Here is a 55763-nt window from a genome sequence, read left to right as displayed (position 1 = left end):
GCTTGCCCCTTGAGGTTCGGGTTGAACCAGCCGAGGCCCTGCTGATCGACATCGGCGGCTTCAGGCTCCGCGCCGAGCGCCGCCGCGTCGCCATTGCCGTGGCATTTGCCGACGGTGTGGCCGCCTGCGGTCAGCGCCGCGGTTTCCTCGTCATTCATCGCCATACGCGCGAAGGTCTCACGGACCTGCGCCGCGGTCTTCATCGGGTCGGGCTGGCCGTTCACGCCCTCGGGGTTCACGTAGATCAGGCCCATCTGCACGGCGGCAAGCGGGTTTTCCATCGTGTCGGGCTTGTCGACATTGGCGTAGCGCTCGTCCGACGGCGCAAGCCATTCCTTCTCGGCGCCCCAGTAAGTGTCTTTCTCCGGATGCCAGATGTCCTCGCGGCCAAAGGCGAAGCCGAAGGTCTTCAGACCCATGCTTTCATAGGCGACGGTGCCGGCGAGGATGATCAGATCCGCCCAGCTAAGCCGGTTGCCGTATTTCTTCTTCAGCGGCCAGAGCAGGCGACGGGCCTTGTCGAGGCTCGCATTGTCGGGCCAGGAGTTGAGCGGGGCGAAGCGGATATTGCCGGTGCCCGCGCCGCCGCGCCCATCCGCGAGACGGTAGGAGCCCGCCGAGTGCCAGGCGAGGCGGATCATCAGACCACCGTAATGGCCCCAGTCAGCCGGCCACCACTCCTGACTTTCGGTCAGCAGCGCGTGCAGATCGGCTTTCAGCGCATCGTAGTCGAGCTTCTCGACCTCTTCGGCATAGTCGAAGCTGCGCCCCAGCGGGTCCGTCTTGGTGTCATGCTGGTGCAGGATGTCGAGATTGAGCGCCTGCGGCCACCAATTCATCACGTTCGAGCCAAGCTCGGTATTGCCGCCATGCATCACCGGGCACTTGCCGCCCGTGTTCACGTCATTTCCGTCCATCTGTGCTTCCTCCTGCTGAGCACGGGGTTGATCGGGGAGACCGGTTAAAGTCTGACATGCCGCAGCTTGTCCGAACAGGGGCTACGGCACGTGGGTCCCTACCTTGCCCGATGCTCATAGCAGGCAGTGTGATAAATAAAAATTTGGAAATTGTAATAAGACATATAATGTAAAATTATGCATTGGCATTTTGTCAGCGGAATCCGAGTGCTGGCGTCATGCGCCCCCGACGGGTTCGAACCGGCCAAAGCGGGCGCCCGTTCAACGACATGTCATGTCGCGAACGGGGCGCCCCATGGCCTTGATCGAGCGCCTTTGCCTTACTGCTTATTCCACCGCAATCTCGATTGTCTCGACCGTCTCACGAAGCCGCGCGGTCACCTTGATCGTGCCGCGCCTTCCCGTCAGGCGGATCCAGCAACCGGTCGCACCGTCGGCGAGCACCGGACAGTCGGAGCCGATCAGCTTAGCCGGGCCTTCGACGGTGAGGTGAACGGGCTCGTTGAGGAAATGCAGCTTGTTGCCGGCCTGATCGCGGGCGCGGATCATCACCCGGATTTCCTCGCTCGGATCGGCCTCGGCCTTCGTGACATCGGGCGCCACTTCGAGCCGGTCGAACATCGCATCGGCGGGGAAGTCGCGCTCGATCACCAACTCGCCGTTGCGATAGCCGCGCAGGCGGCCCGCATGCCAGCTCTCTCCCCAAGCGGTCACCTCGTCGGGGGTGAAATGGTCGTAATCGATGATAACTGGCGCGTGCGGCAGATGCGGGAAGCGGGTGCGATCAGGCCCGACGCGTTTGACCACATCGGCGTAGGACAGCTCCACCTCGTCGCAGTTCGTCAGCACGATCAACGGGATCACCCCGCCGATATTGCGCTCGCCGCGCGACCAGACGGTGACCGGCTCCATCACGATCGCCTCGTCGGGATCGCGCTGGCTGGCATAGGCGTAGGCTGCGAATTTCGGCTCGCGGAAGATCGACATCACGCCGTGATGGCAGATTCGGTCGCCCGCGCCGAAATCCTTGTGCGTGTTGTAGTCGAACATGCACCAGCCGATGCAGCCCGCGAGTCCGGCATCGGGATCATGGGCGGCGTTGAGCACGTCGAGATGACGCAGCACATGCTCGTGCTGGCGATGCTCGGGGTCGCCCGCCTTGGTGGGATACATATGCCCGTTATATTCGGTCACCAAATAGGGCACGCGCTTGGGCAGCCCCGTCACCTCCTGCTGGTCACGCAAGCTCGTGCGCGGGCGGTTCGAGAAGGGCAGTTCGAAATCGCCCAAGATGAAATCGTTCATCGTGTAGACGTCTTCGAGCAGCTGGCTGTCGGTGATGCAGCGCACGCCGCCGGTCGGGCGCGTCGCATCCAGCTCATGCGCGAGGGCATTGGTGCGTTTGTAGAACGCCTCTGCATCGGGGCTCTCGTTGATCCGAACGCCCCAGATGATGATCGAGGGGTGGTTCCAGTCGCGTCGGATCATCCGCTCGACATTGGCGACGGACTCGTCCTGCCACACATCGCCGCCGATATGCTGCCAACCGGGGATTTCCTCGAAGACCATGAGGCCGATCTCGTCGCAGCGGTCGAGGAAATAGGGGCTTTGCGGGTAATGCGAGGTGCGCGCGATGTTGCAGCCCAGATCGTAACGCAGGATTTCCGCGTCGCGCTCCTGACTGCGCTTGCCCTGAGCGTAACCCGAATAGGGGAAGCTCTGGTGCCGGTTGAGGCCGCGCAGGACCACGCGCTTGCCGTTGAGGAAGAACCCCTCGGGCGTGAATTCCGCGTGACGGAAGCCGAACCGCTGGGTGAGGCGGTCGCCGCTCTCGGTCAGGGTCAGCGTCAGGGTGTAGAGCGCGGGCGTTTCGACTGACCAGAGCGTGATGCCGCTCAGGCCCTCGAAGGTGATCTCGCCGGTGCCCTCGCCGCGCGCGATCTCGTGGCCGTCGGCGTCCGACAGAACCGCCTCCACCGTGCCCGGCGCGTCGAGCTTGATCAGAATGCGCTTGGTCTCGGCCAGCACGTCGGGCGTCTCGATCTTCACGCTTGCGATATGGGCCTCGGGCAGCACTTCCAGCCACGCGTCGCGATAGATCCCGGCATAGGTGAGGTAGTCGATCCGGCCGCCGAAGGGCGGAATCTCGGGGTTTTCCGAACCGTCGATATGCATCGTCACCAGCGCCTTGCCGCCTTCGAACCGGTCCGTCAGATCGACGGTGAAGGGTGTGTAACCGTCGCGGTGGCGCAGCACTTCCGAGCCGTTCACATAGACCACGGCATCGGCCATCGCCCCGTCGAACCGGAGCCGCACCAATTTGCCCGCCCACGCATTGTCCCACGCGATCTCGCGCTGATAGGTGAAGGGGCGCTGGAACGCGGCTTCGTCGAAATAGCTCATCGGCAGGTCGGTGGCGTTATGGGGCAGGGTGACCGTCTCGCCCTGCAGCGGCTCCGCGACCTTCGCCGCGTCGAAGCCGTCCGCGAAACTCCAGCCTTCGTTCAGTTTGCTGATCTCTCTCATGCTTACCACTCCGCGAAGCTGCCATCGGCATGGCGCCAGATCGGGTTGCGCCAGCGGTGGCCCTCGGCAGCCGCCTGACGGACTTTCTCCTCGTTGACCTCGACGCCGAGACCGGGGCCCTGCGGGATCGCGACATAGCCGTCGTCATATTCGAAGACCGACGGGTTGCTCAGATAGTCGAGCAGGTCCGAGCCCTTGTTGTAATGGATGCCCAGCGACTGCTCCTGAATGAAGGCGTTGTAGCAGACCGCATCGAGTTGCAGGTTCGCCGCCAGCGCGATCGGCCCCAGCGGGCAATGCAGCGCCAGCGCCACGTCATGCGCTTCGGCCATCGCCGCGATCCGGTAGGTCTCGGTGATGCCGCCGGAATGCGAGGGGTCGGGCTGGACGATATCGACGTAGCCGCCCTGCAGGATCGATTTGAAATCCCAGCGGGTATAGAGCCGCTCGCCCAATGCGATCGGCGTGGAGCAATGGTTCGCGATCTCGCGCAGCGCCTCGGCATTCTCGCTCAGCACCGGCTCCTCGATGAACATCAGGTTGAAGGGCTCGAGTTCTTTCGCGAGCTGCTTGGCCATCGGGCGGTGAACGCGACCATGGAAGTCCACGCCGATGCCGAAATCGGGGCCCATCTCCTCGCGGATCGCCTGCACGCGCGCCAGCACGGCGTCGATCTTGTCGTGGGAGTCGATGAATTGCAGCTCCTCGGTGCCGTTCATCTTCACCGCAGTGAAGCCCCGGTCGCCGCACTCGCGCGCCATCTGCGCGGTGTCGCCGGGCCGGTCGCCGCCGATCCAGCTATAGACCCGGATGCGGTCGCGTTGCTGGCCGCCCAGAAGCGAATGGACCGGCACGCCGAGCGCCTTGCCCTTGATGTCCCACAGCGCCTGATCGAGCCCCGCGATGGCCGACATGTGGATGCCGCCGCCGCGATAGAAGCCACCGCGATACATCACCGTCCAGTGGTCCTGAATATGGCCGGGATCCTTGCCGATCAGGTAGTCCGACAGCTCCTCGACGCAGGCGGCGACAGAGGCCGCGCGGCCTTCCAGCACCGGTTCGCCCCAACCGGAGATGCCCTCGTCGGTGGAGATTCTCACGAAACACCAGCGCGGCGGCACGATGAAGGTTTCGATGGCGGTAATTTTCATGACGGTCCTCAGGGTTAGTGGGCGCGATCAGGCGTCGAAAGGCTCGGTGATCGCGAAACGTGCATTGATGAAGGCGTCTGCGACAAGGCGCATCGGCGCGAGGTCGAGATCGCTTTGGCCGGCGCGCACCAGATCGCGCATCCGGGCGTAGAGATTGGCGTATTCGCGGTTCTCGCCCGTGGCGATCACCTCGCCATCGACGCTGAACTCCGCGCCGCCCTTGTCGAGCATGGCCGTGCCCTGGTCGGTCTGAAGGGCGATGCGCCACAGCTCGTCACCCGTTTCCCGCCAGTCGAACGCGGCGGTGATCGGGGTCTCGCCCGCGCGCATCTCCAGATCAGCGGCGATCGGAGTCTGGCGGCCTTGCGGGATGCTCAGCGCCGCCGCTGTCAGCCGCACCGGCTGGCGCAGGATTCGGGTCAGGATCGAGAGCGCGTTGATGCCGGGATCGAAGACTCCGAGCCCGCCCGGCTGCCAGATCCACTCCTGCCCGGGATGCCACTTGCGTACATCCTCGCGCCAGTCGATCCGGATCTCGGAAATCTCGCGCCCGGCGAGCCATTGGCGCGCCGCGTCCACGGCTGCAGCCTCGCGCGAATGCCAGGTCGCGAAGATCGTCAGGCCCGCCTTGGCCGCGGTCTCGCGCAGCGCCTCGACCTCGCTCAGCGTCATGCCGGGCGGCTTTTCGAGCATCAGGTGACGACCCGCGCGCAGCACCGCCATCGCCTGATCGAACCGCCCCTGCGGCGGTGTGCAGAGTGAGACGGCGCCGATCTCCGGCTCGGCGTCGAGCATCGCGCGCAGGTCGGGATAGCTCGGCAGGTGGGGCAGGGTGGCATTGCGGCTCGCGATGGCGGCGAGATGCACGCCATCGGTTTCCGCAATCGCGGGAAGGTGCTGGGCGCGGGCGATCGCTCCCAGCCCCACGAGGCCGATGGCAAGGCTCATCCGCGCACCCGTGCGCCCGTGCTGGTGTCGAACACATAGACCGAGGCCGGATCGAAGCTGAGCCCGGTCTTGCCGCCCACCGCGCCGTGGAGGCGCTGATCGGTCTCCACGACCACCCGCTCGCCGGAGGCCGCGTCGAGATGCGCATAGCTGACGCCGCCAAGGTTCTCGGCCATCTCGATGGTGAAGTTGCCGTCCGAACCGCTCAGGCGCAGCGCGTTGGGGCGGATGCCGATTTCCAGCTTCGTGCCGTCCGCGGGCAAGGCGACGGGGCTGTCGACGCGCTGCCCCAAAGCGGGCACGTCGAGCTGACCCTCCACCACGGTCGCGGCGAGGAAGTTCATCGAAGGCGAGCCCATGAAGCCCGCGACGAAGCGATTGTCGGGGTCGTCGTAAAGCTCCATCGGGCTTCCGACCTGTTCGATATTGCCCGCGCGCAGCACGACGATCTTGTCGGCCATGGTCATCGCCTCGACCTGATCGTGGGTGACGTAGATCATCGTCGCCCCGATCTTGCGGTGCAGACGCGCGATCTCGGCGCGCATCTCGACGCGCAGTTCGGCATCGAGGTTCGAGAGCGGCTCGTCGAAGAGGAACACCTCCGGGCCCCGTGTGATCGCGCGGCCGATGGCCACACGCTGGCGCTGACCGCCCGAGAGTGCGGCAGGCTTACGGTCCAGAAGCGGCTCGAGCTTCAGGATCCGCGCGGCTTCCTGCACCTTGTCGCTGATCTGGGCCTTCGGATGGCCGTTCATCTTCAACCCGAAGCCCATATTCTCGCCCACCGTCATATGCGGGTAGAGCGCGTAGGTCTGAAACACCATCGCGATGCCGCGCTCGGCGGGTTCGGCCTTCGTGACTTCGCGGCCACCGATGCGGATTGCGCCGTCCGAGGTCTCCTCCAACCCCGCGATCATCCGCAAAAGCGTCGACTTGCCACAGCCGGACGGCCCGACGAAGACACAGAATTCCCCCGGGTCGACCGTCAGATCGACGCCGTGGATCACCTCCGCATCGCCAAACCGTTTGACGATCTTCTCCAATGCGACTCCGCTCACGGGGTCTCCTCCCTGTTTTTACGCACCGGGGTTCAGTCGGCGCGTTTCTGTTCCGGAAAGCGCCAGTCACTGGCCGCTTTCGCGATCTTCTCCGCCGTCTCGAGGATCAGCGGGGCATAGGTTTCGAGTTGTTTTTGACCGTCGGGCTGGCCCGAGGTGATCGAGAGCGCGCCCAGAACGCGGCCCTGCGGCGACAGGATCGGGGCGGCGATGCAGCGGATGCCGGGCTCGTGCTCCTCGTCGTCCCAGGCAAAACCGCGTTTGCGGATGTTTTCCAGCTCCGCGCGCAGGCTCGTCGCGTCGGTCAGGGTGTGTTCCGTGAAACGATGAAAGCTCTGCCGCGTCAGCGCATTCTGCAGCGCCTCCTCCGGCAGATAGGCGAGCATCGCCTTGCCCACGCCCGTGCAATAGGCCGGACCGACCTTGCCCGATTGCGAGAACATCTCGACCGGGCGCGAGGCGTTGCGCTTGTCGACATAGAGCACCATGCCCTGATCGAGCTGCGCGAGGTGCAGCGTTTGACCAGTCTCCTTCGACAGTTGGTCTAGGTAGGGCGCCGCGATCGGCGCAAGCGAACTTTGCGCCCAGGCGGCATGAGCAAGGCGCACGAGGCGCAGGCCCGGCCTATAGGTCTGACGATCCTCGTCGAAGGCGAGCATGCCCTGGTTCGTGAGCGTCTGCACGAAGCGATACAGGGTCGCCTTGGGCAGATCGCAGACCGGCAGCAACTCGGCGAAACGCACGGGGCGGCCGAATTCGGCAACGCGGTCGAGCACGGCCAGCGTGCGTCCAACCGTGCCGTCGGATTTCTCCGGCTTTGGCGTGGCGTCGTTCATGGGCTCCTCCTCAGGGCTGTTGACAGGATGAGAGATTCGCGGCAGCATTTCAATATGTAAAACACGGTTTCAATATTTGGAACTAAAATCATTGATCCGTGGGCTACTGAAACGGGAGGAGAACCGAATGAATATCCTGAAAACCACCGCGCTCGTGGCGCTGATGGGCTCTATCGCCATTCCGGCGATGGCCGAGCAGCGCGTGCTCAAGCTCTTCACCGACGCGTCTGATCCGGCGCCGAAAGCCGCGTTCGAACAGCTCGTGAAAGGCTTCGAGGCCGAAAATCCGGATGTGAAAGTCGAAGTGAACACCTTCGATCACGAGGGCTACAAGACCGCGATCCGCAACTTCCTGACCGCCGACAGCCCCGATCTGGCGAACTGGTATGCGGGCAACCGCATGGCGCCCTTCGTCAATGCCGGGCAGTTCACCGATGTGTCCGATGTCTGGGAGGAGAACGGGCTCAAGGACAGCCTCGGCTCCGCGCTCAAGTCGATGACCATCGACGGCAAGCAATGGGGCGTGCCCTATACCTACTACCAGTGGGGCATCTACTATAACAAAGACGTCTACAAGAAGGCCGGGGTGGAGGTGCCCAAGACCTGGGACGAGTTCATCTCGAACTGCAAGAAGTTCCAGGAAATGGGCGTCGACTGCCTGACCACCGGCACCAAGGCGCTGTGGCCGGCGGCAGGGATCTTCGACTACCTCGATCTGCGCACCAACGGCTACGATTTCCACATGAAGCTCACCAGCGGCGAGATTCCGTGGACCGATGACCGGGTGAAGGCCGTCTTCGCGGAGTGGAAGAAGGTTCTGCCCTACACCACGAAGAACGTCGCCGCGATCGATTGGCAGGATGCGGTGTCGAACATCGTGCAGGGCAAGGCCGCGAATTACGTCATGGGCAACTTCGCCGTCGCCACCTTCAAGGATGGCGGGATGACCAACGACACGCTGGGCTTCATGGACTTCCCGACGATCAACCCGGATATCCCGCGCGCCGAAGAAGCGCCGACCGATACGATCCACATCCCGGCAGGCGCGAAGAACAAGGCGGACGCCAAGAAGTTCCTCGCCTATGTCGCGAAGGCCGATGTGCAGACCAAGATGAACGAAGAACTCGGTCAGCTGCCGATCAACAAGAACTCTTCGGTGGGCGACGATCCCTATCTGCAGGCGGGCTTCAAGATCCTGTCCACGGCCGATGGCGGCATCGCGCAGTTCTTCGACCGTGACGCACCTGCGCAGATGGCGAAGGCGGGCATGGAAGGCTTCCAGGAATTCATGGCCTATCCCGACCATCTCGACGCGATCCTCGAGCGCCTCGAGAAGGTGCGTCAGCGCGTCTACAAGAACTGATCCTCCCCGAGGGGCGGTGCCTGTTGCAGGGTGCCGCCCCTTCCTGTTTTTCCAGATCCGAGGAGTGCGACGATGACCGTCTCACCCGCTATGTCCGAGCCGCGCGCGGAGACCGGCATGCCCGCACCGCGCCGCCGCCGGTTGAACCGAAAACTTGCGCCCTGGCTGTTTCTCGCCCCCGGCGTGCTGATGTTCCTGATCTACGTGCTGATCCCGATCGGCGAGTCGATGTGGATCTCGTTCTTCCAATGGGACGGGCTGAGCGCGAAGACGTGGGTCGGGCTGTCGAACTATCTCGAGCTGCTCGATGACGACGCCTTCTACACCAGCCTTAAGAACAACCTGATCTGGCTGGTGCTCTATATGCTGGCAATCCCGTTCGGGCTGTTCATCGCGCTTTTCCTGAACCAGACCGTGCGCGGCATCCGGATCTACAAATCGCTGTTCTTCTTCCCCTTCGTGATCTCTCAGGTCGTGGTCGGCCTGATCTTCTCGTGGTTCTACGCGCCCGGCTTCGGGCTGTTCTTCGAGCTGACGAAATGGCTCGACGGGACCGGGATTGCGATCCTCGCGAACCCCAACACGGTAACCTACGGGATCATCGCCGCCGGTCTGTGGCCGCAGATCGCCTATTGCATGATCCTCTACCTGACCGGCCTGAACGCCGTCGCCCCCGACCAGATCGAGGCGGCGCGTCTCGACGGGGCGAAGGGCATCAAGATGCTCTGGTATGTCGTGCTGCCGCAATTGCGCCCGGCCACCTTCATCGCGGTCGTCGTCACCGTGATCGGGGCGCTGCGCAGCTTCGATCTCGTCTCGATCATGACCGATGGCGGGCCCTTCGGCTCTTCGCGGGTGCTGTCTTACTACATGTATGAGCAGGCGCTGTCGGAATACGGCTATCGCATGGGCTATGGCGCGGCGATCGCGGTGGTGCTGTTCGCGATCATGATGATCTTCATTTCGGGCTTCATCTGGAAGATGTGGCGCGACGAAAGGGGCCTGTGAGATGTTTCCCAAACCCATTCAATCCATGAGCCCCGCCGCCCGGCTGACCTATCAGATCGCCCTTCCGGTGATGCTGGTGGTCTGGCTGCTGCCGCTTCTGGGCGTCGCCGTCACGTCGATCCGCCCGTCGAGCGATCTCGCGCAGGGCAACTACTTCGGCATACCGTCCTATCTGGCCTTCTCGAACTATCTCGACGTGTTCAAGAACTCGCCTTTCGCGAGCTACATGCTGAACTCGTTCAAGGTGACGATCCCGACGGTGATCGGGGCGGTCGCACTGTCCTGCCTCACGGGCTTTGCGCTCGCCGTCTACAAGTTCAAGGGCAACCTGCTGATCTTCTTCATCTTCGTGGCGGGGAACTTCGTGCCCTTCCAGATCCTGATGGTGCCGGTGCGCGACCTGACGGTGAAGATGGGGCTTTACGATACGATCACCGGGCTCGCGCTGTTCCATGTCGCCTTCCAGACCGGGTTCTGCACGCTCTTCATGCGCAACTTCATCAAGGCGCTGCCGAAAGAACTGATCGAGGCCGCCCGGGTCGAAGGTGTCGGCGAATGGCAGATCTTCTGGCATATCGTGCTGCCCCTGGTGCGGCCCGCGATCGCGGCGCTGTCGGTGCTGATCTTCACCTTCATCTGGAACGACTATTTCTGGGCGACGGTGCTGACCACGGGGGCGGATACCCAGCCGATCACCGCCGGGTTGCAATCGCTCAACGGCCAATGGGTCGCGGCGTGGCAATTAGTGTCGGCGGGCTCGATCCTTGCCGCGCTGCCGCCGGTGGCGATGTTCTTCCTGATGCAGAAACACTTCATCGCAGGGCTGACGCTCGGGGCGGTGAAATGATCCGCACGTGGCATTTGCAAGACGCCCGCCAGAGCCTCGTTCTGGCGGGTCACGACGACCGGCTTCCCGAGATCGTCTATTGGGGCGCGGCGCTACCCGAGGGGGAAGACCTCGCGGGTTTGGCCGCGGCGAGCGTGCCGGATGTTACCGGCGGGATGCTCGACCGCGCGCCGGAGGTCTCGATCTGTCCCGAGGCCAGCCAGAGCTTCCCGGGCGAGCCGGGTCTGATCGCGCGCGACGGGGCAGGGCGGCCGCTGCGGCCCGCCTTCCGCTTCGCGTCGGAAGAGCTTCGCGAGGATCGGCTTACGCTGGTCTATCGCGATGCGGCGTCGGGTGTGAGCTACAGGGCCAGCTTCGCGCTCGACGCCGACACTGGACTGATCGCGGCGCGCGCTGAGCTGGAGAGCGCCACGCCGATTACGCTTCATTGGCTCGCCGCCCCGGTTTTCCCCGGGCCGCAACTGGCCGACGAGATGCTTGAGTTCTCCGGTCGCTGGATCGGTGAATTCCAGATCGAGCCGACGCCGTGGCGCCCCGGTCAACGCGTGCGCGACAACCATACGGGCCGCACCGGGCACGAGCATTTCCCCGGCCTGATCCTGCCGTCGCGCGGGGCGACCAAGACGCAAGGCGAGACCCGCGCGCTCCACTACGGCTGGTCGGGCGGACACCGGATGGTCGCCGAAGAGCTGCCCGACGGGCGGCGCCAGATCCAGTTCGGCCACGCCAGTGACTCCGAGCCCGAACCGGCGATGCAGTTTGAGACCGCGACTCTATATGCGGCCTTCTCGGAGGCCGGCTCGAATGGCTGCGCGGTCGCCTTCCAGCGCCATTTGCGCAAATACGCCCCTTGGGCCAAGGCGCGCCCGGTGCATTACAACTGCTGGGAGGCGGTCTATTTCAAACATGATCTGGCCGAGCTGAAATCCATCGCAGAGCGCGCCGCAGCACTTGGCGCGGAGCGTTTCGTGCTCGACGACGGCTGGTTCGGCAAACGCGATGACGACACCACTTCGCTGGGCGACTGGACGGTCGATCCGCGCAAATATCCCGATGGGCTGACGCCGCTGGTCGATCATGTCCAAAGCCTCGGGATGGAATTCGGCCTCTGGTTCGAGCCGGAGATGGTCAATCGCGACAGCGATCTGGCGCGCGCCCATCCCGACTGGCTGCTGGGTCCGGAGGATCAGATCGAGGGCCGTCAACAGCGCGTGCTCGACATGGCGAACCCGGCGGTGCGCGATCATCTTTTCGCGGCGATCGACGCGGTGCTCTCGGCCTATGCGATCTCTTACGTCAAATGGGACCATAACCGGGTGCTGCCGCATCCCGACGCTGCGCAGGCGCGCGGCCTCTACTATCTGCTCGACCGGCTGCGCGCGGCCCATCCAGACGTGGAGTTCGAAAGCTGCGCCTCAGGCGGTGGCCGGATCGATTTCGGCATCCTCGAGCGCACCGGCCGGGTCTGGCTCTCGGACAGCAACGATGCTCTCGAACGCCTGCGCATCCAGCACGACGCGGCGCTGTTCCTGCCGAGCTGCGTCACCGGCTCTCATGTCGGCCCGCGCCATTGCCACACCTCGGGCCGGGTGATCGACATTCGCACCCGGGCCTGGGTCGCGGCGCAACGTCATATGGGCTTCGAGATGGACCCGCGCGAGCTGACCGCGGAGGAGGCCGAGGTTCTGACCTCCGTCACCCGCTGGTGGAAGGACAATCGCGACTGGCGGATGCGCGCGGATATCCTGCGGCTCGACAGCGCCGACCCGGCCGTGATCGCCGAGTTGCAACTGGCCGAGGATGGCAGCCGTTTCGTGGCCTTCGCAGGTCAGGCGGCGAGTTCCGCGCAGATCCTGCCGCGCCCCTTGCGACTGACGGGGCTCGATCCCGCGGCGCGCTACCGGTTGCGGCTGATCACCGCGGAAGATCTGCCCCGGTTGTCGCGTGGGACGCCTGCGCTCAAGACCGGACCGATTACGCTCAGTGGACAAGTGTTGATGGGGCAGGGGCTTACCCTGCCCTGGACCTTCCCCGAGCGCATTCACGTGATTGAAGGAGAAAGACTATGAGTGACGCGGCTCCCGACTGGATCGCCGCCGATTGGGGCACGACGCATCTGCGCGTCTGGGCGATGCGCGGGCGCGAGGTGCTCGACCGACGGAGCTCGGAGCAGGGGATGGGCAAGCTTACCCCCCCCGAGTTCGGCCCGGTGCTGGAAGACGCCGTCGCGGGCTGGGGCGCGGCCCCGGTCGTGACCTGCGGCATGGTCGGCTCGCGTCAGGGCTGGGCCGAGGCGCCCTATGCGCCGGTGCCCTGCGCCGCCCAACCGCGCCTCGTGCGGGTGCCCGATCATGCCGCGCGCCCGGTCTTCATCGCCTGCGGCCTGCGTCAGGACAGCCCGCCCGACGTGATGCGCGGCGAGGAGACCCAGATCGCGGGCTTCCTGCTGCGCAATCCCGATTTCGAGGGCACGATCTGTCTGCCGGGGACCCATACGAAATGGGTGGTCCTGCGCGCGGGCCGGATCGAGCGGTTCCGCAGTTGCATGACTGGCGAGATCTACGACCTGCTCGCGCATCGCTCGGTGCTGCGCCACACGATCGGAGAAGGCTGTCAGGACATGGCCGCTTTCGATGCGGCGGTGGCCGAGGCGCTGGCCGATCCGGCGGCAGCCTATGGCGCGCTGTTCGCGCTGCGCGCCGGGGCGCTTCTGGGCGCGCAATCGCCCGAAACCGCCGCCTGCCGTCTCTCCGGGCTGCTGATCGGCTGGGAGCTGTCCGCCACGCGCGATCTCTGGCAGGGCCAGCCCGTCGCGCTGATCGGAAGCCCCGTGCTCAGCCCTCTCTATACCCGGGCGCTGGCCGGTTGCGGCATCCAAGCTGCCAGCCATGACGCCGAAGACGTGACCCTCGCGGGGCTCTATGCCGCGCGCCAGACCATCGGAGCTGACACATGAGCCGACCCATCATCGCCATCCTGCGCGGGATCACCCCCGCTGAAGCCCTTCCCGTCTGCGAGGCGCTGATCGCCGCGGGCGTGACCCGGATCGAGGTGCCGCTGAACTCGCCCGATCCGCTCGACAGTATCGCCGCGATGGCGGAGCGCTTCGGCTCCGACGCGCTGATCGGGGCGGGAACGGTCCTGACCACGGATCAGGTCGCCGCCGTTGCTGCGACCGGCGCGAAGCTGATCGTCTCGCCCAATTGCAACACCGAGGTGATCGCTGCCTCCAAAGCCGCAGGGCTGCAGAGCTTCCCGGGTGTGATGACCCCGACTGAGGCCTTCGCGGCGCTCGCCGCTGGGGCGGATGGGCTCAAGCTGTTTCCGGGCGAGCTGATCGGGCCGATTGGTCTCAAGGCGATGCGGGCTGTGCTACCGCCCGAAGTGCCGCTTTACGCGGTGGGCGGCGTCTCGGCCGAGAACATGGGCGAATGGCACAAGGCAGGTGCGGCCGGCTACGGCATCGGCTCGTCTATCTACAAACCCGGCGACAGCGTAGAGACCGTGACCGAGAAGGCCCGCGCGCTGGTCGCCAGCTATGACGAGGCCTGCGGGGCATGAGTTTCGAGATTTACGACGACCGCGCCTGTTTCCTTGGCGAGGGGCCGTTCTGGCATCCCGAACGTAGCCAGTTGTTCTGGTTCGACATCCTCGCGGGTCGGATGCTCAGCCACGACGCGACCGGGTCGCGCGAATGGGAGATCGGGCAGATGGCTTCGGCTGCGGGCTGGGTCGATGCCGAGACGTTGGTGATCTCGACCGAGACCGGACTGCGCCGTTTCGACATCTCCACGGGTGCGCATGAGCCGCTCGCCGCGATCGAGGCCGACCGCACCGACACCCGTTGTAACGATGGCCGCGCTGACCCGATGGGGGGCTTCTGGGCATCGACCATGGGCAAGAACGCGGAGACGGGCGCGGGGGCGATCTATCGCTATTTCGAGGGCACGGTGGAGCGGCTCTTTCCCGAGATCACGATCCCCAACTCGATTTGCTTCGCGCCCGATGGGCGACGCGCCTATTTCGCCGACACCCCGACCGGAAAGATCATGACCGTTGCGCTCGACGCGCAGGGCTGGCCCGAGGGGGCGCCGGAGATATTCGTCGATCTGAGCGCGGAGCGCCTGAACCCCGACGGCGCGCAGACCGATGCCGAGGGCGCGCTCTGGAGTGCGCAATGGGGGGCAGGGCGCGTGGCACGCTACCTGCCCGACGGGCGCTTCGACCGGGCGATCGCGGTCGGCGGGCGGCACAGTTCCTGTCCCACTTTCGGCGGGCCGGAGTTCACGACGCTTTTCGTGACCACCGCGCAGGAAGGGATCGAGGCGCCCGACGTCGCGCAGGGCCGGGTCTATTGCGCCCCCGCCGGGATTGCAGGGCGACCCGAACCCGCGGTGCGACTGAACGGCTGATCGCAATGCGTGCAGCGAAGCTCGGGCGAACACAGCACGGGCTTGCTGCGCTTTCTCGGGGACGACCCGGCTTTCCGGATCGTCTCAGAAACGGAGTTCAGACCGGAGCCGCTCCAACTCGCCCTCGGGCAACGACTCGACACCCTTCGTCATCTCGTGAAGCTCTTCCAGGAGCGCTCGGGCTTCCTCGGCCTCGGCGTCTTCGATCTTACGCGAAGGGTGTGTGAAAAATCCAGCGGACCGGGAGGTCTCCCCGATCGCGATGGCCTTCCCGAAGCGCAGTCCGAATTCGGCGGCCTGACCGAACACATTGCTCTCGTCTTGATCCGCGAGCTCGGACCAATCACAAATCCCCGTATGGGTCATCGCCCACTTGACCGTCGGATCGACGAATACGAGGCCATTTGCGGTGTAGAAATTCATCCATTCTTGTGGATATGTCTGGTAGAGCAGCGTAGGATTGGCAAAGCGAATGTGCAGCCCTAGGGCGAATTTCCAATCCGATACTTCACCCAGACGTTGCAAGCTCTGGCGCATTTCATGCACGTCGATCATGCAGCTATCCTTGTATAAACTTGACAGAAATTCTTGACCAAAACGCCGCGGCACTAGCTTGGCCTAATTGAGCTCTCCTCTTTGGTGACTATAAATCCCTCGGAGGGAATGGAAGATCGAAACGACACGATGCTAAGTGATTTTCAAAGTCTTTTCGCCGAACGCGCGCCAGCCGGTTGCTACATCGCTTTGCGGGCGGGTTTCTTCGCGCCTGAGGCCGAGTTGAACCTGTTTCCGGCTGACTGGATCAATCATTATACCTTTTCTGGACTGGCGCTGGCCGACCCGCTGTTGCGTTGGTGTCAGGAAAATTCGGGCTATGCGCGATGGAAGGACATCGACAGCTTCGTCGGCACGGACTTCATGCGCGACTATCGGAAATTTGGCTTCGAATTCGGTAGTGTCGTGTCGATCCATGGGACGGAGGAGATGCCGAAGCGGAGCCTCGGGATCTTCGCGCGCGCTGACCGGGAGCTGCACGTCTCCGAAATGGAAGAGATCGAGACGGTGCTGGCCCGCATCCACGCAGCTGAGCCCGAGATGCCGACAGAGGCGCAGATGCAGGCCCTTCAACTCTATTCCAAGGGCTATCTGCACAAGCAGGTCGCTCACGAATTGCAGCTCTCCGTCGGCGGGGTAAAGGCCCGCCTCAGGGGCGCTGCGGACCGCCTCGGGGCCAAGACATTGAGAGAAGCTGCGAGCATCGCTGCAAGTCGCGGGCTGCTGTAAGCTTTGACGCTCCACCGGGTTTCCTCTTGCGAAGACGATAGCCGAACGCCGCGTTGCGCCAATCGGCGAGAGGATCGCCTGTAGGGACTGAGGAAGGTCCGCGTCACAGGCGCAGGCCGGTCTCGGCATCGAAGACCTTGGCCTTGCCCATATCGACCTCGAAGCTGAAGGGGGAGCCCGGGGGCAAGGCGTCTTCCGGGCGGACCCGGGCGATCACCTCGGTCTCGCCAAGGGCGAAGACGATCATCGTGTCGGGGCCGGTCGGCTCCACCAGATCGACCGGGCGTTCGAAGACGAAACGGTCGGGGCCGGGCAGTTCGGTTCCCGCCATGAAGATCGCCTCGGGCCGGAGCCCCAGAACGACCTTCTTCCCGTCGGGGGCGGTGACCCGCTCGGTGAACCTCGCGGGCAGGGGAAAGCGAAGCGCCCCCGCCGTGCCCTCGGCCACCTCCACCGACAGCGCGCCCGTCTGCGCATCGCGCCGCAGGGCGCCGGGCAGCATGTTCATCGACGGCGATCCCATGAAGCTCGCGACGAAGAGGTCCACCGGATCGTCGTAGATCTCTCCGGGTTCGGCCACTTGGCGGATATGGCCATTATCCATCACCGCAATCCGGGTCGCCAGCGTCATCGCCTCGATCTGGTCGTGGGTGACATAGACAACGGTTTTGCCGAGCCGCTGGTGCAGCTTCTTGATCTCGGTGCGCATCTCAATCCGAAGCTTGGCGTCAAGGTTCGACAAGGGTTCGTCGAACAGGAAGACCTCGGGCTTGCGCACAAGCGCGCGGCCCATCGCGACGCGCTGGCGCTGGCCGCCCGAAAGCTGACCGGGCTTGCGATCCAGATAGGGATGGATCTGCAAGAGCGTGCTGAACTCTTCGACCGCGGTGGCCTGTTCGGCGCGCGGGATGTGGCGGGTCTGCATCCCGAAGGTGATGTTCTCGCGCACCGTCTTGGTCGGGTAGAGCGCGTAGGACTGGAACACCATCGCGATGTCGCGGTCGCGTGGCGGGGTGTCGTCGACCCGCCGCCCGGCGATCTCGATATGGCCGTCGCTCAGCGTCTCGAGCCCGGCGATCAGGTTGAGCAGGGTGGACTTGCCGCAGCCCGAGGGCCCGACGAGGACGATGAACTCGCCCGCCTCGATCTCGAGGTCGATACCCTTGATCACCTCGTTCGTTCCGAAGCGTTTGCGCACGCCCTGAAGGGAAATTCCCGCTGCCATTGCTACCCTTTCACCGCTCCGGCCGAGAGCCCGCGCACGAACCAGGCTCCGGCGACGACATAAACCGCCAGCGTCGGCAGCGCCGCGATGATCGCCGCGGCCATGTCGACATTGTATTCCTTCACCCCCGTCGAGGTGTTCACCACGTTGTTGAGCGCCACCGTCACCGGGTTGCTGTCGCCGATGGTGAAGGCCACGCCGAACAGGAAATCGTTCCAGATCTGGGTGAACTGCCAGATCACGGTCACCACGATGGCAGGCAGCGACATCGGCAGCACGAGCCGGAAGAAGATGCCGAAGAAGCCCGCCCCGTCGACCTTCGCCGCCTGAATGATGCCGCTGGAAACCCCGATGAAGAAATTGCGGAAGAACAGCGTGGTGAAGGCGAGGCCATAGACCGTGTGTACGAGGATCAGCCCCGGGATCGTGCCCGCAAGGCCAAGCTGGCCCAGCACCCGCGCCATCGGCAGCAAGATCACCTGAAACGGGATGAAGGCGCCGAACAGCATCAGCGCGAAAATCGTGTCGGCGCCGCGAAAGCGCCATTTGGTCAGAGCGTAACCGTTGAGCGCGCCCAGTATCGTCGAGATCGCTACCGCCGGCACGGTCATCATCACCGAGTTCCACATATAGGGTGCCAGCCCGTTGCAGCGTACGCCCACGCAGGCGCTGTTCCAGGCTTTCTTCCAGGCGCTGAAGTCGAACTCTTTCGGCAGGCTGATCAGCGAGCCCTCCCGGATCTCGGTCAGCGATTTCAGAGAGGTCGAGATCATCACCAGAAGCGGGATCAGGTAGTAGATGCAGAACACCCCGAGCACGGCGAACAGCACGGCGCGCATCAGGCTGTGATGCAGGCCCCTGCGCTGGACGATCCCGCTTGTGTTGCGCCCGCTCATCCGCTTGTCTTCCTTAGTTCCGAGTAGAGATAGGGCACGATGATCGCGATGACCGTCATCAGCATCATCGTGGCGCTCGCCGCCGCCACGCCCAGCTCGCTGCGCTGGAAGGCGAAGGAATACATGAAGGTGGCCGGCATGTCGGTGGCATAGCCCGGCCCCCCGCCGGTCAGCGCGATCACCAGATCGAAGCTCTTGATCGCGAGATGGGCGAGGATGATGACGGTGGACAGGAATACCGGCCGCAGCATCGGCAGCACGATGCCGGTATAGGTGCGCCACAGCCCCGCGCCGTCGATCGCCGCCGCTTTCAGGACCTCGTCATCGACCGAGCGGAGCCCGGCCAGAAACAGCGCCATCGCGTAGCCGGAGCTTTGCCAGACGGCTGCGATCACCACCGTGTAGATCGCGTAATGGGAGTTCACCAGCCAGTCGAAGCTGAAATTCTCGAACCCGGCCTGATGCATCAGCCGCTCCAGCCCGAGGCCGGGGTTCAGCATCCATTTCCAGACCGTGCCGGTGACGATGAAACTGAGCGCCATCGGGTAGAGGTAGATCGTGCGGATCACCCCCTCGATGCGCACTTTTTGGTCGAGCAGGATTGCCAGAAGAATGCCGATCGCCATCGAGATCGAGATGAACAGGCCCGAGAAGACGAAGAGGTTGCGGATCGCCACATACCAGCGTGGCGTTTCCCAGAGCCGGACATATTGGCTCAACCCGTCGAACTCGTAGTTGGGCATCACCCCCGACCGTGTCAGCGAGATATAGGCCGTCCAGAGGATGAAGCCGTAAACGAAGAACAGGCTCGCCGCGAAAAGCGGCGAGACCACGATCGCGGGCAGGCGCCGTTCCAGCGCCCGCCCGAACCTTGCCATGGGCCCCGTGCCTCCGGGCATTGCAGGCCCTAGTTTTCCTGCGCGCGCTTGATCGCGGCCGCAAGTTGCTTGACCGCGTCCTCGGAACTCATGTCAGAGTTGAAGAAAGCGGTCACGAGATCGAGGAACTCGCCCCGCACCGAGCGCGGCACCGCCATCTCATGCGCCATCGAAGGCACCAGCGTGTCGTTCTCGATCGCCGCCAGCAGATCGGCATGCGAGCGTTTGGCGCAGGCGTCGAAATCGTCGAGCGGCACGTCGGTGCGCGCCGGGATCGACCCCTTGGCGAGGTTGAACACCTTCTGGAACTCGGGCGACATGATCAGTCGTGCGAGCACTTTCTGGCCCTCGATACGGTCCTCGCCCTCCACCTTGAAGAAGGTGAAGCTGTCCGAGTTCAGCACGAAGCCCTTGCCCGGCGTGGGCCAGCACAGGAAATCCTGTTCCGGTACTTTGCCAGCAGCGAGGAATTCGCCCTTCGCCCAGTCGCCCATGATCTGGAAACCGGCCTCGCCGCGCATCACCATCGCGGTCGCGAGGTTCCAGTCGCGCCCCGAGAAGTTCGGATCGACATAGCCGCGCAGCTTGCGCAGTTGGTCGAAGGACTTGACCATCATGTCCGAGGTCAAAGCCTCGGGATCGAGCTCCACCAGCGCCTTGCGGAAGAAATCGGCGCCGCCGATCCCCAGCACCACGTCTTCGAACAGCGTCGCGTCCTGCCACGGCTGACCGCCATGGGCGAGCGGCACGATGCCCGCCGCCTGCAGCTTGTCGGCGGCGGCGTTGAACTCGTCCCATGTCGTGGGCATCTCCTCGACGCCCGCTTTCTTGAGCGCCTCGGGGTTGGCCCACATCCAGTCGACGCGGTGGATGTTGACCGGCGCGGCGACGTATTTGCCCTGATATTTCATGATCTCGGCCAGTGCCGGGGGCAGCACCGAGTCCCAGTTGCCTTCGTCCGCGACGGACTGAACGTCGTTCAGCGCGCCTTGCTCGGCCCATTCCTGAATGCCCGGCCCCTTGAGCTGCACGGCCGTCGGCGGATTGCCGGCCACGACGCGGGCGCGCAGCGCCGTCATCGCGGCATCGCCGCCACCGCCCGCGATCGGCGAGTCGATCCATTCGCCGCCCTCGGCCTCGAAGGCTTTCTTCAGTTCTCCGACGGCCTTGGCCTCGCCGCCCGAAGTCCACCAGTGCAGGACTTCGACCGTGCCATCCGCCCGCGCCGCGCTCGCACAGAGCGCGCCGGCGACGCTCGCCGCCGCCATCATGGCTTTACAAATGTGCATGTTTTCCTCCTCCTCCCGGTCGAGTTTGCGGTCCATGATCGCAGCCCGACACGAGATTTAGGCTGAGACGACAGGCGCAGAACGTCATTGATCTCGATCAACGATTTGTGAATCACGGGTGAGGCGGACGGGGGCAGAGGCGCGTGTGACCCGTGGCGTCCTTACGCAAGTCCGGGCGATTGCGCTGCCTGCCGAAAGGCTTACCATCGCCTCGGGATGACTGAAGGCCTCGTGATGCAGGATACCGACGCCGCGCCAGCTTTTGCCGAAACCGCCGAGGCGGTGATCGCGCGTCTGTCCGTCCCCTTTCCGAACGGGCTGAGCGCTCAGGAGGCCGCCACGCGCCTCGCGCGCCACGGCCCGAACGCTCTGCGTCGTCCCAAGCCCCGAAGCGCATTGCGCATCCTGCTGCATCAGTTTCAGGGGGTGATCGTCGCGCTTCTCGTTCTGGCAACGGTGTTCTCGCTGGTCATCAACGATATCGTCGAGGCGCTGGCGATCCTCGTCGTGCTGCTCTTGAACGGCGCGATCGGGTTTTTCACCGAGTTGCGCGCCACCCGCTCGATGGAGGCGCTGTTCAGCGTCGCCGAGGTTCGCACCCGAGTCCGTCGGGACGGGATTCTGATCGAGGTGGATGCCCGCGATCTCGTGCCGGGCGATCTCGTGATGCTCGAAGCGGGCGATGTGGTGACCGCCGATTTGCGGCTCGTGGAGGCGTCGGGGCTTCATTGCGATGAATCCGTGCTGACCGGCGAGTCCCTTCCGGTGCTCAAGACCACCAAACCGCTGCCATCCGATGCGGTACTGGGGGATCGCACCAATATGGGGTTCAAGGGCGCGGCGGTCACACGGGGAGCCGGAACCGGCGTGGTGGTGCGGACTGGCATGGAGACCGAGATCGGCAAGATCAGCCAGCTTGCGATGGCGGCCAGCACGGAACCCACACCGCTCGAACATCAATTGACGCGGCTCGGGCAGCGACTGGTCTGGCTGACGATCTTTCTTGCCGTCGCGATCATCGTCACGGGGCTGGCGCAGGGCCACCCGCTCACCAGTATGATCCAGACCGGGGTCGCCCTTGCCGTGGCCGCGATCCCCGAAGGCATCCCTGTTGTGGCCACCTTGTCGCTTGCGCGCGGGATGTGGCGCATGGTGCAGCGCAATGCCCTGATCAGCCGCCTGTCCTCGGTCGAGACGCTCGGGGCGACGACGCTGATCCTGACGGACAAGACCGGAACCCTGACCGAGAACCGGATGAGCGTGGTACAGGTCTTGTTCGATGGGGGGAGCGTGGATCTGGATGGGCCGGAGACCGGTATCGCGGAGGACCGTCTGCGCGCCGCGTTGAAGATCGGCATGCTGTGCAACAATGCCGAGCTGGGCGACGGCGAGGCGGGTCGGATCGGCGACCCGACCGAGCTGGCCTTGCTGAGTGCAGCGCGACAGGCGGGGGTGACCGAGGACGAAGCGGAGCCACGCCTGCTCCAACATGCTTTCGAGAGCGACAGCCTGATGATGGCGACCGTCCATGCGTTGCCGGTCGGGGGCGCGCTCTATGCGGTGAAGGGCGCGCCGGAGGCGGTGATCGCCTCTTGCTCCGAGGTTCTGGGGGCGGAAGGCCCGCGCCCTCTGAGCGCCGAAGACAAGTCCGACTGGATCGCGCGGAACGCGGATGCCGCGAGCGAGGGGCTGCGTGGGATCGGCCTCGCGATGAAGCGGACGGACGGGACGGAGGACGCGCCCTATGAGGGGCTGACGCTTGTCGCGATTGCCTGCCTCGCCGATCCGTTGCGCAAGGATGTGCCCCCCGCGATCGCGGCCTGCCAGAGCGCCGGGGTCCGGGTGATCATGCTGACGGGCGATCATGCCGAGACCGCCGCGCGCATCGCGAAGGATGCCGGGATCAGCGGAAACGGCGCGGTGGCGATCGAGGGGCGAGACCTCACCGGGCTCGATCTGGAAAACGCCCCGGAGGAAACGCTCGACCGCCTGCGCAAGGCCAGCGTCTTCGCCCGCGTGGCTCCGGCGACGAAGCTGGACCTCGTCAGCTTCTATCAGCGCGAGGGGGAGACTGTCGCGATGACGGGCGACGGGGTGAATGACGCGCCAGCGCTGAAGAAGGCCGATATCGGCATCGCGATGGGCCAGCGCGGCACCCAGGTCGCCCGCGAGGCCGCGCATATGGTGCTCAAGGACGACGATTTCGCGACCATCGTCGAGGCGGTGCGACAGGGCAGGGTGATCTTCGGCAATATCCGCAAATTCATCGTCTACCTGATGTCGTGCAATCTCTCGGAGATCCTTGTGGTCGGGATCGCCGTGGGAGTGGGGCTTCCTTCACCGCTCCTGCCGCTGCAGATCCTGTTTCTCAATCTCGTCACCGATGTCTTCCCCGCGCTGGCGCTCGGTTTGGGGCATGGGGACGGCCATGAGATGCGCCGCCCGCCCCGTGACCGCGCCGAGCCGATCCTCGCACGCAGGGAATGGGGGCGCATCATTGCGCTCGGGACGATCGTCACGCTGGCGACGATGCTGGCTTTCGGGGGGGCGCTCTACGGTCTGCAGCTTGAGCCCGCCGCCGCCGTCACCGTGGCCTTCGTCACGCTCGCGCTGGGCCAGCTGTGGAACGTGTTCAACATGCGCGAGGCCGACACCCACGCCCTGCGCAACGATGTGACGCGCAACCCCTATGTCTGGGGGGCGCTTGTCCTGTGTCTCGTGCTGATCGCCGGGGCGCTGTGGCTGCCGGGGCTCTCCGATGTGCTGCAGCTTCCGTCGCCCGGTATCGCGGGGCTGACGCTCGCCGGGGCGATGAGCCTGCTTCCGCCGCTGCTGGGGCATCTGGTCGTATCGCGCGCAACCCGCAGATAATTTCCGCTCCCGCGTTGAGCCACATCAATGAAACTGCCTCCAGTCTTCGCCTAGGGAAGTTCATGGCCGTTCGTGACAGGGGCGGCCCATCGACTGGCATCACCTTGGGAGGAGGCGTGATGACTTGGGCGATTATCCGGAAGTCGGATGCCGAACGGGCAGCCGCCACGCTGACCGATGAGGTTCGCGAGGCGTTCACCTGGGACACCGCGCGGGCGATGCTCGACGGCTTTCCCGATGGCGGGTTGAACATCGCCTACGAGGCGGTGGATCGGCATGTCGCCTCGGGGCACGGCGGTGACGAGGCGATCCTGTGGCTCGGCAAGGACGGCGCGCAAGAAAGCCTGAGCTATGGCGACCTCGCCGCCCGGACCGCACGCTTCGCGAATGTGCTTAAAAGCCACGGACTGAAACCGGGCGATCGGCTCTTCGGTCTCGCAGGGCGCGTGCCCGATCTCTACGTCGCGGCGCTGGGCACGCTGAAAGCCGGGATGATCTTCTCGCCGCTCTTTTCCGCCTTCGGGCCCGAGCCCTTGCGCACGCGGCTCGAGATTGGCGAGGCCAATGCGCTGATCACGACCGCGTCGATCTACCGTCGCAAGATCGCGGCGTGGCGCGACCAGATCCCGTCCCTGAAACTGGTGCTGATCATCGGCGACGAGGCGCCCGACGATTGCGTCGCACTCGGCCCCGCGATGGCGACGGCCTCGGAGGAGTTCGAGACGGTCCGCACGGCACCCGAAGATCCCGCGCTGATCCATTTCACCTCCGGCACCACGGGCCGCCCGAAAGGCGCGGTGCATGTGCATAATGCAGTCGTGATGCATGTCGCCGCGGGGCGCTACGCGCTCGAACTGACGCCGGGCACGCGCTACTGGTGCACCGCCGATCCGGGATGGGTGACGGGCACCTCCTTCGGGATCATCTCGCCGCTGGTGAACCGGGTGCGGATGGTCATCGACGAGGCCGATTTCGATCTCGACCGCTGGTATGGCATTCTCGAGCGCGAGCAAATCGAGGTCTGGTACACCGCGCCCACCGCGATCCGCATGATGATGCGCGCAGGGAAAGAGGCAGCCGCGCCTTACGATTTCTCGAAGCTGCGGTTCATGGCCTCGGTGGGCGAGCCGCTCAATCCCGAGGCCGTGGTCTGGGGCAACGAGGTCTTCGGCAAACCCTTCCACGACAATTGGTGGCAGACCGAGACCGGCGGCATCATGATCGCCAATACCCGCGCGATGGATGTGCATCCCGGCTCGATGGGCAAGCCGCTGCCCGGGATTGAGGCGGGGATCGTCGAGCGTGTCGATGAGGGGCTGCGCGAGTGCAAACCCGGCGAGATCGGCGAACTAGCGTTGCGCCCCGGCTGGCCCTCGATGATGCGCGCCTATCTGCACGAAGAGGCGCGCTACAAGAAGTGTTTCGTGGATGGCTGGTATCTCTCGGGCGATCTCGCGATGCGCGACGCGGACGGGTATTTCTGGTTCGTCGGCCGCGCAGACGATCTCATCAAATCCTCCGGGCACCTGATCGGCCCCTTCGAGGTCGAAAGCGCGCTGATCGAGCACCCGGCGGTGGCCGAGGCCGCCGTGATCGGCCTGCCCGACGAGACCGCAGGCGAGGTCGTGAAGGCCTATGTCGCGCTCAATCCGGGGTTCGAGCCCTCCGAGGACCTCGAACGCGACATCCGGGGCCTCGCGCGCAAAAAGCTCGGCGCGGCGGTCGCCCCGCGCGAGGTGGTGTTCCGCAAAACCCTGCCAAAGACCCGTTCGGGCAAGATCATGCGCCGTCTGCTGAAGGCGCGCGAGCTGGGCCTGCCGGAAGGCGATATTTCGACGCTGGAGAGTGACGAGACATGACTGCCGATAAACCGCATCTGACCCATGACCACATCCGCGAATTACTCACGGCGATGATCCGTGTGCGCCATTTCGAGGATAAATGCGCCGAGCTCTACACGCAGGAAAAGATCCGCGGCTTCCTGCATCTCTATGATGGCGAGGAGGCGGTGGCCTCTGGCGTGATCCCGCGGCTTGGCCCCGAGGATCGCGTCGTGGCGACCTATCGCGAGCACGGCCATGCGTTGGTGCGCGGCGTGCCGATGGAACGCGTGATGGCCGAGATGTATGGCAAGGCTACCGGCGCCTCGGGCGGGCGGGGCGGCTCGATGCATATCTTCGACGCCGAGCGCAATTTCTATGGCGGCAACGCGATCGTGGGGGGCGGGCTGCCGCTGGCCGTGGGCCTCGCGCTGCGCGACCGGATGATGGGTGCGCCCAATGTCACCGCCTGCTTCTTCGGCGAAGGCGCGGTGGCCGAGGGCGAGTTCCACGAGTCGATGAACCTCGCGCAGCTCTGGTCGCTGCCGGTGCTGTTCGTCTGCGAGAATAACGGCTACGCGATGGGCTCGGCCCTGGCGCGAACTGAGGCCGAGACCGACATAAGGCGCAAGGCGGCCGCCTATGGCACGGTGACGGAACAGGTCGACGGGATGGATGTGGTCGCGGTCGAGGCCGCCACCCGCCGCGCGCTCGCCGCGATCCGCGAGACCGGCAAACCCTATTTTCTCGAATGTCTGACCTATCGCTTCCGGGCGCATTCGATGTTCGATGCCCAGCTCTATCGCGACAAGGACGAGGTTGCCGCGTGGCGCGAGAAGGGGCCGATCGTACGGTTCCAGACCTGGCTTTACGAGACCGGGCTGATGCATCCCGAAGAGGTCGCGCAGATCGAGGCCGGCGTCGAGGATGAGATCGCCGCCGCCGTGGCCTATGCCGAGGCGAGCGAGTGGGAGCCGCTCGAGACGCTCACTCGTCACGTCATGGCCGAGGATCGCCCGTCGCCGCCCGCGTCGCCCGAACCCAGCGCCGAGACCGTCGAGATGACCTATCGCGAGGCGGTCAAGCTGGCCATCCGCGACGCGATGAGCCGCGATGATCGCGTCTTCCTGATGGGCGAGGATGTGGGCGCTTACGGCGGCTGCTACGCGGTCTCGAAAGGGCTGATGGACGAATTTGGCGAAGACCGTATCCGCGACACGCCGCTCTCGGAATCCGGCTTCACCGGGGCGGGGATTGGTGCTGCGGCGGCAGGGATGCGCCCCATCGTCGAGGTGATGACGGTGAATTTTTCGCTGCTCGCGCTCGACCAGATCATGAACACCGCCGCCACGATCCGGCACATGTCGGGCGGGCAGTTCGGTGCGCCCGTGGTGATCCGTCTCGCCACTGGCGCGGGCAAGCAGCTGGCGGCGCAGCATTCCCATTCGCTCGAAGGCTGGTACGCGCATATTCCTGGGCTGCGCATCCTCGCGCCCGCCACGCTGGAGGACGCGCGCGGGATGCTCTGGACCGCGATTGAGGATCCCGACCCGGTGCTGATTTTCGAGAATGTCATGCTCTACAACATGACCGGGCAGATCGCGGCGAATGCGGGGCCGGTCGATATCGACAAAGCCGCGATCCGGCGCGCGGGCAAGGATGTCAGCCTGATCACCTATGGCGGGTCGCTGTGGAAAACACTTGAGGCCGCCGAAGCGCTGGCAGGCGAGGGGGTCGAAGCCGAGGTGGTCGACCTGCGGTCCCTGCGCCCGCTCGATGACGCGACGATCATGGCCTCGCTCGCGCGCACGCGCCGCGCGGTGATCGTGGACGAAGGCTGGCGGTCCGGTTCGCTCTCGGCCGAGATCGCGGCCCGGATCGGCGAGAAATCCTTCTGGCATCTCGATGCGCCGGTGGGGCGGGTGTGCTCGGCCGAGGTGCCGATCCCCTATCCCAAACATCTCGAGGACGCCGCCATTCCGCAGGTGCCCGCCATCGTCGCCGCCGTGAAGGCCGCGCTCGGGAAAGGGTGACGCGATGGCGGTTTTCAAGATGCCCTCGCTCGGCGCGGATATGGAGGCGGGCAAGCTGGTCGAATGGCTGGTGAAGCCCGGCGATACGGTCAAGCACGGCGATATCGTCGCGGTGGTCGAGACCCAGAAAGGCGCGATCGAGATCGAGGTCTTCGAGGACGGCGTGGTCGAGAAGCTGATGGCAGAGCTTGGGCAAGACCTGCCCGTCGGCGCGCCGCTCGCCGTTATTCAGGCGCCGGGGGAGGCTGCGGAGGCCCCAATGCAGACCGCGCCGCCAGTCGCGCCGCAGACCGCGACCGAACCCGTCGCGCCCGTGGCGAAAGCGGCGCCACCAATCACTCCACGCGCAGCCACCTCAGCAGGCATCGCCGCATCACCCGCCGCCAAGGCGCGCGCGGCGGAATTGGGGATCGCGCTGGAGAGCCTTACTGGAAGCGGGCCGGGGGGCGCGATCGTCCTCGCCGATGTCGAGACGACGAAACCCACCGCGGCACCGAGCCCGGCGCAAAATCGCGGCGCCTATCTCGCGGAGATGCGCAAGGCGATCGCCGCCGCGATGGCCCGGTCGAAACGCGAGATCCCGCATTACTACGTCACCCACAAGGTCGACCTCAGCGCCGCGAGCGATTGGCTGAGCGCCGCCAATGCGGACCGCCCGCCCGAAGAACGCATCCTGATGGGCGCGCTCTTGATGAAGGCCATGGCGTTGGCGGCACGCGAGGAAAAGGCGGTGAACGGGCATTTCGGGAAAGAGGGCTTTACGCCCTCCGCGGCAATCCATCTCGGGCTGGCCATCGCGCTCAGGGGCGGCGGGCTTGTCGCGCCCGCAATCCTCGATGCCGACAAGAAGAGCCTGCAGGATTTGATGGAGGCGATGCGCGAACTCACGATGCGCGCCCGTGCCGGGCGGCTCAAAAGCTCGGAGATGAGCATGGCGACGCTGACCTTTTCGGCGCTCGGCGAAAGCGGGGTCGAGGCGATGGCCGGTATCATCGTGCCGCCGCAGGTCGCCATCGTGACGGCCGGTGCGCCTGGCCCGCAGCCGCTGGTGCGCGACGGCGAAGTGATTGCCGCGCAGGCCGTGACGCTGACGCTGGCCGCCGATCACCGTGTGAGCGACGGGCGGCTGGGCTCGAAATTTCTGACCGCGATCGACGCGAAGCTGCAAACCCCGGAGGAGCTATGACCGAAGACGAAATCCGCAGCGCCTATATCGAGGAACTCGTGCGCGTCGCCCCTGATCTCGACCCTGCCGAAATCGCGGGATCGGACCATCTTCAGGACGATCTCGAACTCGACTCGATGGATATCCTGAACCTCGTGATCGCGCTCAACCAGCGCTTCGGCGTCGCGATTGCCGAGGCGGATTATCCCCAGATCGCCACACCGGATCTTGCTGCGGCGTTTCTCGCTCGGAGGCTAGGCACTCCGAATTGACCCAGCCGGACCACCCGCTGAGCATTCAACTCAGGGGGTATTTCGGTACGCCGTGAGTCAATTCACTGTTACCGCGGAAAAAACTGAGGAAATCCGCAATGCGCGGAGTCGCATTCCTTTGTTACCAGTGGGTTATTCGCAACAATTGTCTATTCGCAAAAATGTTATTTTCGGGAGGGCCCCGGCTGTATCGCGAGCCTCTTGCGCCCTTGACGAGTTAGAGATGGAGATCGTTATGATCGAAACGCGTATCGAAGTAGAGTGCTTGGAAGACGGGGCCATCCGGGTGCGCAGAGGTGCGTGGTCGGACCGTGTGCCGCGTGCGCGGATCGACCACTGGGCAGACCACTATGAGCTGATGCATCTCAATAATGGCAATGCCGGCTATCTCGAACTCGCGCATGCCCTGCGGGAGGCCAAAGCGAAACTCCTGTCTTGATTGAATTGGACAGGCTGTCGCGGCTGTTTTCGTACTGACCCTCTCTCCAGACGCCAGTCGCCCGTAGGCAGAGTTTTCCGGCTTTGCTCAGGGTGACGGGCTGCGACGCAAGCGATACGCTTGTTTGTCGAGAATGGAGACAAACATGAGAATCGCGCTCGTCCAGCCGCTGCCGCTTCCCTCTGACCCGGCGCAGATTTTTGCGACCATCGAGAAATGGGTGAGCGGTCTGTCGACGCTCGACGCCGATCTCGTCGTGCTGCCCGAGCTGATCCTGCCCGGCTATAATCGGCCCGAGGATCATCGCGTGCAGGGGCAGCCGCTCGGGGGAGAGTGGTGCACCACGATGGGCGATATCGCGCGTAAATACGAATGCGCGATCTGCTATGGCTGGGCCGAACGGCTGGGCGATGACGTGTTCAACGCGGCGTCTGTGCTCGACAAGACAGGCGCGCGGGTCGGGCACTATCGCAAGATCCAACTTTTCGGCGAGATGGAGCGTGCGAGCTTCGCCTTTGGCACGGAGGCGCCGCCCGTCTTCGAGCTGAACGGCATCCGGACCGGCCTGCTGATCTGCTACGATATCGAGTTCCCGGAACACGCACGGACCTTGGCGAGAGCGAAGGCCGAGCTGATCCTCGTGCCGACGGCGAACCCGGTTGGCTACGATCACGTCCCCGATCTGCTCGTGCGGGCGCGCGCGAATGAGAACGCGGCCGTCGTGGTCTATGCGAATTACGCCGGTCCTGATCGGGACATCGACTTCGGTGGCAAGTCCATCATCGCGGGCCCCGACGGACAGGCGGTGGCGCAGGCAGGAAGCGGGCCGACGATGTTGATTGCCGAGCTGCCGAAGCCCGCCGATTATCCCGGCGAGGCGATCTCGGTTCAGCTCGATGATCTGCGCAGCGTCGAATAGCCGAGGGGCTTCGCGGCATTTGAAATTCTGCCTTCCGAGCATAGCTCCGAATTACGCGCCGCTTAGGGGCGGTGCGACAGTCCAACCCGGGTTGGGGCAGACATTTCGGAGGGCACATGGAAATCAACGCGGAATTCTCGGAGCGCGTGCTCGTTCATTCCGACACGCTCGACTGGCACGGCTCGCCGTCGGCGGGTGTCGAGCGGCGGATGCTCGACCGGATCGGCGACGAGGTGGCGCGGGCGACGAGCATCGTGCGTTTCGCCCCGGGGCATAGTTTCTCGGCGCATACGCATGGCGGCGGCGAGGAATATCTCGTGCTCGAAGGCGTGTTCCAAGATGAGAGCGGCGATTATCCGGCGGGGACTTATGTGCGCAATCCGCCGCAGACCCGGCACCGGCCGGGATCGGAGGGTGGCTGCACGATCTTCGTGAAGCTCTGGCAGTTCGACCCCGACGACCGCAATCAGTTTCACAAGGATATCCGGGCCGATCTGACCCAGACCGGCGAGGGCGTCGAGTGCGCTGAACTTCATCGCGACGCGCGTGAGATCGTCCGCTATTTCAGGCTCGCGCCGAATGCGAGCCTCTCGCTAGATGATCCGGGCGGGATGGAGTTGCTCGTACTAGGCGGAACGCTGTCCGAAGGCGGCGATGACCTGCGCGAGGGATCGTGGCTGCGCTTGCCTGACGGGCAGCCGCTGCAGGTTCAGGCCGGGTCGGGCGGCGCCGAGTTCTGGATCAAGACGGGGCATCTGCGCTTTGTTGCCGCGCCGGATCAGTGACGGGAAACGATCTCTCACAATGACGAGGCTTCCATGAAAATGCAGGTCGCGATCGTGGGCGGCGGGCTCGCGGGCTTGGCGCTCGCGCGGCATCTGCACGCGCGCGGTGTCTCTTTCGAATTGTTCGAGGCGCGGCCGCGCTTTGGCGGTCGGATCAAGGCGCTTGAGACCGCAACGGGCAGGGTCGATCTCGGCCCGTCATGGTTCTGGCCCGGCCAGCCCCGGATCGCCGCGCTCACCGAGGCGCTGAACCTGCGCAAGTTCGAGCAGTTCGCGCGCGGCGCGGTGTCGCTGGAAGATGCGAGCGGCGACGTTCACCGCAATATGGGCTTTGCCAGCATGGCGGGGTCGTGGCGTCTCGAAGGCGGCATGGTCGCGCTGACCAACGCCCTCGCCGCCGACCTTCCCGCCGCGCAGCTTCATCCCGGGGCGCGCGTTGTCGGGATCGGGGCAGGGCCCTCTCTCACGCTCGAGGACGGCCGGACCTGCGAGGCGGAGCATGTCGTGCTGGCCGTGCCGCCACGCATTGCGGCGCAGATGTCTTTCGCGCCGCAGCTGAGCGATGCGGAGACGCAGGCGCTCCGCGCGATCCCGACTTGGATGGCGGGGCACGCGAAATTCGTCGCCCTCTACGAGCGACCGTTCTGGCGCGAAGCCGGGCTGTCGGGCGATGCGATGAGCCAGCGCGGGCCTCTGGCGGAAATCCACGATGCCTCGGGGCCGGACGGCACGCCCGCCGCTCTGTTCGGCTTTCTGGGTGTGCCAGCGCGGGTGCGGATCGGGCAGGAGGAGGTGGTCAAAGCTGCCGCCCTTGAGCAGCTTGGCCGGATCTTCGGGCGGGAAGCTGCCAACCCGCTGACCTATGCGCTCGAAGACTGGGCTGTCGCGCCCGAAACGGCGACGGAAGCGGATCTCGAGCCGCTCAGGTTCCACCCCGATTATGGCCTGCCTCCGGTGCTGCGCGGGCTCCATGACGGGCGGGTTCATTTCGCCTCGTCGGAGACCGCGCCCGAGATGGGCGGCTACATGGAAGGCGCGCTGGCGGCGGCAGAGCGCGTGGCGCGTGACCTCGTGGGAGGGTTCGCGGCGACCCCATAGCCCGACGCGCTCAGCCACGCCCCCCGTCACAACACGATTGACCCGCCCCGGATTGACCATATTCTTGAGTCTCGGGTGAATCTTGGTTCGCCTCGGCAATCGGATCTGAGGGAGGAGAGACGATATGTGCCATGTTTTCGCGGGTCAGGACCCCGAGCGGTATTCCAGCGAGACGCGCAGGCTGCGGCTCAACGGCCAGAGCACGAGCATCCGGCTCGAGAACGCGTTCTGGGACATTCTCGACGAGATCGCCGCGCGCGATGGGGTGTCCACGCCGACCTTCATCTCGACGCTGCATGCGGAAGTGCTGGAGCTGCGCGGGGAGCCCTCGAACTTCACGTCGCTGCTGCGCTGCGCGTGCCTGAAATTCATGGAAATCTCGAACGATCGCGCCCCGCTCGCGGTCGCTGCAGAGTAAGCGCAAGCCTGACGTCAAACATTCTTAAGGGGTAGTATAGACCTACTACCCGCCCCACCGCGGCCCGCTGCTAGGCTCTCAGGACAACTGACAGCACTACAGCGGGAGCAACCGGTGGCAAAACCCATTCATTCCATGATCCGTGTCCTCGACGAGGACCGCTCGGTCGCGTTTTACGACAAGGCTTTCGGCCTCAAAGTCGCCGACCGTCTCGACTTTCCGGATTTCACGCTCGTCTATCTGAGCAATCCTGAAAGCGAGTTCGAACTGGAACTCACCGTCAACAAGGGCCGGACCGAGCCCTATGACCTCGGCGATGGCTACGGCCATTTCGCGGTCTCGGTCGATGATCTCGAAGCCGAACACAAGCGCTTCGAGGCGGAGGGCCTCGCGCCTCGCAAACTCGTGGAATTCGCGCCGGCAGGGGAGGTCGTCGCGAAGTTCTTTTTCGTGGCCGATCCGGACGGATACCAGATCGAGGTGCTCGCGCGCGAAGGCCGCTTCAAGTGAGATTTTCCTAAGGGAGACATCAGGGAGGAGACGACAATGGCAACCAAGGCAAGCTCGAAAGGGCTGACCAGACGGCAGCTGCTGGCGCGGGCAACCGTGGCGGGGGCGAGCTTCGTCGTGGGTTCGGGGTTCATGGCGGCGCGCAATGCCGCCTGGGCCACCGAGCTCTCGGCGCTCAAGCCGACGACCTTCGCGACGCTCGTGCAGATGGCGCGCGATATCTACCCGCACGACAAGGTCGACGACCAGTATTATGTCATCGCGGTGAAGGGCTACGACACTGCCGATACAGCTGACGAAATCGAAGCGGGGATTGCCGCGCTCGATGCGGCGGCACGCGGCAAAGGCTTCGCGAATTACCTCGAGACGGGCTGGGAGAAGGATCGCGTTGCGATCCTGCGGGGCATGGAGGAGAGCCCCTTCTTCCAGAAGATCCGGGGCGGTCTGGTGACAGGTCTCTACAACCAGAAAGCGGTCGGGCCGATCTTCGGCTACGAAGGCGAGTCCTATTCCAAGGGCGGCTACATCAACCGCGGTTTTGACGACATCGACTGGCTGTAAGGGAGGCAGACATGGTTGCGAAATTTGATCTGAGCGACGACAGCGTCGTTGTCATCATCGGCACCGGCGCGGGCGGCGGCGTGCTGGCAAACGAACTGGCGCAAAAGGGCGTCAAGGTCGTGGCGCTCGAAGCGGGCGGTCGCTATCTGCCCGAGGATTACATCAACGACGAATGGGAAAGCTTCGGCCAGCTCGCCTGGACCGAGCCACGCACGACGAGCGGCGACTGGCGGGTGGCGAAGGATTTCTCGGGTCTGCCCGCATGGATCGTGAAAGCGGTCGGCGGCACGTCGATCCACTGGGCCGGGGCGAGCCTTCGGTTTCAGGACCACGAGTTCAAGACGAAGACCCATTACGGCAATGTCGATGGGGCGAACCTGCTCGACTGGCCGATCGATCCGGCCGAGCTTGCGCCCTATTACGACAAGGCTGAGGCCAAGCTGGGCGTGACCCGCACCGGCGACCGTCCGGGCCTGCCGGGCAACAATAACTTCAAGGTGCTGGAGAAAGGCGCGAAGGCGCTCGGCTATGCGGAAGTGAATACCGGGCATATGGCGATCAACTCGATCGACTATGACGACCGGATGGCGTGCCAGCAGACGGGCTTCTGTTTCCAGGGCTGCAAATGGGGCGCCAAGTGGTCCTCGGCCTATACGGATATTCCGCGCGGCGAGGCGACCGGCAATCTGGAGGTGCGCGATCATTGCCACGTCGCCCGCATCCTGCATAACGATCAGGGCATGGCCTCCGGCGTCGAGTATTTCGACAAGGAGGGCAATCTGCAGATGCAGAAGGCCAAGATCGTCTGCGTCGCGGGCAACTCGATCGAGAGCCCGCGCGTGCTCCTGAATTCGCATTCGGCAATGTTCCCCGACGGGCTTGCGAACTCCTCGGGGCAGGTGGGGCGCAACTACATGCGTCACACTACGGGCTCGGTCTATGGCGTCTTCGACAAGCCGGTGAAGATGTGGCGCGGGACGACCATGGCGGGCATTGTCCGCGATGAGGCGCGCCACGATCCCTCGCGCGGCTTCGTCGGCGGCTACGAGCTGGAAACGCTCAGCCTCGGTCTGCCCTTCATGGCGGCCTTCCTCGATCCGGGCGGCTGGGGGCGCGAGTTCACGACTGCGCTCGACAGCTACGAGAACATGGCCGGGATGTGGATCGTGGGCGAGGACATGCCGCAGGAGACCAACCGCATCACGCTCAACCATGAGGTCGAGGACGCCTACGGGCTGCGGGTGGCCAACGTGAACTACACCGATCACCCGAACGACCGGGCGATGCGCGATCACGCCTATGCCCGTGGCGCTGCGATCTACGATGCGGTGGGGGCGACCCGGACCTTCCCGACGCCGCCCTATCCCTCGACGCATAACCTCGGCACCAACCGGATGTCCGAGAACCCGCGCGACGGGGTGGTGAACAAACACGGCCAGACCCATGACGTGCCGAACCTGTTCATCTCGGACGGCTCGCAATTCACGACAGGTGCGGCAGAGAACCCGACGCTGACCATCGTGGCGCTCGCGATCCGGCAGGCGGATTTCATCGCCGGGGAGCTGTCCAAGGGTAACATCTGATCCCGAGAGCGTCAGCTAAGACAAAAGAAGATCGGGCTGCCGAAGGGTGGCCCGGTTCTTTTTGCGGAACCTTTGCCCATCTGCGCGTTTGCGCACAGGACATGCGGGACCTTCGCTAATTCAAATCTCCCGAGGAAGCCCCACACTATCACCAACGATATTTGGAGGCTCACATGACCTTTCGACCTGTCTCGGCGACCAGCAAGGCGCAACCCGCGCTCGAAGGCGCTGGCGTTCACTTGCATCGCGTGTTCGGCTTCGGCGACCCGTCGCTGACCGACCCGTTCCTGATGATGGATGATTTCCGCAACGACGATCCGCGCCTTTATTCCAAGGGCTTCCCGTGGCACCCGCATCGCGGCATCGAGACGATCACCTATGTGCTCGACGGCCAGGTGGAGCATGCGGATTCGCTCGGCAATCGCGGTCTTCTCGGCGCGGGCAGCGTGCAGTGGATGACGGCGGGCTCCGGCATCGTCCATCAGGAGATGCCCTCGGGCAATGAGAAGGGGCAGATGCACGGCTTCCAGCTTTGGGCCAACCTGCCCGGCGCGCTCAAGATGACGGCGCCGCGCTATCAGGACATCACCGGCAGCGATATCCCGATCGAAGGCGACGATGACGGCACGACCGTCAAGGTCATCATCGGCTCGTTCTGGGGCAAGACCGGCCCGGTCGACGGGATCGCCGCGAACCCGATGCTGCTCGACGTGTCGATCCCCGCAGGACGCCGCAAGGTGCTGCCGGTCGATACGCGCTCGAACGCGCTCGCCTATGTGTTTGCAGGTTCCGGCACATTCCGCGACGCCAGCGATCCCGTCGGCATCAAGGTCGAGAAGGAGTATCGCGGGCAGGAGCTGAATATCCGCGACATGACCGGCAACCGCACGCTGGTCCGCTTCGGCGCGGGCGACGAGATCACGGTGCAGGCCGGGGACGAAGGTCTCCGCTTCCTGCTGATGACCGGTCGCCCGATCCAGGAGCCCGTCGCGTGGCACGGTCCCATCGTCATGAACACGCAGGACGAACTGCGTCAGGCGCTGACGGAACTCAACAACGGCACGTTCATCAAACACGGCTGAGGGCGCCGTTGCCCCTCAGTCCCTTCCCAACACAGGAGTTAGAAATGGCACAACCGAAGATCGCAATCGTCTTTTATTCCACCTATGGCACCAACCATGCCGTCGCGTTGGCGGCTGCGGAAGCCGCTGAGGCTGCCGGAGCCGAAGTGCGCCTGCGCCGCATTCCCGAGACGGCCCCGAAAGCCGTCGTCGAAGGGCAGGACGCCTGGAAGAACCAGCTCGAGAAGATGAGCGATATTCCGGAAGTGACCGCCGACGATATGGAATGGGCCGAGGGCTATTTCTTCTCCGGGCCGACCCGCTACGGCGTCTCAGCAAGCCAGATGCGCGCCTTCATCGACACGCTGGGCGGTCTCTGGGGCGCAGGCAAGCTAGCCAACAAGACCTTCACCGCGACGACCAGCGCGCAGAACGCACATGGCGGGCAGGAGGCGACCATCCTCGGCCTCTACACCACGGCCATGCATTGGGGCTGCGTCATCGTTCCGCCGGGCTATACCGACGAGGCGATCTTCAATGCGGGCGGCAACCCCTACGGCTTCTCGACCAATGCCGGGGGCGTCAACGAAGCTGGCAAGGCCGCGATCGCCCATCAGGCGAAACGCCTCGTCGAGATGACGGCGAAACTCGTCGCCTGATCTGACTTAACGTCCATTAAGCGCCCCCACCTCTCTCGGCGGGGGCGTGCTTGTCTCCCGATCGCAAAGTGTCCAAACCTTTCAATTCCCCGTGCGTCCGCCGATCAGCGTGGTATTTCGACTGAATGGATATCGTCGTCATCACCACGATTGTCGCGTCGCTTTTCCTCGTCATCGGGGTGGCGGAGCCATTGGCGGCGCGGCTGCGTCTTCCGTTCAGTGTGATCCTTGCGGGCATCGGTATTCTCATCGGTGTGGCGGCTGTGTTTTTCCTCCGGACCGAGCTGACCGACGCGCTCAACCCGGTGGCGGAAGCGATCCTGAACCTTCCGATCCGCTCGAACGTGTTCCTCTACGTGTTCCTACCCACGCTGCTGTTTCAGGCGACGCTGGGGATGGACCTGCGCAGGATGCTGGACGACTGGGTTCCCATCCTGATGCTCGCGGTTGTGGCGGTCGTCGCGGCCACCCTCAGCGTCGGTTACGCGCTGTCCTGGGTCAGTTCGATCCCGCTCACCGCGTGCCTGCTCATCGGCGCGATCGTGTCCACGACCGATCCGTCCGCCGTCGTCTCGATCTTCCGCTCGATCTCTGCCCCGCGCCGGCTGTCGCGGATCATCGAAGGGGAAAGCCTGCTCAACGATGCCGCGGCCATCGCGCTGTTCGGGCTTTTCATGGGCTTCGTCATGATGGGCGTGCCCGATCCGAAGCTGGGCGATGCGCTCGCCCGGTTTCCGTATCTCATCCTCGGCGGCGCGTTCACCGGCTGGCTGGTCGCGCGTATCGCCGTCGGGATGATGTCGTTCTTCCGGCGCCATGAGCTTGCCCAGCTCTCGATTTCGGTGGCGCTGCCTTACCTGGCCTATATCGGCGCGGAGCAAAGCATCGGCGCTTCGGGTGTCATCGCGGTGGTCGCCGCCGGTCTGACGCTGAACCTGACCGGGCCCGGACGTCTGCAACCGCAGACATGGATCAATCTGCGCGAGCTCTGGGGAGTTCTCGCGCATTGGGCGGGGGCCCTCATCTTCGTCCTGGCGGCGCTGTTGATCCCGAGACTTCTCGAAGAAATCCGCATCGGGGATATCGCCCTCGTCGGTGTCGTCGTCCTCGCGTCGATTTTCGCGCGCGCGGTGATCCTGTTCGGGCTTCTGCCACTTCTCACGGCGCTGCGGGTCTCACCCACGGTCGAGCGGCCCTATCGGGTCGCCATCCTCTGGGGCGGGTTGCGTGGGGCGGTGACGCTCGCGCTGGCGCTGGCCGTGACCGAGAGTTTCCGCGTCCCCGACGAGGTTCAGCGCATGGTCGGCATTCTCGCCACCGGCTTCACCCTGTTCACGCTGATCGGGCAGGGCACCACGCTGCGCTGGATCATCGGTCGGCTGGGGCTCGACCGGCTGTCGCCGATCGACGATGCGCTGTCGCGCCAGGTCGTCGCCGTCTCGCTGCAGAAAGTGCGCGAAGACCTCGCGCGGACCACCGAGAACTACGAACTCAGCCGCGACGTCGTCCGCTCCGAGGCCAAGCGGTTCGGGGAGCGGCTGGAGGGCGCGGTCAAGGCCGCCGACGACAGTCAGGACATTCACGACCGCGACCGCATTACCTTGGGGCTCATCGCGCTCGCCGGCCATGAACGCGACACCATCCTGATGCGGGTGCGGGAGCGGACGATCGCCTCTCGCATCGCCGAAAAGGTTCTGTCGAACGCCGACCGTCTGATCGAGGGCGCACGCGCGGACGGGCGGCACGGCTATAACCGGATCGCGCGGCGCAGCGTCAAATATGGCTTCGGCTTCCGCGTCGCGAATATCCTGCATCGCCGCCTCCACCTGTCGCGCCCCCTCGCGCGGATGACGGCGGACCGGTTCGAGATGCTCCTGTCGCAGCGGCTGGTGCTGCGCGATCTCGGCAGCTTCATCAGCGGCCGCATCCGCCGCATTCATGGCAAGCGCGTGAGCGACCTGCTCTCTGACCTGCTATCGCGCCGCATCGAAATCGTCGAAACCGCGCTGCAGGGGCTTCGTCTGCAATATCCCGGCTACGCCGAAGAGCTCGAACGGCGCATCATTCGTCGGACCGCGCTGCGGCTGGAGGAGCGCGAATACGAGACGATGCGCGAAGACGGCCTGATCGGCGACGAGGTCTACACCAAGCTCCGGGCAGGCCTCGCGCAGAAGCGGTCGCGCGCGGAGGATCGCCCGAAGCTCGATATCGCGCTGCGGCGCATCGAGCTCGTTCGGCAATTTCCGCTGTTCTCCGGTCTCGATGCCCGGGACCAGAAACGATTGAGCCGGTTGCTCAAGGCGCGGCACGCCAACGCGGGGGAGGTCATTCTCGGCCGCGACAGCGTCGCGAAAAGCGTGTTTTTCATCGCCTCCGGGGCGGTCGAGGTTGAGGCTGCCAACCAGACGTGGCGGCTGGGTCGCGGCGAGATGTTCGGTCAGCTGTCGATCCTGATGAGACGGACGCGCAGGACCGAAGTGCGCGCGATTACCCCATCGACCCTTCTGGAATTGGACGAAGCCCGGTTCCGTCGCCTGCTGAGCCGTAGCAAGTCACTGCAGCAAGCCGTCCGCGCCAGTGCGGAGAAACGCGGGATCGCTCCTGACGCGCTCCTCGCGGATGTCGAGAGGGCGCGTCAGTAGCGGGTCGGCTTCGGAGCTGCGAAACGGCTCCGATCGCTTACATCGGGTTTTCGATGTTCGCCTTCATGTTCGGAACGTTTGCAGCGGTCGCCGTGCCTTCGGTTTGGCTGCAGGCGGCCAGAATGCCCATGGCGCAGCATGCGACCAGAGCGAGTACGGCTTTTTTCTTCATCGGGCTTTGCATGTCGGGTTCCTTTCAAAACGACTCGGGTCCTCAAAGTGAACGGACCAGTTCAACTATTTGAGGCGCACCGTGGCCTCGGCAAGATTTTTCTGTTGCTGTGGATGTATTTAGCCTCACTGACGCAGCGGCGCCACGCAGAGGATTTCCCGGCGCGCATGAGCGGGAGATTGCCGCAAGGGTATTTCTCGATGGCAGGCCCCGCAGATGGAGGCCTAATCGTCAGCTCGAAAGGTCACGCAGCGTCAGAAACTAACTTTGACATGTTTGCCCAATTCAAGTCACAACATCGCCGCTCTTGCATGTGATCCAGCCCTCGTCGGCGAGCCGCACAGGTCCATTCGGAGCCACTCGCGTCCAACGGAGGTATTGATTATGAATGTTAAACATGTGTCGCTTGAATTGTTGGTTAAGCTTGATGAGCGCGGTGTGGCTGACGTGGGCAAATTCTCCCTTAATTTCCAGGACGACACCCGTGACGCTCTCGGGGACTCGATCAACTTGAAAGGCCTGGCGACGCTGGCGCAGCCGGAAAAGGTGTTCACCCCGGCCTTGCGCACCGAATTGCTCGACCAACGCGCGACTTTCGACCCGCAGAAATTCTCGGTCTCCGTCAACGTCAGTTCTTTCGCCACCTCCGATCCCTATATCGAGATCGAACGTCGGTGGCGCATTGCCCTCGTCACCTTCCTCGAGGGATACATCATGCAGTCCCAACCGATGCTCTCGTCGCTCAAGGTTCGGGGCGCATATGCGGAACAGCTCGCGGCCTCGAATGCGCCGCTGCACTGATCGGTAGTCCTCACCCTCATCGACTTTCCTATCCCGCGCAGATGTCGCGGTAGTCCTCGGGTTCGCGGTGAAGCGCGAAGTTGAAGACGTTCTCGCGCAGCTCGCGGCAGCGGTCGAGGTCGATTTCGGCCATCGCCAACTCATCGCCGAACCCTTGGGTCTTGGCGATGATCTCGCCGGTGGGCGCGATGATGCAGGTGCCGCCGATCAGGTCGCAGCCCTCTTCGCGCCCCGCTTTCGCGGTGCCGATCACCCAACACCCATTCGCGTAAGCCCCCGCCTGCATCGACAGGTGGTTGTGGAAGTCCTGCAGGTGATCATGCTCGGGCGCGAGCGGGTAGTGCACCGGCGTATTGTAGCCCAGCATCACCAGCTCCGCCCCGCGCAGACCGAGCACGCGGAACGTCTCGGGCCAGCGGCGGTCGTTGCACAGGCACATGCCCAGCTTGCCGCCGAACCCGTCGAAGACGCCAAAGCCCAGATTGCCATGCTCGAAATAGCGCTTCTCCAGATGCTGGAAGGGGCGCCAGTCTTCGTATTCGGGATGGCCGGGCAGGTGGATCTTGCGATATTTGCCAATGATCTGGCCGGTCTTGTCGACGGTGATCGAGGTGTTGAACCGGCGCTTCTCGCCGTTCTCGTAGGCGATCTCCGCATAGCCGAGATAGAAGCCGACACCGAGGTCACGGGCAGTGTCGAACAGCGGCTGCACCTCCGTATTCGGCATCTCGGTTTCATAGAATGCGTCGAGCTCGGCCTCGTCCTCGATCAGCCAGCGCGGAAAGAAGGTGGTCAGCGCCAATTCGGGAAAGACGACCAGTTCCGCGCCGCGCCGATGGGCGTCGATCAAGAGCTTCTGCATCCGCGCCACGGCGGAGGCGCGCGGCTCGTCACGCGCAATCGGTCCAAGCTGTGCGGCGGCGGCAATGAATTTGCGGGTCATGGCAATTGTCCTGTCTCGATCGTTTGAAATTCGGGCGCGTCCTGAAGCTCCGCCTGCTGGCAGACGACATCCATCAGCACCTGTGCCCCGCCCGCGATGTCCGAGGGGGCGGTATATTCGTGAATGTTGTGGCTGACCCCGTCCTGCGAGGGCACGAAGATCATGGCCGAAGGGCAGTTCGGCGCGAACATCTGCGCGTCATGGCCTGCGCCCGAGGGCATCCGGCGATGGCCCAGACCGCGCGCATGGGCGGCGGCCTCTACGCTGTCCACCAATGCGGGGTCGAACTCCACCGGCTCGAAGCGGGCCAGCGTCCGGCGCGTGATCGCGCAGCCCCCGGCACGTGCGAAATCCTGCGCGGCGCGCCAGAGCCGGGTCTCGGCCTTTTGCAGCGTGGCCTCGTCGGTATGGCGCAGATCGACGGTCATCACCGCTTCCTGCGGCACCACGTTCACCAGATCGGGTGAGACGCGCATCCGCCCCACGGTCGCGACCTGCGGTGGGCCGTGATCTGCGGCGATCTGTTGGGCCTCGACCGCGATCCGCGCCGCCACCGCGCCCGCATCGTGGCGCAGCGCCATCGGCGTCGTGCCCGCATGGGCGGAGGCGCCTGTGACGGTGATCTCGGTCCAGGAAATGCCCTGCACGCCGGTGACGACGCCGATCTGCAGCTCCTCGGTCTCCAGCACCGGGCCCTGTTCGATATGCAGCTCCAGATAGCTGTGCGGTTTCAGCGCGCCGACCGGGGCGGGGCCTGCGGCATTGATGGCAGCGAGCGCATCGCGCAAGCGCACCCCGTCGATGCCTTCGACCTCCAGCATCTCGTCGAGCGGCAGCGCGCCTTGCGCCACGCCCGAGCCCATCATGTCCGGGGCGAAGCGCGCGCCTTCCTCATTGGTGAAGAACGCGACCGCAACGGGGCGGCGGGTGCGCGCGCCAGCCGCATTGAGCGCCTCGATCACCTCCAGCCCTGCCAGCACGCCGAGGCTGCCGTCATAAAGGCCGCCCGTCGCGACCGTATCGATATGTGAGCCCATCACGACCGGCGGGCCGTCTTCCTCGCCCGCGCGGATGCCCCAGCAATTGCCGATGACGTCCGTGGTGATCTCGAGGCCGAGATCGCGCATCCAGCGTATCACGAGGGCGCGGCCTTCGGCGTCTTCTGGGGAAAGTGCGAGCCGCTTCACGCCGCCACCGGGCAGGGCGCCGATCTGTCCGAGCCGCTCCAATCGCGCCATCAGGCGCTCGGTGTCGATCGCGATACTCATGCCGCGCCCCGCACTTCAGCAGCGCTGCGACCGACGAGGGTTTTGAACAGGGCAGCGTCGGTGTCGCCTTCCGTGCCGAAACACAGGATGCGGGAGTTCGCGTCGATCCCGAGGGCTTCGCGCGCCGCATCATTCTCGGCGGCGGCCAGGAAGGCGGCGAGCCCCGCCACGGCGGATTCCCCGGCGGCGACCGGCGGATCGCTCCCCTCGGGGTTGGCCAGCGCACGCATCACCGCGACGGCATCGGGGTCGGCCACGGACATCACCGCGAAGGTCAGCGGCTCCAGCACGTCCCACGCCAGCAGCGAGACCTCGCCACAGGCCAGACCCGCCATCAGCGTGTCCAGCTCGCCCTCGACGGCGGTGGGTTTGCTTTCGCGGATCGTCTCTAGCCAGCAGGCCGATTGGTCAGGATCGGCAAGGATCACGCGCGGGGCCTCGGGGCCATAGCGGCGCGAGAATTGCGCCGCGACCGCCGCCGCCAGCCCGCCGACGCCGGTCTGGATGAAGATATGGGTGGGCGGGGTGCCAAGCGTATCGGCCGCTTCCGCCGCCATCAGCTCGTAGCCCTGCATCACGTCCTTCGGGATTTCGGTATAGCCCGGATAGGAGGTGTCGGAGACGACGAACCAACCCTCGCGCGTTGCGGTCTCCTGCGCCTCGCGGACGCTGTCGTCGTAATTGCCTGCGCAGCGGCGGACCTCGGCGCCGTAAGCCTCGATGGCCTCCTTGCGGCCCTCGGAAACCGTAGCGTGGATGAAGATCACACAGCGGCAGCCGAAGCGTTGCGCGCCCCATGCGACCGAGCGCCCGTGATTGCCGTCGGTGGCGCAGCAGACGGTCAGTTGCGAGACGATATCGGCATATTTGCCCGCCACGATGTCTTCGGCGCTGGGTTCGGGAATGTCCTTGGCCTTCGCGATCTCGCGGGCCAGAAGGCGCAGCACCGCATAGGCGCCCCCCAAAGCCTTGAAGCTGCCGAGGCCGAAGCGCCCGCCCTCATCCTTGAACTGGATTTCCGCCACATCCGCCTTCGCCGCCATTGCGGGCAGCGACACGAGGGGCGTCGGCGCATAGCCTTCCCACGAAGAAATCGTGCGCTTGGCCAGATCGAAGGCCGCGTCGTTCAGAACGGCCTCCTGCTTGGGGCCATAGCCTTTCGCAGTGTCGTAATGCGGGTTCAGAATGAGCTCGTTGGATTGCCCCTCTCCGAGGGCATTTTCGAAAATCATGGTGGGGTCCTTGTGGTTGGTCATCGCGCTCAGGCCCCCGTCTTGGAGGCGCGGCGGCGGATCAGCTCGGCCAGCGCCACGAGGGCGATGTTGCCGAAGACGATCATCACGGCGAGCGCGTTGAGTGAGGGAGAGAGCGCGAAGCGGAAGTCGGAGGCGACGAGCACCGAAAGCGGTTGCGCGCGGCCCGAGACGAAAGCGGTCAGGACGTATTCGGCCGAGGACAGCACGAAGGCCACGACCCACGACGCCATCAGCCCGTTGGCCATCAGCGGCAGCACCACCCGGCGGAAGGCCGAAAAGCCCGAGGCGCCCAGATCGGCGGCCGCTTCCAACAGCCCGCGGTCGATGCGGATCAGCACCGAGGCGATCACCAGCGTCGAGAAGGGCAGCACGATCACCGTCTGCGCGGCGATCACCGTGAGCAGGCTGCGCTCCACCCCGGTCTCGTTGAACATGATCAGCTGCGCCACGGCGAGGATCAGCTTCGGGATCAGGAAGGGCGCGAGCAGCAGCACCGCGAAGATGCCGCGTCCGCGCATCGGGTAGAAGCTGATCGCAAGCGCTGCGAGCCCGCCCAGAAGCGTCGCGCAAATCGCGACGGGGAAGGCGATGCTCAGCGTGGTCAGGAAGCCCCCGCCCAGACGTCCGTCGCCCATCACCTCGGCATACCATTTCAGCGTGAAGCCCGAGAACGGCAGCGACATGATCTTGGAATCGTTGACCGAGAACAGCGCGATCATCGCGATCGGCAGATACATGAAGGCGAAGACCGCCCAGACCCAAAGCGTGGAGAGGCGCGACATGTCAGGACCCTCCCACGAGGCTGGAGCGGCGGATCAGCATCGCGCCCACGGCGAAGAAAGCCATCAGGATCGCGAGCATCGTCCAGGCGATGGCCGAGCCCAGCGGCCAGTCGAAGGCGGTGCCGAAGAGGTCGTTGATCGCCGAGATCACGGTGATCCCTGAAGCGCCACCCAGCAGCTGCGGTGTGAGGTAATCGCCGACCACCATCACGAAGACCATCAGTCCGCCCGCCACGAGGCCGGGGACGGTCAGCGGCAGGGTCACGCGGGCGAAGCGGCTGGGGCTGCGCGCGCCGAGATCGGCAGCGGCTTCCAGCCACGCGTCATCGAGGCTCTCGAAGGCGAGCCACAGTCCGATCACCATGAAGGGCAGATAGTTGTAGGTCAGCGCGATATGGGTCGCGAGCGGCGAGAACAGCAGCCCCTGAATGGGCGCGTCAGTGACGCCTGCCCAGATCAGCGAGCGGTTGATGACGCCCTCGGCGCCCAGAAGCACTCGCCAAGCAAACACCCGCACCAGATCGCCGGAATAAAGCGGCACGAGCAGCAGCGTCAGCAGCGCGGATTTCATCGCGCCCGCGCGTTTGGCGAGGAACCACGCGACGGGGTAGCCGATCACGGCGGTGATCGCGACGACGAACGCGCCCGAGCCGAAGGCTTTCAGGATCAGCCCGCGATAGGTCGCAGAGCCCGCGATCTTTGCGTAATTGGCGAAGGACGGGTCGTAGGAGATCGCGACGAAATCGACGCGGAAGAAACTGTAGGCGAAGAGGATCAGCAGCGGCGCCACGCAAAGCGCCAGCAGGAAGGCCGTCACCGGGGCGGCGAGGAGCGTGCCGACGCGCAGGCTCATGGCTTGGCCTCCGTGGCCCGGTCTGCATTCCGTTCGGCCTCGGGCCGCGCGATCCAGACCTGCGCGGGATCAAAGCCGATGCGGATCTCCGCACCGATCTCGGGCACGTCGTCATGGCCGACGGTCAGCGCCAGCGTGATGCCCGCGGCCTCGGCTTCCACCAGCCACTCCGCGCCGCGATAGACGGCGTGGGTCACGCGCGCGGAAATCCGGCCTTGCGGGTCGAGGAACAGTTGCTCCGGGCGCAGGCAGAGCACGGCGGGGGAGCCGGCTTTGAGACCGCGCACGCCGGGTGTCGCGAACTGGCCCAAGGGGGTCTCGATCTCATAGGCGCCGATGGCGGTGTCGATGATCTTGCCCGGCACGCAGGCCGCGCCGCCGATGAAATCGGCCACATAAGCGGTCTCGGGGCGGCGATAGATCGTATCCGGCGCGCCTTGTTGTTCAATGATCCCGTCACGCATCACGATGATCCAGTCCGAGAGCGCGAAGGCCTCTTCCTGATCGTGGGTGACATGGAGAAAGGTCATTTTCAGCCGACGCTGCAGGTCTTTCAGCTCGATCTGCATGTCCTTGCGCATCCGCCGGTCGAGCGCGGAGAGCGGCTCGTCCAGCAGCAGAAGGCGCGGCTCGTTGGCAATCGCGCGGGCCAGGGCCACGCGCTGTTGCTGCCCACCCGAGAGCTGGCGCGGGCGGCGGTCGGCCATCGCGGACATCTGGACGGTTTCCAGCGCCGCGCGGGCCTTCACGCGCTCTTCCTTGCGGCTCAGCCCCTTGTAGCGCAGGCCGAAGCCCACGTTTTCGAGAACGCTCAGATGCGGGAAGAGGGCATAACTCTGGAAGACGGTGTTGATCGGGCGGGCGCTTGCGGACACGTCGTTGATCTTCTTGCCGTCAAGCTCGAGCATCCCCTCGCTCACCTCCTCGAACCCGCCGATCATGCGCAGAATCGAGGTCTTGCCGCAGCCCGAAGGCCCCAGCAGCGTGACGTAGGAATTCTCGTCGAGCCGGAAATTCACACCGCGCACGGCCTGCACGGTGCCATATGTCTTACAAAGGGCACGCGCGCGGAGCAGGGGCATTGTCTGCCCCTGCCCACCCGTCGGCCCGGAACCTGCCTCGGTCATTCTTAGCTGGCCTTCACTTCGTTCCAGAGTGCGACCCAGTCGTTGTAGCGCGGGGGATTTTGCTTCCAGACGAAGTTATCCATCACCGACAGGTCCTTGATGAAGATCTTCTCCTGCTGGGCTTCGTCGATCTCGTCGCGCGCGGCGGAGGTCGATTGCGCATAGGGGCCGCCATAGGCGAGCATTTTGCCGTAGGTCGGGCCGAGCAGGTAGTTGACCAGTTCGAACACCGAGTCCCGACGCGCGCCCTCGACGCCCTTGGGCACGGCGATCGTGTCGCACCAGCCGATGACGCCTTGCTTGGGCTTGGCCATGCCCATTTCGAGACCCTTTTCCTTCAGGTCGTAATAGGGCGGCACCCAGGAGAAGGCGCAGACCACTTCGCCGGTCGCGAAGAGGTTGGTCAGGTCGCCGATGGAGTTCCAGTAAGTGCGCAGTTTGCTCTTCTGGATCATCAGCACCTTTTTCACTTCGGCGAGCTGCTTGTCGTCCATCGTGAACATCTCGTCGCGCGGAATGCCCAGATACATCGCGGCGATCATGATCCCTTCGAGCGCGTAGTCGCGCATCGCGAGCTTGCCGTTGTATTTGTCGCCCTCGAAGAAGACGGACCAATCGGGCTCTTCATCCATCAGGTCGGCGCGGTAGACGATCGGGTTGATGCCCCAATAGAAGGGGATTCCGTAGGTCTGGCCGTCCGTCTTTCCCAGATCGGTCTTCTTGAACGTGTCGTAGAGGAGTTTCGCGTTCGGCACCTTGTCGAAGTCGATCGGCTGCAGAAGGTCTGACGCGGTGTAGTAGGAAACCTTGTCGAGGCCGGGCGTGATCAGGTCCACCGAGGAGGCCCCGCCCGCGCGCAGTTTCGCGAATTGCTCGTCATCGGTGCCGATGAAGGTTTTGGTCAGGTCGACGTCATGGCTGTCGAGGAAGGGCGCGAGATAGTCGTCCTTCGCGAGGTTCTCCCAGGTCATCCAAAGAAGATCGGTCGCGGCCAGCGCTCGTCCCGCCGGGCCGAACGCCCCGAGAGCGGTGCCCGCAAGCGCAGATTTCAGGAATAGTCGGCGATCCATGGCATATCCTTTCGCTGCATGAGATGGCGAGGTCACCTTCGCAGGAAAGAATTATTTCACGAAACGCTAAAAATGAAAATACGCTTTCATTCGGGCCATGCGCAGTTTTTAGGCGCTATTTGTCCTGTTTTGCAGCCTTGGTGAGCGCCTCAAGGCTCTCCGGGGGCGGTCCGAGGTCGTCGAAACGCGCATGAAGGTCCTCGATCCGGGCGAGTCGGGCGCGCGCTTCGGGGCCGAGCGAGTCCACCAGACTCGAGCAGAGGAAGTTGATCAGGCTCATCGCGACGACCGTGCTGTCGAAGATGCCTTGCCCGCGATTGTGGCAGCGCAGGGTGATCGTCGCGTGGCGCGCGGTCTGCGCTACGGTGGGATCGCCGATCAGGATCGTCGGGATGCCCGCCTCGCGCGCGACGGTCATCACCTCTCCCAGCGCGCGCGGCCTGCGCCGCAGCCCGATCGCCAGCAGCACATCGCCCGGTGCGAACCCTGCGACATCCTCGGCGAGCGACGCGCCCTCATAGGGCAGAAGCTGCACGTCCGATTTCAGATTGAGCAGCAGGGCGCGGGCATAGATGGCGAGCGCCCGCGAATTCCGGTAGCCCAGCACCCAGATCCGGCGCGCCGAGGCGAGGTGCTCGACCGCGTCGGCCACCGCCTCTTCCGAGAGGATCTCGGTGCTGCGGGTCAGGTTCTGCATATCCTGCGCGAAATGATCGGCGAGCTGTCCCGGTTCGGTACCGTCGCTCAACTCGCTCAGCGGCGAGCCCCAGCTTCCGTTGCGCCGCGAATGCAGCCGCGCTTCGTTGTAATTGCGATAGCCCAGCCGCTTGAAGAAGCGCGCCGCCGTGGCAGAGGAAATCCCCGCGCTTTCGGCGAGTTCTGCAGCGGTGTAGCTCGACAGCGTCGATTGCGCTTCGAGCACGACCTCGGCGAGGCGTTTCTCGCTGGGGGTCAGCTCGGGAAAAATCGCCATGATCCGCATGTCGATCGGGTCATCTCCCGACCCGGGTTGCGCCTCGGGGGACATCTCTTGCGTCACATCGGCCTCGTTTCTGCTCGAGCCCAAGTCTTGTTGCATGCGCGCGCGCTTTTCAAGCGATGCCTGTGTGCGGCGGGGCTGTGGGGGCACATCTCAGCTGGACGTGACGCCGGCCGACAGCTCCAGAATCTCGGTCGTCACCGACTCTTGCCGCGAAATCCGCGCGGTCTGTTGCAGCGCGTCGAGCTTGCGTTCGGTCATCCCCTGAGCGGAGGCCATGGCGAGCATCCGGGCGGTGTTTTCCGCAGCCGTGGCATGCAGCGCGACGCGGCACAACTCCGCATGCAGCAGCTCGGCAAAGAGCGACGCGCAAAGCTGCGCGGGCGGCAGCGTCAGCAGGGGCGGCTGGCTTGGCGGCGGAGTCGACCGGGTCGGGCGGGGGAAGATACGGCGGCGGCGGGCTTTCCAGCTGCCATCCTCCGTCTGGGCGTAGAAGGCGTCGATCGGGGCTCGGCCCGCCAGTTGCAGGAGCGTTTCGGCCAGCCGGTCGGCGAAGGGCGGAACCGCCGGGCCGTGCGAGGGCAGGGGGAACTGCGCAAGCGCGTTCAGCCCCTGCTCGGCGGCCAGCGCCGTGCCGCGCGTGCCGATCACGACGAGACCGCCGGGCGGCGTGCCCAGCTCGCTCAGAAGCCGGGCGTTGAACGATCCCGCAAAGCCTTGTTCGGCGAGAAACAGAACGGTGAGCGGCGGCCCTTCGGGTTTGGGCGGTGTCGGCGCGAGCGACAGAACCCGGTCGAGTGCACGGCTCACCGTCGCCGCGTGCAGATCCACCGAGGCAAGCTCTCCCTCTGTCTGACGCACGCGCGCGCCCGCGATGGCGCGCATCGCCCGGATGACCGAGGCGAGCGTGCGGATGCTGCCGATCCGCGCTTCGATCTCGGCAAGCTGCTCGCTCATTTCGCAGGCTCCGGCAAAAGCCCTTTCAGGCACTCCACGATCTGGTCATGCAGACCCTCGCTCAGCGTGGCGGAGAAATCCGCCCCCGACAGCCCCGCCGCATCGAGCGCATCGGGCAGCGCCGCGCGCAGCGTGTCGATCTGCGCGGGCTCCAACCCGTCGAGAAGCCCCGTCTGCACCGCCAGAACCAGCGCCACCTCATCGGCGAGGCGCAGTGGCGCGTGCTGGATCTGCGCCAGCACCGCGCGCACCGCCCGCCCGCGCGCAAGCTGCGCCTTCACCCGCGTATCGGGCATCCCCCCGAAACGCGTGAAAATCTCCAGTTCAAGGAACTGCGCGTAGTCGAGCCGCATCGACTCCGCCGCGTCGCGCAGGCTGCGCGCCTGCGTCTTGCCGCCGACCCGGCTGACCGAAGTGCCTACATCCACGGCGGGTTTCTGGCCGCGGTTGAACAGTTTGGCGTCCAGCGCGATCTGCCCATCGGTGATCGAGATCAGGTTGGTCGGGATGAAGGCGGCGAGATTGCCCGCATCGGTCTCGGCAATCGGCAGCGCGGTCAGCGTGCCGCTGCCCAATGCGTCCGACAGCCGCGCGGCGCGTTCCAGAAGCCGGGCGTGAAGATAAAAGATATCGCCTGGATAGGCCTCGCGCCCTGGTGTCTGCCGGGTCAGCAGCGCAAGCTCGCGATGCGAGGCGGCGTGGCGTGTGAGGTCGTCGAGCACGATCAGCGCGTGGCCGCCGGTGTCGCGCAGCTCTTCGGCCATGGTCATGCCCGCGAAGGGGGCGAGCCATTGCATCCCCGGCGGCGTCGACGGCCCGGCCACCACGACGATGGTGCGCGCCAGCGCCCCGTTACGCCGAAGCGTCTCGATCACCCGCTCCACCGAGGAGGTCTTCTGCCCGATGGCGACATAGACCGAGGTCACGTCGCCGTCCTTCTGGTTCAGGATCGTGTCGAGCGCGATGGTCGTCTTGCCAGTCGCGCGGTCGCCCACGATCAGCTCGCGCTGGCCGCGGCCAAGCGCGAAGAGGGCATCCACCACGAGCGTGCCGGTCTGCATCGGCTCCACCACCGCCGCGCGGTCGATGATCGCCGGGGCGGGGCGTTCGACCGGGTGTTTGGCCGTGGTCGTGATTGGGCCGAGCCCGTCGAGGGGCCGCCCGAGCGGATCGACGATCCGGCCCAGCAGGTCCGGCCCGACCGGCACTCGCATCACGTCGCCCGTGCCGGTGACCGCATCGCCCTGAGCGACGCCCGCGATATCATCCAGAAGCACCGCCGCGAGGGTCTCTTCGTCGAGCACGTGCACGAAGCCCGATTGCCCGCCCTCGAAGACCAGCCGCTCCCCGGCGCGGGCCTCGGGCAGGCCCGACACCATCGCGACGCCGTCGGACACGCGCTCCACCCGCCCGCTGCGGCGCACGACGGGACCGAGCGGCGCACGCGCGATGGCCTCGAGGCTGCGGTCCAGCCACTCGTCGGGATCATTTGGTGTCATTGGCCACCTCCTTGCGCATCCGGGCGAGATCGGCGGCCCATGAGCTCTCGAGGTGCAGGTGCTTGGTCTCCAGCGCGAGGCCGCAGATCAGCTCCGCATCCGTCTTGATCGCGGGGCGGATATCTTCGCCCAAGGTCTTCCCGAGGCGATCGGCGAAGGCCTCTCCGTAGCCGGCCTCTGTCGCCTCGCTGATCCGCAGCATGAGTTTCTCCGAGCCGAGCGCGGCGCGATCCTCGGTGTCGAGGGCCGCCACCTGCGCCAGAAGATCCGTTGCGTAAGCTTCGAGCAGTGCGGGCCGCGACAGGCGCGCGCCGATGCGCTCGGCCATGCGCTGCGCCAGATCGGCGGCGCGCGCGGCATAACGCTTCTCGGCCTCTTCCGCGCGGGCGGCGCGTTCGGCCTCTGCGGTGCGGGCCATATCGGCGGCCTCTGCGCGGGCGTGATCCAGAAGCGCCTTGCGCGCGGCTTCGGCCTCGGTCTGCGCCTGCGCCAGCATCTCGGACTTGCGCGTGCCGACCTGATCGAGCTCGGCCTCGGCCAGCGCCTTTGCCTCATCGGCCTTGCGTGCGGTCTCGCTCGCATCGCTCAATTGCTTGTCCGCCTCGGCCTGTCGCGCCTGGATGGCACTCACGATCGGGCGCCAAAGCACCCGGCTCAGAAGCCAGATCAGCACCGCCGCATTGAGCGTCTGCAGCCCGAGCGTCCACCAGTCCAGTGTCATGATCAGCCGATGAACGGGTTGGCGAACAGCAGCAGAAGCGCGATCACGAGGCAGTAGATCGCCGTCGTCTCGATCATCGCGAGCCCGACGAAGAGCGTGCGCGAGATCGCGTTGGCGGCCTCGGGCTGGCGGGCGATCGCGTCCATCGCAGCCGCGACCGAGCGCCCCTCGCCAAGCGCGGGGCCGAGCGCCCCGAAGGCTACCGCCGCGGCGGCCGAGATAACGCTCGCCACTTCAATATATTCCATAGTCAGTCCTTTCCGGATCCGTGGGAGGTTTGGGATTCCGCCACTGCCGCCGCGATGAAAACCATGGCGAGGACGGTAAAGATGTAGGCTTGGACAAGGCCGGTCAGCAGATCGAGCGCCATGAAGGGGATCGGCACGAACAGCCCCGCAAGCGAGAGCACGATACCGATCACGAAGACCCCGCTCATGATATTGCCGAACAGGCGGATCAGCAGCGAGAAGCTGCGCGTCAGCGTCTCGACGAGGTTCAGCGGGATCATCAGCGGCGTCGGCATCGCGAAGCTGCGCAGGTAGCCACGCACGCCGCCCGCGCGGATGCCGTAGACGATCACCGCCACGAAGACGAGGAGCGCCAGTGCCGCGTCGGTTTCGAGGTTGGCGGTTGGCGGCTCCACCCCCGGGAGCAGCGAGGACCAGTTCGCGATCAGGATGAACAGGAACAACCCGCCGAGGAAGGTGCGGTAGCGCTCGGGCGCGACGCTCATCGTCTCTCGGATCTGGGTGTCGAGCACCGTCACCAGCAGTTCCAGCGCCGCTTGGCGTCGCCCGGGCTTGAGGCTCAGGTTTCGGGTCAGCGCGTAGCACCCTACCACGATCACCACCATCATCACCCATGTCGTGACGACGGGTTGCGTGATCGGCACAGGGCCGATCCAGAACAGGACGGTGGTCTCCAGCGGCGAATTCATGCGGACCTCGCGCGGCGCAGGGTGAGCATCCGCCCGACGCCGATCCCGAGCGCCGCCGCCAGCAGCGGCACGGCACCCAGAAGCGCGCAGCCCACGAGAACCCCGATCGTCAGCCCGAAGCGCAGCACGGTCAGCGCGATCGCCTTCAGCGCCTTGCTTTCGAGCAGCATCGCATCCGTGCCCGCCCGCAGCAGCGCGAAATGCAAGAGGCCCACGCCAATGCCGAGGGCGAGGCTCGTCAGACCCAGAAGAACCATCGTCCCGCTCATTGCTGCTGCACCCAGCGCCAGCCCAGCCAGCAGCCCACGACAAGCCCCACCATCATAAGTGCGGCGGTCCAGAAGATGCCCGACTGGGCGCTCCGGTCGATCCATCGTCCGCCCGCGGCCCCCGCCAGCATCGGCAGCACCACGATCCATCCGAGCACGCCGATCTGGCCCAGTCGTCTTGCCAGCGGGATGTCACCCTCCTCTCGGGCTTTCTCGATCCGGGCGGCGTGGCGGCGCGCGGCGCTCTCCATCGGCTCCTCCGTCTGTTCCGGGTCTTCCGGCGGGTGGGTCATGTCCAATCCTTCCGAGCCTGCGCGCCGTCGAGGCTCGCCACCAGCTGCCGGATCGCGAGCAGATGCAGCCGGGTGGAGTCGGCCTGTTTGGTCTTCGCGGCGTCATCCTCGGCCTGAAACCGTTTCAGGATCGTCTCGCCCAGATCGGGCAGATCGCCGGTCACCGCAGCGCGGGTCGAGACCGAGACATCGCTTCCATTCTCGACCATAAGAACACCGCCCTTCACCGCGCAATAGTGCCGTTGGCCCTCGACCACCCAGGAGATGACCGAGATGCTGAGGCTGGTAAGAAACTCGGCATGGCCGGGCAGGATGCCGAAGCCGCCGCTCTCGTCCTCGGCCCGGATCGCGGTGACGTCCTTGGCATCGACGACGATTTCGAGGGGCGTGGCGATGGTGAGCCTCATGCCGCGGCCTCCTCTCGCTGGCGGGCCTCGTCGATCCCGCCGATCATGTAGAGCGACTGATCCGACCAGTCGTCCGCCTCGCCCGCGAGGATCGCGCGGCAGCCCTCAAGCGTATCGGCCAGCGGCACCGAGCGCCCGGTCTGGCCGGTAAACGCTTCGGTCACGACGAAGGGCTGGGTGAGGAAGCGTTGCAGCTTGCGCGCGCGGCGCACCGCGAGCCGGTCGGCCGCGCCCAGCTCCTCGACGCCGAGAAGCGCGATGATGTCCTGCAATTCGCGGAACCGCGCCAATAGCGCCCGCGCTTCGCCCGCCAGCTGGAAATGGTCCGCCCCGACGATCTCGGGGGCGAGAAGTTGCGACGACGAGGCGAGCGGGTCGATCGCGGGGTAAATCCCCTCCGAGGCCAGCTGACGCGACAGCACGATGGAGCTGTCCATATGCCCCGAAATCGCGGTCACCGCCGGATCGGTGAAATCGTCAGCCGGGACGTAAACCGCCTGAATTGCCGTGACCGAGGCCCCGGCGGCGGAGGCGATGCGCTCTTCCAGTTCGGCTACCTCAGACGCGAGGGTGGGCTGGTAGCCCACGCGCGAGGGCAGGCGGCCCAGAAGCCCCGAAACCTCGCTGCCCGCCTGCACGAAGCGGAAGACGTTATCCATCATCAGAAGGACGTTGCGGTGATCGCGGTCGCGGAAATCCTCGGCGATGGAGACGGCGGTAAGCGGCACCCGCCAGCGCGCGCCGGGCGGCTCGTTCATCTGGCCGTAGACCAGCGCTGTGCGCGCGAGCACGCCGGACTCGGTCATGTCGGCGAGCATCTCATGGCCCTCGCGCGAGCGCTCCCCCACGCCCGCGAAGATCGCGATGCCCTGATATTTCTCGACCATCGTGTTGATGAGCTCCATCACCAGCACCGTCTTGCCCACGCCCGCGCCGCCGAACATCGCGGCCTTGCCGCCGCGCGCGAGCGGCAACATCAGGTCGATCACCTTGATCCCGGTCTCGAAAGCGGTGACCGCGCCGCTGCCCGAGAGGCGCGGCGGCGTGCCGTGGATCGGGCGGCGTGGTGTGCCCTTGGGCAGCGGGTCGCCGCCGTCGCGCATCGCGCCGGTCACATCCATCAGCCGCCCCAGAACGGCCTCGCCTACCGGCACTTCCAGCGGCTTGCCCGTGGCGCGCAGCTTGCGCCCGCGCGACAGGCCGAGCGTCGATTGCAGCGCGATGGCGCGCACCCGATGCGCGTCGAGATGGCCATGCACCTCGAAGCTGCCCGGCATGTCGTCATCCGTCAGCGTCAGGATCGAATGGACCGGCGGCAGCGGGCCATCGAAACTTGCGTCGATGACCGGCCCGCGCACCGCGATGATCCGCCCTTCCGTCGTGCTCATCGCGAGGTATATCCGCCGTCGACGAGGTGATAGCTGCCATTCACGAAGCTCGCGGCATCCGACAGCAGGAAGCAGGTCAGCGCCGCGACCTCCTCGGGCGTGCCGAGTCGTCCTGCCGGATGCAGCGCGACCAGCGAGTCCTTCACCTCAGGCGCCAGCCCCGACAGAAGCGGTGTCTCGATGAAGGCAGGGCCGACCGCATTGACGCGAATGCCCTGTGCCGCGTGATCGATCGCCGCCGCCCGTGTCAGGCCCAGAAGCGCGTGCTTCGCCGCGACATAGGCGCAGGCGCTCGGGAACGCGACCGAGCCGAGGATCGAGGACATGTTCACGATCGCGCCGCCGCCCGATTTCAGCATCGCGGCGATCGCGAAGCGCATTCCGTAGAAAACCCCATTCAGGTTGACGTCGATCACCTGCTTCCAGCCGTCGAGCGGATACTCCCCGAACGGCACCTGCGGACCGCCGATACCCGCATTGTTCACGGCAAGATCCAGCTTGCCGAAGGTCGCGACGGCCTTCTCGACCATCGCGTCGACCTCCGTGGCCGAGGTGACATCGACCGCC

Annotated in this window: 55 protein-coding genes (2 of these 55 only partly in view); 25 read left to right on the top strand and 30 right to left on the bottom strand. The window is 65.2% G+C overall.

Features of this window, described 5'->3' with window-relative positions; genetic code table 11:
* The 6 genes from katG to BMI87_RS04305 form a co-directional block, all read right to left on the bottom strand.
* Positions 1–917 carry the 5' portion of a catalase/peroxidase HPI gene (gene katG / locus BMI87_RS04330; protein WP_078519904.1) on the bottom strand. It extends 1258 nt beyond the left edge of the window, so 917 of the gene's 2175 nt are visible here — the first part of the coding sequence; its start codon is at positions 915–917; its stop codon lies off the left edge, out of view.
* Between the two features lie 327 nt (positions 918–1244).
* Positions 1245–3443, bottom strand: coding sequence for a glycoside hydrolase family 2 TIM barrel-domain containing protein (locus BMI87_RS04325; protein WP_078519903.1), 2199 nt, complete (start codon positions 3441–3443; stop codon positions 1245–1247).
* A gap of 2 nt (positions 3444–3445) precedes the next feature.
* Positions 3446–4594, bottom strand: a complete 1149-nt coding sequence (gene dgoD / locus BMI87_RS04320) for a galactonate dehydratase (protein ID WP_078519902.1) — start codon at positions 4592–4594, stop codon at positions 3446–3448.
* Between the two features lie 27 nt (positions 4595–4621).
* Positions 4622–5542, bottom strand: a complete 921-nt coding sequence (locus BMI87_RS04315) for a Gfo/Idh/MocA family protein (RefSeq protein ID WP_078519901.1) — start codon at positions 5540–5542, stop codon at positions 4622–4624.
* The gene (locus BMI87_RS04310; protein ID WP_078519900.1) at positions 5539–6600 is read right to left on the bottom strand and encodes an ABC transporter ATP-binding protein; all 1062 of its coding nucleotides are present in this window, start codon (positions 6598–6600) and stop codon (positions 5539–5541) included. Before BMI87_RS04310 ends, BMI87_RS04315 begins: the two co-directional genes overlap by 4 nt.
* A 32-nt stretch (positions 6601–6632) precedes the next feature.
* On the bottom strand, positions 6633–7436 hold the full coding sequence (locus tag BMI87_RS04305) for an IclR family transcriptional regulator (RefSeq protein ID WP_078519899.1): 804 nt from the start codon (positions 7434–7436) through the stop codon (positions 6633–6635).
* 127 nt (positions 7437–7563) lie between these two features.
* Here BMI87_RS04305 and BMI87_RS04300 point away from each other — a divergent pair, with 127 nt between their 5' ends.
* The 7 genes from BMI87_RS04300 (at position 7564) to BMI87_RS04270 (ending at position 15066) form a co-directional block, all read left to right on the top strand.
* The gene (locus BMI87_RS04300; protein WP_078519898.1) at positions 7564–8799 is read left to right on the top strand and encodes an ABC transporter substrate-binding protein; all 1236 of its coding nucleotides are present in this window, start codon (positions 7564–7566) and stop codon (positions 8797–8799) included.
* A 117-nt stretch (positions 8800–8916) separates the two neighbouring features.
* Positions 8917–9807, top strand: a complete 891-nt coding sequence (locus BMI87_RS04295; protein ID WP_078520040.1) for a carbohydrate ABC transporter permease — start codon at positions 8917–8919, stop codon at positions 9805–9807.
* 1 nt (position 9808) lies between these two features.
* Positions 9809–10654: a carbohydrate ABC transporter permease gene (locus tag BMI87_RS04290; RefSeq protein WP_078519897.1), complete on the top strand. Its 846-nt coding sequence runs from the start codon at positions 9809–9811 to the stop codon at positions 10652–10654.
* Positions 10651–12723, top strand: coding sequence for an alpha-galactosidase (locus BMI87_RS04285; RefSeq protein ID WP_078519896.1), 2073 nt, complete (start codon positions 10651–10653; stop codon positions 12721–12723). The genes BMI87_RS04290 and BMI87_RS04285 overlap by 4 nt, the downstream gene beginning before the upstream one ends.
* Positions 12720–13610 carry a 2-dehydro-3-deoxygalactonokinase gene (locus BMI87_RS04280; protein ID WP_078519895.1) on the top strand — a complete coding sequence of 297 codons (891 nt, stop codon included), beginning with the start codon at positions 12720–12722 and terminating at the stop codon, positions 13608–13610. Before BMI87_RS04285 ends, BMI87_RS04280 begins: the two co-directional genes overlap by 4 nt.
* Complete coding sequence (locus BMI87_RS04275; protein WP_078519894.1) at positions 13607–14215, top strand: 2-dehydro-3-deoxy-6-phosphogalactonate aldolase; 609 nt, start codon at positions 13607–13609, stop codon at positions 14213–14215. The genes BMI87_RS04280 and BMI87_RS04275 overlap by 4 nt, the downstream gene beginning before the upstream one ends.
* Complete coding sequence (locus tag BMI87_RS04270; protein WP_078519893.1) at positions 14212–15066, top strand: SMP-30/gluconolactonase/LRE family protein; 855 nt, start codon at positions 14212–14214, stop codon at positions 15064–15066. Before BMI87_RS04275 ends, BMI87_RS04270 begins: the two co-directional genes overlap by 4 nt.
* A gap of 84 nt (positions 15067–15150) precedes the next feature.
* On the opposite strand, the gene BMI87_RS04265 is transcribed toward BMI87_RS04270, so the two are convergent.
* Entirely contained in the window at positions 15151–15621 is a 471-nt protein-coding gene (locus tag BMI87_RS04265) for an autoinducer binding domain-containing protein (RefSeq protein WP_078519892.1), read from the bottom strand.
* Between the two features lie 108 nt (positions 15622–15729).
* Here BMI87_RS04265 and BMI87_RS04260 point away from each other — a divergent pair, with 108 nt between their 5' ends.
* Entirely contained in the window at positions 15730–16350 is a 621-nt protein-coding gene (locus tag BMI87_RS04260; RefSeq protein WP_078519891.1) for an autoinducer binding domain-containing protein, read from the top strand.
* Positions 16351–16453: 103 nt separating this feature from the next.
* Here the strand turns inward: BMI87_RS04260 and BMI87_RS04255 are convergent, their stop codons facing one another.
* The 4 genes from BMI87_RS04255 to BMI87_RS04240 are packed head-to-tail and all read right to left on the bottom strand — an operon-like array spanning position 16454 to position 20638.
* The gene (locus tag BMI87_RS04255) at positions 16454–17575 is read right to left on the bottom strand and encodes an ABC transporter ATP-binding protein (protein WP_078519890.1); all 1122 of its coding nucleotides are present in this window, start codon (positions 17573–17575) and stop codon (positions 16454–16456) included.
* Between the two features lie 2 nt (positions 17576–17577).
* Complete coding sequence (locus tag BMI87_RS04250; RefSeq protein WP_078519889.1) at positions 17578–18471, bottom strand: carbohydrate ABC transporter permease; 894 nt, start codon at positions 18469–18471, stop codon at positions 17578–17580.
* Positions 18468–19349 (bottom strand): carbohydrate ABC transporter permease, encoded by an 882-nt coding sequence (locus tag BMI87_RS04245; RefSeq protein WP_078519888.1) that lies wholly within the window; start codon positions 19347–19349, stop codon positions 18468–18470. Before BMI87_RS04245 ends, BMI87_RS04250 begins: the two co-directional genes overlap by 4 nt.
* A gap of 29 nt (positions 19350–19378) precedes the next feature.
* Positions 19379–20638 carry an ABC transporter substrate-binding protein gene (locus tag BMI87_RS04240; protein ID WP_078519887.1) on the bottom strand — a complete coding sequence of 420 codons (1260 nt, stop codon included), beginning with the start codon at positions 20636–20638 and terminating at the stop codon, positions 19379–19381.
* Positions 20639–20872: 234 nt separating this feature from the next.
* Between BMI87_RS04240 and BMI87_RS04235 the strand changes: the two genes are divergently transcribed.
* From BMI87_RS04235 to BMI87_RS04160, 16 genes are all read left to right on the top strand, one after another.
* A complete protein-coding gene (locus tag BMI87_RS04235) occupies positions 20873–23509 on the top strand; it encodes a cation-transporting P-type ATPase (RefSeq protein WP_246832640.1) in 2637 nt (878 codons plus the stop codon).
* 119 nt (positions 23510–23628) lie between these two features.
* A complete protein-coding gene (acsA, locus tag BMI87_RS04230; RefSeq protein WP_078519885.1) occupies positions 23629–25368 on the top strand; it encodes an acetate--CoA ligase in 1740 nt (579 codons plus the stop codon).
* The gene (gene pdhA / locus BMI87_RS04225) at positions 25365–27362 is read left to right on the top strand and encodes a pyruvate dehydrogenase (acetyl-transferring) E1 component subunit alpha (RefSeq protein WP_078519884.1); all 1998 of its coding nucleotides are present in this window, start codon (positions 25365–25367) and stop codon (positions 27360–27362) included. The genes acsA and pdhA overlap by 4 nt, the downstream gene beginning before the upstream one ends.
* Positions 27363–27366: 4 nt before the next feature.
* Complete coding sequence (locus BMI87_RS04220) at positions 27367–28548, top strand: dihydrolipoamide acetyltransferase family protein (protein WP_078519883.1); 1182 nt, start codon at positions 27367–27369, stop codon at positions 28546–28548.
* Entirely contained in the window at positions 28545–28799 is a 255-nt protein-coding gene (locus BMI87_RS04215; RefSeq protein ID WP_078519882.1) for an acyl carrier protein, read from the top strand. The genes BMI87_RS04220 and BMI87_RS04215 overlap by 4 nt, the downstream gene beginning before the upstream one ends.
* Positions 28800–29034: 235 nt before the next feature.
* Complete coding sequence (locus BMI87_RS04210; protein ID WP_078519881.1) at positions 29035–29238, top strand: hypothetical protein; 204 nt, start codon at positions 29035–29037, stop codon at positions 29236–29238.
* A gap of 145 nt (positions 29239–29383) precedes the next feature.
* Complete coding sequence (locus tag BMI87_RS04205; RefSeq protein WP_078519880.1) at positions 29384–30157, top strand: carbon-nitrogen hydrolase family protein; 774 nt, start codon at positions 29384–29386, stop codon at positions 30155–30157.
* Positions 30158–30273: 116 nt separating this feature from the next.
* Positions 30274–30942, top strand: coding sequence for a cupin domain-containing protein (locus BMI87_RS04200; protein WP_078519879.1), 669 nt, complete (start codon positions 30274–30276; stop codon positions 30940–30942).
* Positions 30943–30975: 33 nt separating this feature from the next.
* The gene (locus BMI87_RS04195; protein WP_078519878.1) at positions 30976–32040 is read left to right on the top strand and encodes an FAD-dependent oxidoreductase; all 1065 of its coding nucleotides are present in this window, start codon (positions 30976–30978) and stop codon (positions 32038–32040) included.
* Positions 32041–32164: 124 nt separating this feature from the next.
* The gene (locus tag BMI87_RS04190) at positions 32165–32458 is read left to right on the top strand and encodes a ribbon-helix-helix domain-containing protein (RefSeq protein ID WP_038079934.1); all 294 of its coding nucleotides are present in this window, start codon (positions 32165–32167) and stop codon (positions 32456–32458) included.
* Between the two features lie 114 nt (positions 32459–32572).
* The gene (locus tag BMI87_RS04185) at positions 32573–32968 is read left to right on the top strand and encodes a VOC family protein (RefSeq protein WP_078519877.1); all 396 of its coding nucleotides are present in this window, start codon (positions 32573–32575) and stop codon (positions 32966–32968) included.
* 36 nt (positions 32969–33004) lie between these two features.
* Positions 33005–33529, top strand: coding sequence for a Twin-arginine translocation pathway signal (locus BMI87_RS04180; protein WP_078519876.1), 525 nt, complete (start codon positions 33005–33007; stop codon positions 33527–33529).
* An 11-nt stretch (positions 33530–33540) separates the two neighbouring features.
* Positions 33541–35112 carry a GMC family oxidoreductase gene (locus BMI87_RS04175; protein ID WP_078519875.1) on the top strand — a complete coding sequence of 524 codons (1572 nt, stop codon included), beginning with the start codon at positions 33541–33543 and terminating at the stop codon, positions 35110–35112.
* A 173-nt stretch (positions 35113–35285) separates the two neighbouring features.
* The gene (locus tag BMI87_RS04170; RefSeq protein WP_078519874.1) at positions 35286–36194 is read left to right on the top strand and encodes a pirin family protein; all 909 of its coding nucleotides are present in this window, start codon (positions 35286–35288) and stop codon (positions 36192–36194) included.
* Positions 36195–36238: 44 nt separating this feature from the next.
* Positions 36239–36832: an NAD(P)H:quinone oxidoreductase gene (gene wrbA, locus BMI87_RS04165; RefSeq protein WP_078519873.1), complete on the top strand. Its 594-nt coding sequence runs from the start codon at positions 36239–36241 to the stop codon at positions 36830–36832.
* Between the two features lie 125 nt (positions 36833–36957).
* The gene (locus tag BMI87_RS04160) at positions 36958–39474 is read left to right on the top strand and encodes a cation:proton antiporter (RefSeq protein WP_078519872.1); all 2517 of its coding nucleotides are present in this window, start codon (positions 36958–36960) and stop codon (positions 39472–39474) included.
* A gap of 37 nt (positions 39475–39511) precedes the next feature.
* Here BMI87_RS04160 and BMI87_RS22465 read toward each other — a convergent pair whose 3' ends face one another.
* Positions 39512–39658 carry a hypothetical protein gene (locus BMI87_RS22465; protein ID WP_165757007.1) on the bottom strand — a complete coding sequence of 49 codons (147 nt, stop codon included), beginning with the start codon at positions 39656–39658 and terminating at the stop codon, positions 39512–39514.
* Between the two features lie 372 nt (positions 39659–40030).
* Between BMI87_RS22465 and BMI87_RS04155 the strand changes: the two genes are divergently transcribed.
* A complete protein-coding gene (locus BMI87_RS04155; protein WP_078519871.1) occupies positions 40031–40447 on the top strand; it encodes a hypothetical protein in 417 nt (138 codons plus the stop codon).
* A gap of 28 nt (positions 40448–40475) precedes the next feature.
* Here BMI87_RS04155 and BMI87_RS04150 read toward each other — a convergent pair whose 3' ends face one another.
* The 18 genes from BMI87_RS04150 to BMI87_RS04065 all read right to left on the bottom strand — a co-directional run.
* Positions 40476–41390: an N-carbamoyl-D-amino-acid hydrolase gene (locus tag BMI87_RS04150; protein WP_078519870.1), complete on the bottom strand. Its 915-nt coding sequence runs from the start codon at positions 41388–41390 to the stop codon at positions 40476–40478.
* Positions 41387–42658 (bottom strand): Zn-dependent hydrolase, encoded by a 1272-nt coding sequence (locus tag BMI87_RS04145; protein WP_078519869.1) that lies wholly within the window; start codon positions 42656–42658, stop codon positions 41387–41389. The genes BMI87_RS04150 and BMI87_RS04145 overlap by 4 nt, the downstream gene beginning before the upstream one ends.
* On the bottom strand, positions 42655–43890 hold the full coding sequence (locus BMI87_RS04140) for a diaminopropionate ammonia-lyase (RefSeq protein ID WP_078520039.1): 1236 nt from the start codon (positions 43888–43890) through the stop codon (positions 42655–42657). The genes BMI87_RS04145 and BMI87_RS04140 overlap by 4 nt, the downstream gene beginning before the upstream one ends.
* A 29-nt stretch (positions 43891–43919) precedes the next feature.
* Positions 43920–44696: an ABC transporter permease gene (locus tag BMI87_RS04135; RefSeq protein WP_078519868.1), complete on the bottom strand. Its 777-nt coding sequence runs from the start codon at positions 44694–44696 to the stop codon at positions 43920–43922.
* 1 nt (position 44697) lies between these two features.
* Positions 44698–45549: an ABC transporter permease gene (locus BMI87_RS04130; protein WP_078519867.1), complete on the bottom strand. Its 852-nt coding sequence runs from the start codon at positions 45547–45549 to the stop codon at positions 44698–44700.
* Complete coding sequence (locus BMI87_RS04125; protein ID WP_078520038.1) at positions 45546–46631, bottom strand: ABC transporter ATP-binding protein; 1086 nt, start codon at positions 46629–46631, stop codon at positions 45546–45548. The genes BMI87_RS04130 and BMI87_RS04125 overlap by 4 nt, the downstream gene beginning before the upstream one ends.
* 47 nt (positions 46632–46678) lie before the next feature.
* A complete protein-coding gene (locus tag BMI87_RS04120) occupies positions 46679–47746 on the bottom strand; it encodes a substrate-binding domain-containing protein (protein ID WP_078519866.1) in 1068 nt (355 codons plus the stop codon).
* Between the two features lie 115 nt (positions 47747–47861).
* On the bottom strand, positions 47862–48824 hold the full coding sequence (locus BMI87_RS04115; RefSeq protein ID WP_078519865.1) for a MurR/RpiR family transcriptional regulator: 963 nt from the start codon (positions 48822–48824) through the stop codon (positions 47862–47864).
* Positions 48825–48878: 54 nt separating this feature from the next.
* Positions 48879–49682: a F0F1 ATP synthase subunit gamma gene (locus BMI87_RS04110; RefSeq protein ID WP_078519864.1), complete on the bottom strand. Its 804-nt coding sequence runs from the start codon at positions 49680–49682 to the stop codon at positions 48879–48881.
* Positions 49679–51181 (bottom strand): F0F1 ATP synthase subunit alpha, encoded by a 1503-nt coding sequence (locus BMI87_RS04105; RefSeq protein WP_078519863.1) that lies wholly within the window; start codon positions 51179–51181, stop codon positions 49679–49681. Before BMI87_RS04105 ends, BMI87_RS04110 begins: the two co-directional genes overlap by 4 nt.
* Positions 51168–51902 (bottom strand): ATP synthase F0 subunit B, encoded by a 735-nt coding sequence (locus BMI87_RS04100; protein ID WP_078519862.1) that lies wholly within the window; start codon positions 51900–51902, stop codon positions 51168–51170. The genes BMI87_RS04105 and BMI87_RS04100 overlap by 14 nt, the downstream gene beginning before the upstream one ends.
* Positions 51903–51904: 2 nt before the next feature.
* The gene (locus tag BMI87_RS04095) at positions 51905–52150 is read right to left on the bottom strand and encodes a F0F1 ATP synthase subunit C (RefSeq protein WP_078519861.1); all 246 of its coding nucleotides are present in this window, start codon (positions 52148–52150) and stop codon (positions 51905–51907) included.
* Positions 52151–52152: 2 nt separating this feature from the next.
* Positions 52153–52839: a F0F1 ATP synthase subunit A gene (locus tag BMI87_RS04090; RefSeq protein ID WP_078519860.1), complete on the bottom strand. Its 687-nt coding sequence runs from the start codon at positions 52837–52839 to the stop codon at positions 52153–52155.
* On the bottom strand, positions 52836–53108 hold the full coding sequence (locus tag BMI87_RS04085; RefSeq protein WP_168175156.1) for an ATP synthase subunit I: 273 nt from the start codon (positions 53106–53108) through the stop codon (positions 52836–52838). The genes BMI87_RS04090 and BMI87_RS04085 overlap by 4 nt, the downstream gene beginning before the upstream one ends.
* Positions 53105–53401 carry an AtpZ/AtpI family protein gene (locus tag BMI87_RS04080; RefSeq protein WP_078519858.1) on the bottom strand — a complete coding sequence of 99 codons (297 nt, stop codon included), beginning with the start codon at positions 53399–53401 and terminating at the stop codon, positions 53105–53107. The genes BMI87_RS04085 and BMI87_RS04080 overlap by 4 nt, the downstream gene beginning before the upstream one ends.
* Positions 53398–53808 (bottom strand): F0F1 ATP synthase subunit epsilon, encoded by a 411-nt coding sequence (locus tag BMI87_RS04075; protein ID WP_078519857.1) that lies wholly within the window; start codon positions 53806–53808, stop codon positions 53398–53400. Before BMI87_RS04075 ends, BMI87_RS04080 begins: the two co-directional genes overlap by 4 nt.
* Positions 53805–55196, bottom strand: coding sequence for a F0F1 ATP synthase subunit beta (gene atpD, locus BMI87_RS04070; RefSeq protein WP_078519856.1), 1392 nt, complete (start codon positions 55194–55196; stop codon positions 53805–53807). The genes BMI87_RS04075 and atpD overlap by 4 nt, the downstream gene beginning before the upstream one ends.
* Positions 55193–55763: the 3' portion of an SDR family NAD(P)-dependent oxidoreductase gene (locus BMI87_RS04065; RefSeq protein WP_078519855.1), read on the bottom strand. It continues 182 nt past the right edge of the window; only the last 571 of its 753 coding nucleotides appear in the window; its start codon lies off the right edge, out of view — the gene reads right to left on this strand; the stop codon is at positions 55193–55195. The genes atpD and BMI87_RS04065 overlap by 4 nt, the downstream gene beginning before the upstream one ends.

Source organism: Thioclava sp. F28-4 (assembly GCF_002020045.1).
Classification (GTDB): Bacteria; Pseudomonadota; Alphaproteobacteria; order Rhodobacterales; family Rhodobacteraceae; genus Thioclava; species Thioclava sediminum.
This window is presented reverse-complemented; position numbering and strand designations above follow the sequence as displayed.

Excerpts from the sequence above, each read along its gene's own strand:
- BMI87_RS04325 (WP_078519903.1), bottom strand. The coding sequence starts at position 3,443 with ATGAGAGAGATCAGCAAACTGAACGAAGGCTGGAGTTTCGCGGACGGC.
- dgoD (WP_078519902.1), bottom strand. The coding sequence starts at position 4,594 with ATGAAAATTACCGCCATCGAAACCTTCATCGTGCCGCCGCGCTGGTGT.
- BMI87_RS04315 (WP_078519901.1), bottom strand. The coding sequence starts at position 5,542 with ATGAGCCTTGCCATCGGCCTCGTGGGGCTGGGAGCGATCGCCCGCGCC.
- BMI87_RS04305 (WP_078519899.1), bottom strand. The coding sequence starts at position 7,436 with ATGAACGACGCCACGCCAAAGCCGGAGAAATCCGACGGCACGGTTGGA.
- BMI87_RS04300 (WP_078519898.1), top strand. The coding sequence starts at position 7,564 with ATGAATATCCTGAAAACCACCGCGCTCGTGGCGCTGATGGGCTCTATC.
- BMI87_RS04295 (WP_078520040.1), top strand. The coding sequence starts at position 8,917 with ATGCCCGCACCGCGCCGCCGCCGGTTGAACCGAAAACTTGCGCCCTGG.
- BMI87_RS04290 (WP_078519897.1), top strand. The coding sequence starts at position 9,809 with ATGTTTCCCAAACCCATTCAATCCATGAGCCCCGCCGCCCGGCTGACC.
- BMI87_RS04285 (WP_078519896.1), top strand. The coding sequence starts at position 10,651 with ATGATCCGCACGTGGCATTTGCAAGACGCCCGCCAGAGCCTCGTTCTG.
- BMI87_RS04280 (WP_078519895.1), top strand. The coding sequence starts at position 12,720 with ATGAGTGACGCGGCTCCCGACTGGATCGCCGCCGATTGGGGCACGACG.
- BMI87_RS04275 (WP_078519894.1), top strand. The coding sequence starts at position 13,607 with ATGAGCCGACCCATCATCGCCATCCTGCGCGGGATCACCCCCGCTGAA.
- BMI87_RS04270 (WP_078519893.1), top strand. The coding sequence starts at position 14,212 with ATGAGTTTCGAGATTTACGACGACCGCGCCTGTTTCCTTGGCGAGGGG.
- BMI87_RS04265 (WP_078519892.1), bottom strand. The coding sequence starts at position 15,621 with ATGATCGACGTGCATGAAATGCGCCAGAGCTTGCAACGTCTGGGTGAA.
- BMI87_RS04260 (WP_078519891.1), top strand. The coding sequence starts at position 15,730 with ATGGAAGATCGAAACGACACGATGCTAAGTGATTTTCAAAGTCTTTTC.
- BMI87_RS04255 (WP_078519890.1), bottom strand. The coding sequence starts at position 17,575 with ATGGCAGCGGGAATTTCCCTTCAGGGCGTGCGCAAACGCTTCGGAACG.
- BMI87_RS04250 (WP_078519889.1), bottom strand. The coding sequence starts at position 18,471 with ATGAGCGGGCGCAACACAAGCGGGATCGTCCAGCGCAGGGGCCTGCAT.
- BMI87_RS04245 (WP_078519888.1), bottom strand. The coding sequence starts at position 19,349 with ATGGCAAGGTTCGGGCGGGCGCTGGAACGGCGCCTGCCCGCGATCGTG.
- BMI87_RS04240 (WP_078519887.1), bottom strand. The coding sequence starts at position 20,638 with ATGCACATTTGTAAAGCCATGATGGCGGCGGCGAGCGTCGCCGGCGCG.
- BMI87_RS04235 (WP_246832640.1), top strand. The coding sequence starts at position 20,873 with ATGCAGGATACCGACGCCGCGCCAGCTTTTGCCGAAACCGCCGAGGCG.
- acsA (WP_078519885.1), top strand. The coding sequence starts at position 23,629 with ATGACTTGGGCGATTATCCGGAAGTCGGATGCCGAACGGGCAGCCGCC.
- pdhA (WP_078519884.1), top strand. The coding sequence starts at position 25,365 with ATGACTGCCGATAAACCGCATCTGACCCATGACCACATCCGCGAATTA.
- BMI87_RS04220 (WP_078519883.1), top strand. The coding sequence starts at position 27,367 with ATGGCGGTTTTCAAGATGCCCTCGCTCGGCGCGGATATGGAGGCGGGC.
- BMI87_RS04215 (WP_078519882.1), top strand. The coding sequence starts at position 28,545 with ATGACCGAAGACGAAATCCGCAGCGCCTATATCGAGGAACTCGTGCGC.
- BMI87_RS04210 (WP_078519881.1), top strand. The coding sequence starts at position 29,035 with ATGATCGAAACGCGTATCGAAGTAGAGTGCTTGGAAGACGGGGCCATC.
- BMI87_RS04205 (WP_078519880.1), top strand. The coding sequence starts at position 29,384 with ATGAGAATCGCGCTCGTCCAGCCGCTGCCGCTTCCCTCTGACCCGGCG.
- BMI87_RS04200 (WP_078519879.1), top strand. The coding sequence starts at position 30,274 with ATGGAAATCAACGCGGAATTCTCGGAGCGCGTGCTCGTTCATTCCGAC.
- BMI87_RS04195 (WP_078519878.1), top strand. The coding sequence starts at position 30,976 with ATGAAAATGCAGGTCGCGATCGTGGGCGGCGGGCTCGCGGGCTTGGCG.
- BMI87_RS04190 (WP_038079934.1), top strand. The coding sequence starts at position 32,165 with ATGTGCCATGTTTTCGCGGGTCAGGACCCCGAGCGGTATTCCAGCGAG.
- BMI87_RS04180 (WP_078519876.1), top strand. The coding sequence starts at position 33,005 with ATGGCAACCAAGGCAAGCTCGAAAGGGCTGACCAGACGGCAGCTGCTG.
- BMI87_RS04175 (WP_078519875.1), top strand. The coding sequence starts at position 33,541 with ATGGTTGCGAAATTTGATCTGAGCGACGACAGCGTCGTTGTCATCATC.
- BMI87_RS04170 (WP_078519874.1), top strand. The coding sequence starts at position 35,286 with ATGACCTTTCGACCTGTCTCGGCGACCAGCAAGGCGCAACCCGCGCTC.
- wrbA (WP_078519873.1), top strand. The coding sequence starts at position 36,239 with ATGGCACAACCGAAGATCGCAATCGTCTTTTATTCCACCTATGGCACC.
- BMI87_RS04160 (WP_078519872.1), top strand. The coding sequence starts at position 36,958 with ATGGATATCGTCGTCATCACCACGATTGTCGCGTCGCTTTTCCTCGTC.
- BMI87_RS22465 (WP_165757007.1), bottom strand. The coding sequence starts at position 39,658 with ATGCAAAGCCCGATGAAGAAAAAAGCCGTACTCGCTCTGGTCGCATGC.
- BMI87_RS04155 (WP_078519871.1), top strand. The coding sequence starts at position 40,031 with ATGAATGTTAAACATGTGTCGCTTGAATTGTTGGTTAAGCTTGATGAG.
- BMI87_RS04150 (WP_078519870.1), bottom strand. The coding sequence starts at position 41,390 with ATGACCCGCAAATTCATTGCCGCCGCCGCACAGCTTGGACCGATTGCG.
- BMI87_RS04145 (WP_078519869.1), bottom strand. The coding sequence starts at position 42,658 with ATGAGTATCGCGATCGACACCGAGCGCCTGATGGCGCGATTGGAGCGG.
- BMI87_RS04140 (WP_078520039.1), bottom strand. The coding sequence starts at position 43,890 with ATGATTTTCGAAAATGCCCTCGGAGAGGGGCAATCCAACGAGCTCATT.
- BMI87_RS04135 (WP_078519868.1), bottom strand. The coding sequence starts at position 44,696 with ATGTCGCGCCTCTCCACGCTTTGGGTCTGGGCGGTCTTCGCCTTCATG.
- BMI87_RS04130 (WP_078519867.1), bottom strand. The coding sequence starts at position 45,549 with ATGAGCCTGCGCGTCGGCACGCTCCTCGCCGCCCCGGTGACGGCCTTC.
- BMI87_RS04125 (WP_078520038.1), bottom strand. The coding sequence starts at position 46,631 with ATGCCCCTGCTCCGCGCGCGTGCCCTTTGTAAGACATATGGCACCGTG.
- BMI87_RS04120 (WP_078519866.1), bottom strand. The coding sequence starts at position 47,746 with ATGGATCGCCGACTATTCCTGAAATCTGCGCTTGCGGGCACCGCTCTC.
- BMI87_RS04115 (WP_078519865.1), bottom strand. The coding sequence starts at position 48,824 with ATGCAACAAGACTTGGGCTCGAGCAGAAACGAGGCCGATGTGACGCAA.
- BMI87_RS04110 (WP_078519864.1), bottom strand. The coding sequence starts at position 49,682 with ATGAGCGAGCAGCTTGCCGAGATCGAAGCGCGGATCGGCAGCATCCGC.
- BMI87_RS04105 (WP_078519863.1), bottom strand. The coding sequence starts at position 51,181 with ATGACACCAAATGATCCCGACGAGTGGCTGGACCGCAGCCTCGAGGCC.
- BMI87_RS04100 (WP_078519862.1), bottom strand. The coding sequence starts at position 51,902 with ATGACACTGGACTGGTGGACGCTCGGGCTGCAGACGCTCAATGCGGCG.
- BMI87_RS04095 (WP_078519861.1), bottom strand. The coding sequence starts at position 52,150 with ATGGAATATATTGAAGTGGCGAGCGTTATCTCGGCCGCCGCGGCGGTA.
- BMI87_RS04090 (WP_078519860.1), bottom strand. The coding sequence starts at position 52,839 with ATGAATTCGCCGCTGGAGACCACCGTCCTGTTCTGGATCGGCCCTGTG.
- BMI87_RS04085 (WP_168175156.1), bottom strand. The coding sequence starts at position 53,108 with ATGAGCGGGACGATGGTTCTTCTGGGTCTGACGAGCCTCGCCCTCGGC.
- BMI87_RS04080 (WP_078519858.1), bottom strand. The coding sequence starts at position 53,401 with ATGACCCACCCGCCGGAAGACCCGGAACAGACGGAGGAGCCGATGGAG.
- BMI87_RS04075 (WP_078519857.1), bottom strand. The coding sequence starts at position 53,808 with ATGAGGCTCACCATCGCCACGCCCCTCGAAATCGTCGTCGATGCCAAG.
- atpD (WP_078519856.1), bottom strand. The coding sequence starts at position 55,196 with ATGAGCACGACGGAAGGGCGGATCATCGCGGTGCGCGGGCCGGTCATC.